This window comes from Paenibacillus lactis (assembly GCF_017873605.1).
In the GTDB taxonomy this organism is placed as follows: Bacteria; Bacillota; Bacilli; order Paenibacillales; family Paenibacillaceae; genus Paenibacillus_AQ; species Paenibacillus_AQ lactis.
In genome coordinates this window covers 230,687-286,225 of sequence record NZ_JAGGKI010000004.1, presented here as the reverse complement: position 1 = coordinate 286,225, position 55,539 = coordinate 230,687, and the positions used below count along the sequence as shown (strand labels likewise).

Below are 55,539 nucleotides of genomic sequence, written 5' to 3'. Positions count from 1 at the left end.
GAAGCTGATGGCTGCGCTGCAGCCTGTAGACTGCGTCCTGCTTGGCGGCGACATTACGGAGCGAGGTGTTCCCCTGGAGAGGCTGAGGCATAACATGGAGGTGCTCCGGCGGGTTGGACCCGTCTATGCGGTCCTCGGCAACCACGATTTGTACGCAGGCAAGGATGCGGTGAAGAAGGTGCTCAAGGAAACCGGCGTGACCCTGCTGAGCGATAAAACGGTCCGGATCACGGTTGGGAATGACTACGTCTCCCTTAGCGGCATTCGCCAGCCTAAGAGCAAGCGGCATCCTTATTCCCAATTCAAAGGCAGCCTGCACGGCGACGAATACCATATTTTGCTCGTGCATGATCCGGTTTGGCTTAAGGGCAGGGAAGAGGCGAATTGTGATCTGCTGCTTGCCGGCCATACGCACGGCGGACAAATCGTGCTTCCGCTTGCGGGCGCGGTCCGGCTCGAGCGTTTCTACAAATCCTTCAAGTCCGGCTGGTATTCGATTCCAAGGGCTGCAAGCGAGAAGCTTCCGGACACGCGCATGCTGATCAGCCGGGGCTTCGGAACCTCGCACATCCCTCTACGGCTGTTATGCCCGGCGGAGTACCATGTGCTGACTTTGCGTAAAATGTGAAAAAGCCTTCATTCTTCCTTCCAGATAAAGCAAGGAGAAGAAGGCTTTTTTGTGTTGTAATCAGCGGATCTGAGGCTCAATCGCCCGGGGATCCACGAAACCATAACCTTTGGCTTCCAGCTTGGTCAGCAAATCGTCGAGCGCTTCGACCGTCCAGGGAAGCTCATGCATCAAAATATTGCTGCCCGGATGGAGCTGCTCCAGCACGTTGTTGATGACCGCCTCGGGCTTGTTTTTATTTTTGCTCTCCCAGTCCAGCGAGCCGTTCGACCATGTCATGTACAGCAAGTCATTCTCTGAAGCGATATCCTTGACGGCATCTCCGCCCGACCCGAACGGAGGTCGGAAAAACGCAGGCTCCGTACCGATCGTATCCTTCACAATTTGCTGTACATCTTCAATTTGCTGACGGACCTTTGCTTGGCTCTCCTGCTTCAAGTCGATATGGTCCCAAGCGTGATTGCCGATGATTTGCCCCCGGTCATGGATGATGCTGAGCAGCTCGGGATTGGCTTTTACACGGTATCCGTTAACGAAGAAAATAGCCTTGGCCTGGTGCTTGTCCAGCGTGTCGATCAGTCGGTTGATCATGTCCGCATCCTTCGGTCCATCGTCGAAGGTGAGCAGCACGACCTTAGAAGGCACGGATTCGTCATTCGGGACGATGCGGTACACCTTATTCATGTGATACTTGAGTTCCGGCTTCTCATCAGCTGCCGGCTGCTCGCTGGCTTGTTCATCAGCAGTGCCGCGTACTTTCGTACCGCCGGCAGTTCCGCTCGACTCCTTATCGACGGCAGCAGGAGGGGCTTCTTGTTCCTGAGGCGTCACCGGCTCAGCCGTTTTCGTATCTGGCATAATCGGATTGCCTGAATCAGCGGGCACGCTATTATGGTTCTGGCCGTTTCCTTGGTTTCCGCAGGCGCTGAGCAGAATGCAGCAGGCCAGCAGGATGATCTTTGTTGTCGTTTTAACCATGATTCCATCTCTCTTTCCTGTATTTATGTAGCATGAGTTGCCTCCGGCGCGAGAACACTAACCCTGAGTTTAACATAGAAGGAGGTATCATTTGTGAAGACTTCGTCATTTCTGTACGGTGTAATCATCGGTGCGGTAGCAAGCCGTATGATATCCCGCAAAGGCAGTTTGTCGCTCGCCTCGATGATGAAAGACGTTAATGTTGGCCGTTTCGCCGACACCGCTTTAAGCAAGATTCAAAACGGAATCGGGAATAACAATGGCTCAAGCCAAGAAAGCGTGCGTCCCAGTTCAAGCCGACATGATTCCGCTAATCCCGTTGGAGCTGCAGGGGTATCGTCATCGTCTAATTCGAAGGCTGCCAACCTGAAGCAGCTGAAGGATTTTATCCGCAGCAATCCGGACGTGAAACAAGAGGTTGAGCAAATCTTGAAAGAAACGCATACCGTCTTACCGGGATTGTAAACGATGCAATTCTTTTTGAATCATTCCGTGGGGAAACCATCCTTCCATCCCTGTGAATGATTCTTTTTTCTTAAACTACATATTTACGTGCATTTACGGGTATTAAATGATAAAATCAATTATATAAAACCATTTTTATCACGTCATAATCCAGACATCATAATTTGTTATAAACTTTTGTATACGTTAGGAGGATCCTGTCATGAAAATAGAACGTTTGAGTCAAGATAAGATACGGATTTTCCTCACGTTTGACGATCTGAGTGAGCGTGGGATCCAGAAGGAAGAAATGTGGCAGGAAATACCTAAAGTTTATGACCTGTTTACAGAGATGATGGATCAGGCATACAGTGAGCTCGGATTTGATGCCACCGGACCGCTTGCCGTTGAGGTGTTTGCACTGCCTGCCCAGGGCATGGTGGTAATTGTGACGAGAGGGAAGTACGATCATCATTTCGGCGGCTTGTCCGAAGACGATATGCCGGACGAGATTTATGAAATGGAAGTAACGCTGGATGAAAGTGATAAAATCGTCTATGTGTTCCAGGATTTCGAAGTGCTCATTGAAGCTTCGCATATGCTGAAGGACCTCGTGGACGGAGCAGGTACGCTTTATCACTATATGGATAGATGGTTTTTGTATCTGGAGCCAGAGGAGCTTCAGAGCGACAAGTTGCCGGCGATCATTGCAGTTCTGGCAGAATTCGGCGAATCCTCCTCGGTAACGGAGGCTATGCTGGAGGAGTACGGGAAGAAGATCATGCCTCAGCAAGCGATTGAGGTTATTTGCAGTCACTTCCAGCGTCAGCATTAATACAATGTGGGCGTGAGTGCCGGACTAGAGGCTCGAAACTAACGGAGGGGAAATTTGGTGCTGGTGTTCTCGATCATAGCGTCGGCTTTGGCGCCGGGACTCGCGTTGCTCACGTATTTTTACCTGAAGGACAGGTATGATCAGGAACCTTTGCATATGGTCATCAAGGTATTTCTGCTTGGGGTTCTGATCGTGTTTCCTGTCATGATTCTGCAGCGGGGAATGATACTTTGGCTCGGCGATCATCCGGTTGTCCAATCATTGCTCGTATCTGCGGGCATTGAGGAGTTTTTGAAATGGTTTGTCATGTATCACATTATTTTCAACCATACGGAATTCGATGAGCCTTACGACGGGATTCTATATGCTGCGGCGATTTCGTTGGGCTTTGCTACAGTAGAAAATTTGCTGTACGCATGGTACAGCCAGGCTGCATTCGGTCCCATGTTCCTTCGAGCGCTGCTCCCGGTGTCCGGTCACGCCATGTTTGGCGTTATTATGGGCTACTATATCGGGCACGCCAGGTTTTCAGGGGAGAATCGGAAGAGGTTTTATCTGGCTCTTTCGTTCATCGTCCCTTGGATATGGCATGGACTGTATGATTTGATTTTAAACCTCTTGACGCATACGTGGATCTGGTTTATCGTTCCGCTGATGGTACTGTTGTGGTACGGAGGCATGGGGAAAATCTCCAGAGCAAACAATCGCTCGCCTTTTCGTTTTATCAACCGGGAGGAAGAGATTAACACGTAATCAAAAAGGACACACTGGGGCTATAGGCGCTTACGCTGACGGCATAAACGCCAATATAGCTCTGGAGGTGTCTTTTTTGCGTATCAAGGTGAAAATTTTGTGCAAGGATTGCGGCGAGCGCTTCATTCTTCGCGGAAAGAAGGAGCACGGCCGGATCGAGACCGGCTTTAAGCAATGCTTATGCAACAATCGTGATCATTTCGAGATTGAGGAAGATTTCTAAAACATGAAGTGATCGTACAGCGATGCATAAGACTTCTTTTTTCTAGTCAAACTAACGGCAGTGAGTAGAAGAAAGGAGACTAACGCATCATGTATAAACGACTTAGCGCGATTCTGTTCCCTGTCGCCACCGTTTTGTTGATCGGGGCTTTGGTGTGGGGATATCAGGAGAACAAAGAGAAGAACGCGATATTGATTAATGCAGAAAACCAGTATCAACGCGCCTTTCATGATTTGTCCTATCATATGGACCGGCTGCATGCCGAGTTAGGGAATACGCTCGCCGTCAGCTCCACTTCTCAGGGAATGCACCGGAAAGGCCTCATGAACGTTTGGCGCATTACGAGCGAAGCTCAAAATGAGATCAACCAGCTGCCACTGGGTCTGCTGCCGTTCAACAAGACGGAAGAATTCCTGTCCCGCATCTCTAATTTCGCCTATAAGACAGGCGTTCGTGATTTGACGAAGGAGCCGCTGAGCGAAAATGAAGTCAAGACGCTCAAAACACTCTACGCCAATTCCGGTGAAATTACGAAGGATCTTCAATCGGTGCAGAACAAGGTCATTGCCAGCGGGCTGCGCTGGATGGATGTCGAAACTGCGCTCGTGTCGAACAATACGCAGGACAACTCCATTATCGACGGCTTTAGAACCGTTGACAAAAAGGTCGAAGCTTATCCCGAGCTGGACTGGGGCCCTTCGGTCAGCAGCATTTACGACCGCAGGTCCGTGAAGCAATTGGCCGGCATGCCTGTCTCCGCAGAGGACGTCAAACGCAAAGCGCTGAAATTCTCGGATTCGGACGGGAACGCCAGGGTACGGGTAACCCAAAACGGGAAGGGGACCGATTGGTCATCCTATACCGTTCATGTGAATCAAAACCGGGGCCACAAGATCAGCATGGACTTCACCGAGAAGGGCGGCCAGCTGATCGCGTACACGAAGGAGCGCAATGTAGGCGCGAAGAAAGTTTCCGTGCAGGATGCCATCGATAAGGCACAGGATTTTCTTGCTAGAAAAGGCTATACCGATATGACGGCGGTGTCCGCAGACCAATATGACAATATGGCGAACTTCTCCTTCGTGCGTGAGGAGGACGGCGTTCTCATCTATCCGGAGAAGATCACGGTCCGTTCAGCCATGGACAACGGGGAGGTCCTCGGATTTCAAGCAAGCGATTTTGTGTACGAGCACCAGATCAAGCGTGAGATCCCGCAGCCTAAGCTGAAGCTCGCCCAAGCGAAGAAAACGCTGAACCCGGAGTACAAAATTCTGTACAACCGCAAGGCGTTAATCAAAAACGACCGCAACGAGGATGTGCTGTGCTATGAATTTGGAGGGCGCATCAACGGGTCGCAGTATCGGATCTATATCAATGCGGATACCGGACTGGAAGAGACGGTTGAAGTCGTAAAAGACGCGCAAGCCGGAATTCGATAAGATAACAAACGGACGTTTTGAGGGCGGGCCGCTCAAGCTTCATTGCTTGGGCGGCTTTTTGTATGATGGAGAAACATGGAAGGACAAGGCTCGACAGACCGCGCGAAATTCGTTCAAATTATCCCATAAAGACCGCCTGCCCGTGATATAATGGGAATTATTGATTATGAAGAAATAGTAGGTGAGCGCTTTGTATCCGAAGATCAATGAGGTCCTCTATATCCAGCTCGATACGGGGGATCAGAAGGAAGCCGAGGTCTTGTATAAATCCCGCATTTCCGACATGGACGGCGAATCGATTTATATGGAGGTTCCCCTTCAAGAAGGAACAGGAAGACTGAAGAAGCTTTATATCGGCGATGAGATATCCGCTTACTTTCTGACCGAAGGCGGTGTAAAGAATTATTTTAATTCCTATGTGCTGAGCCACCATGAGGACGTCATCAAGCTGGTGCGGATCAAGAAGCCGGAGTCCGACCAGATTACGAAGGTGCAGAGAAGAGGCTTCCTACGGGTACAATCCGAGCTGGAAGTAGCCGTGACGGCAAAGGACGGAGCCCGGTTTCTAACCAAGACCGAGGATGTCGGGGGCGGCGGCATCTCGCTTTATTTGGAGCCGGGCCAGTCGCTCAAAGAGGGGGATCTTCTGGATTGCTGGATTCTGGTTCCCTATAAGAACGGATCGGTTGAGCATATCCCATTCGAAGGTGAAGTCGTCCGGTTGAAAGAGCTTCCCGTGGGCCGGAGCATCGTTATGATGAAATTCACCCAGATTCTGGACATGGAACGTCAAAAACTGATCCGGTACTGCTTCGAGAGACAGTTTGATTTGCGAAATCGATAATCTCTGACCGCCTGGATGCATATATTCGTTCAGGCTGTGGCACACTACCGGAAATTTCATGATGGAAGGAATGTTGTGTCATAACCGAGGAGCAAAGCAAATCGATCAGGGGGCAGCGGGAAATAGAGCCCGGTGAAGCGCAAGATTCGATCGGACAAGCCCTGGAAGCGCTGGCCGGAAAGCTGCTCTTCCGCGTGCTGATCGGTCTCGCGGCAGCTTTGGTGATCATGCAGCTGCTGCTGCATTATGAGCCTGCCAGGCCCTATATTTCGCCGGTTCAGCAGATGGAGGGAGTCCCCGTAAACGAGCAAAATGTCAACGATTGGATGGGGGGAAACACCCCTTCTCTTTTGCATCACTCCAGCTAGTGTGGTATAATTTTCACGTCGCAGGCAGGCGCCTGCTTTTTTCTTGAAGGTTAAGAAGGTATGAGTCTAATCTTGCACTTTCTTATCTTATTTTCTCTAAAATCATCTGTCATTTGATCCGTTTCATGAAAAATGCTAGAAGCGACAGATGGGCTGGAGACGTACGTTTTGAGGAGGAATGCCCCGTTGGTTATGCAGGGGACAGGTTACCAGGACAGAATCAATATTGCCATCGACGGTCCTGCAGGGGCGGGTAAAAGCACAGTAGCACGTATGGTGGCCAGCAGGCTTCAATACATCTATGTGGATACCGGCGCCATGTACCGGGCGGTCACTTGGTTTATGCTGAATCAAGGAATTGATGCAGAAAATCACGAAAAAGTGCTTCAACATGCGCAAAATATGGTGATTGAATTAAAACCGCATGAAACAGGCCAAATGGTGTTGTTGAATGGGGAAGATGTCACACCGTATATCCGATTGCATCAGGTGAGTGCATCCGTTTCCAAGTATGCGCGGATCGAAGGCTTGCGGACCAAGCTTGTCCATCTGCAGCAGCAAATGGCGACACAGAAAGGCGTCGTCATGGACGGACGCGACATCGGCACTACGGTTCTACCGGACGCTGAACTCAAGATCTTCATGACGGCCAGCGTCAAGGAGCGAGCGCTCCGCCGGTTCAATGAGCTTCGCGACGAGAGCATTACGCTGGAACAGCTGGAACATGATATCGCAGAGCGCGACCGTCTCGATGCAGAGCGTGAAGTATCGCCGCTTCGATGTGCGGAGGACGCCATCGTTCTGGATACGACGCATATGGATATCAACCAGGTGGTCGAAGCGATTCTTTCATATTGCGAAACTGTATTGGATGGGGAGAGGAAGGCATGATTTACGTTTTTTGCAGAGCGGTAGTCCGCGGTTTGTTCGCTATTCTGTACCGGTTTGAATCTGTCGGCGTACATAATATCCCTTCCGAGGGCGGCGTACTGATCTGCAGCAATCATCTCAGCGTGCGCGACCCGATTTCGGTCGGCATTCACGTGAAGCGCCAGGTTAAATTTATGGCGAAAGCGGAGCTGTTCAAAATTCCGGTATTCGGATGGCTGATTGACAAGCTTGGCGCATTTCCGGTAAAGCGCGGCGGCGTCAGCAAGGAATCGATCAAGACCGCACTGACCATTCTGCGTCAGGGTGAAGTGATGGGGATTTTCCCGGAGGGCACCCGGAATTCGGATGCAACGGCAGCGAAGCGGGGGGCGGCAAGCTTTGCGCTCCGGAGCGGCGCGACGGTCATTCCGGCGGCGATCATCGGAGATTACAAGCTGTTTCGGAAGGTTAAGATCATTTACGGAGCACCCGTAGACTTATCCCGTTTCGAAGGCGACAAATCGCCGGAAGCGCTCGATGCCGCAACTGAAATCATTATGAGTAAAATCCATGAAATGCGGGCAACCGGTAAGCCGACCGTGAACGGATGAATCGGTTTGATGCATAAAAAGCGCCATTTTCATGGAAAGATACTACAGCAATTATGTTTTGAACTTCGCCTATGCGAGTTTAAATAAATGGGGTTTGAATTGAGGAGGTTATTTGACATGTCGGAAGAAACAAGAAATCAAGAGTCTGCTGAAATGCAAAGCCAGGAGCAGCTCGACCAAATCGTATCCTTGAAAAAAGGGGACACCGTGAAAGGGACGATCGTCAAATTGGAGGACAACCAGGCTTATGTAAGCATTGGATATAAATACGACGGCGTAATTCCTGTTCGCGAACTGTCTTCTGTACAGCTGGACAACGCATCCGATGCGGTTCAGGTTGGCCAAGAGGTTGAGTGCAAGGTTGTCAGCATTAACGACGACAAGGAAAGCCTTGTTCTGTCCAAGCGCGCAATCGACGCCGAGAACGCTTGGGATGAACTGGAGAAGCATTTCGAAGCACAAGACGTGTTCGAAGTGACTGTTGCAGACGTCGTTAAGGGCGGTCTTGTAGCAGACGTTGGCGCACGCGGCTTTATCCCTGCTTCCATGGTAGAGCGTCACTTTGTAGAGGATTTCAGCGACTACAAAGGCCGCACGCTTCGCGTAAAAGTGAAGGAGCTTGACCGTGAGAACAACAAGGTGATCCTTTCCCAGAAGGACGTTCTGGAAGAGGAATTCGAAGCCAACAAGCAAAAGGTGATGGCCGAGCTTAAAGAAGGTCAAGTGCTCGAGGGCACGGTGCAGCGTCTGACCCAATTCGGCGCATTCGTTGACGTAGGCGGCGTTGACGGACTGGTTCACGTATCCGAAATCGCATGGAACCACGTGGATAAGCCTTCCGACGTATTGTCCGAAGGAGATCAGGTTCGCGTGAAGGTGCTTAAGGTTGACCCTGAAAAAGGAAAAATCAGCCTCAGCATCAAGGCTGCCGGCCCAGGACCTTGGGAAACTGCAGGCGAGCAATTCCACACCGGCGACATCGTTACAGGCGTCGTTAAGCGTCTTGTAAGCTTTGGCGCATTCGTTGAATTGGCTCCTGGCGTAGAAGGCCTGGTTCATATTTCTCAAATCTCGCACAAGCACATCGGCACTCCGCAAGAGGTGCTGAAAGAAGGACAGGAAGTTCAAGTGAAAGTTCTTGACATCAATCCTTCCGAGCAGCGCGTAAGCTTGAGCATTAAAGAAACAGAGGAAGCGCCGGCACAAGCTCCTAGAGCAGAAAAACCGTCCAAAGGTCCTAAAATCGATCTGAAAGACAACCCGAACGTTTCTTTGAACAATCAGGGTATGAGCGTAACGCTTGGAGAGCGCTTTGGCGATAAGCTGAGCAAGTTCAAGTAAGCCCGAAAATTGTCATGTACGGTCTATTGACCTGTCATAACGAGTCGGCGAACCCACATTTCTGGGTTCGCCGTTTGTTTTTGTTAGGGACGAAAGCAAGCGGATGTTGTAACATGGGGAAGAGCATAATAGAAATGATATGAAAGGTTAGCCAATTGAAACGATTTTTGCTATGATGATAATCGTAAGAATTGACAGGAGGAGTGAATATGGCAAGACCCGTAGTGGCCATTGTCGGAAGGCCAAATGTTGGCAAATCAACGATTTTTAACAGGCTGATCGGCGATAGACTGGCCATTGTTGAAGATAAACCGGGCATAACCCGAGACCGGATATACGGAAGCGCCGAATGGAACGGCAAAGCGTTCAGCGTGATCGATACCGGAGGAATTGAGATCGACGGAGACGACATGATCTTGAAGTCGATCCGGATGCAGGCTGAGCTGGCAATCGAAGAAGCAGACGTCATTATTTTCATGTGCGATGCGAAGACCGGTGTGACGCAATCTGACGAGGAAGTGGCACAGATTCTGTTCCGGTCGGGCAAACCGGTCATTCTCGCGGTTAATAAAGTGGATAATTTGAAGCGCGCTGAAGATATTTATGAATTCTATTCCCTTGGCTTCGGCGATCCGGTAGGCATATCCGGAAGCCACGGCACCGGGATCGGAGATCTGCTGGATGTGGTCGTTGAGAACCTGCCGGATCTGGCGGACGACGACTATGATGAGGACGTGATCCGTGTCGCGCTGATCGGACGTCCGAACGTTGGGAAATCGTCGCTTGTCAACGCCATCCTAGGCGAAGAGCGGGTCATCGTCAGCGATATTGCCGGCACTACCCGCGATGCGATCGATACCCCATTCGAGAAGGACGGTCAGCGTTATGTGTTGATCGACACGGCCGGCATGCGAAAACGCGGCAAGGTGTACGAGACGACGGAGAAATACAGCGTCATGCGCGCCATGCGCGCCATTGAGCGGGCGGACGTTGTTCTGGTTCTGATTAACGGCGAAGAGGGCATTATCGAGCAGGACAAGCATATCGCCGGCTATGCGTACGAGGCCGGAAAAGCTTCCCTGTTCGTTGTCAACAAATGGGATGTCGTCGAGAAGGATGACAAGACGATGCAGCAGTTCGAGCGCAAGATCCGGGACCATTTCCTGTTCATGACCTATGCGCCGATCGTATTCCTGTCGGCCAAGACCAAACAGCGGCTGCATAAGCTGCTGCCGGTAGTCAAGCATGTGGCAGAGCAGCACTCGCTGCGCGTCCAGACGCATCTGCTGAATGACGTTATCTCCGATGCGATTGCGATCAACCCGCCTCCTACAGACAAAGGCAGAAGATTGCGCATTAACTATTCAACACAGGTAGCGGTCAAACCGCCGACGATGGTTGTATTCGTTAATGACCCGGAATTGATGCACTTCTCTTATGAACGATATCTGGAGAACAAGATCCGGGCCGCATTTGATTTTGAAGGTACACCCATCAGGATATTTACACGAAGAAAGTCTGATGAGAGTTAGGGGAGAATAGCTTGGTTCTGGAGATCGTAGCGATACTTGTATGTTATTTATTGGGTTCGGTGAGCTTTAGCGTGCTGTTTGCCAAGTTTCTCAAGGGAATCGACATACGGCAGCACGGCAGCGGCAACGCAGGGGCGACCAATACCCTTCGTGTCCTTGGAAAGGGACCTGCAATCCTGGTGCTTGCACTCGACGTTCTCAAAGGCATTGCAGCCGTATGGATTGGCCGGTGGCTGGGCGGAGACAATGAATGGCTGCCGGGTCTTTGCGGCATTGCAGCCATAATTGGCCATAATTGGCCGCTTTATTTCCGCTTTCGCGGGGGCAAAGGCATCGCGACGGCGATCGGCGTGCTTGCAACGCTCTGCTTCCTGCCTGCGCTCTATGCAGGCATCATCGCCATTTCGTCGATTGTATTTACCCGGTACGTTTCATTGGGGTCTCTTATTTTCGTTGTGCTTACACCGATATTTTTGCTGATTGCCGGGTATCCTTGGCCGGTATTTTGGACAAGTCTCATAATATGCATATTCGCCTTCTGGCGACACCGCAGCAACATTGTGAAGATCGTACAGGGCCGCGAGAACAAGCTCGGCTCCGGCGGTAAAGGCAAGGATAAAGGAGGAAAGCGCGTTGTCTGACAAAGTGGCCGTTCTCGTTGCTGGAAGCTGGGGAACAGCGCTGGCAAGCGTTCTCGCTTCCAACAACCGGGAAGTGTGGGTTTGGACCAGAACGGAGGAGCAGGCTCGGGAGATTAACGAATCACACACCAACAATCGGTATCTGCCGGGGATAACACTCCCCTCCAATATACAAGCGACTACCGATATGAAAGCAGCCGTTCAATCGGCAGCTGCCGTCGTGATAGTCGCTCCATCCTCAGCCATGCGTGAGGTTGCCGGGCAGCTTAAGGAGCACTGGAATGACGAGATGCTTGTCATCCATGCAACGAAGGGCTTCGAGCTCGATTCGTTAAAGCGGATGTCAACGGTAATTGCCGAAGAACTCGGCTGTGAGGAAGGACGGATCGTCGTGTTATCGGGGCCGAGCCACGCGGAAGAGGTGGTAAGACGGTGTCCGACGACCGTAGTCGTGGCTTCCGCGGATGCGAACGCGGCCGAAGCCGCTCAAGATTTATTCATGAATACCTATTTCAGGGTGTACACGAACCGGGATATGCTGGGCGTTGAGCTGGCAGGTGCCTTAAAGAACATTATCGCGCTCGGAGCGGGCATGTCCGATGGGCTCGGCTTTGGCGATAATGCGAAAGCGGCGCTGATTACGAGAGGCATTGCCGAGATGCTGCGCGTCGGCATGGAGATGGGGGCGAACCCGTTAACCTTTGCCGGCCTCGCGGGAATCGGCGATCTCGTCGTCACCGCGACGAGCCGACACAGCCGAAACTGGCGTGCAGGCTCCATGCTGGGACAGGGCAAGAGCCTGGATGAGGTGTTAAGCTCCATGGGGATGGTTGTGGAAGGCGTTCGGACGACCAAGGCAGCCTATACCATCTCTCAAAAGTACGGCGTCCAGATGCCGATTGCGGACCAGTTATATCACGTGCTGTTCGAAAACCGCGACCCTCGAAGCGCTGTGGAAGGGCTGATGGGACGCGGGCCGAAGACCGAGATGGAAATGATGCCGCTCGAAACTTGGGAGCAATGGCATACCTAGCTTATTCACCAATCCGAGGACTTCCTCATATATTAAGTTGAGGATGCCCGGAGGAGGGGTGGAAATGAGCAAAAGCTTTCACAAGGATGTTTTGAACGCGATTAACAAAAAAAGCGGCAAAAAAATTTCTGCAGGGGCTGTCAATAAGCTGGCTAGTACGGTAAAACCGTCTACCATGCAAAATGAAGCCCAGCTCCGTCAGCTGATCAAGCAGGTATCGTCCATGGCGAATATACCTGTCAGTGAAGATACGGTTCAGGAAATTATTGCAGCTGTTAAGAAGAGCGGGATGAATCCGAGCAATATGGAAGCCTTGATGAAAATGATGATGAACAAATAGGTTCGCATAAGCGTGTTTGGCGCCGAAGCCGCGCCCGTTCTCGGGTGGCGGCTTTTGCTTTTTGGGCAGCGCTTGGATGAGCGGATGCGGTTTTCATGGTATAATAGGTTGAATATTACATGAGAGAATGGAGAGTTTCGTGACATGGATCCGATGCAAAAGATGTGGCTGTCCCTTGTCGCATTGTTGATTATGGCTCTGTCCGTCATCGTCGTTACGCTTGCGCGAAGCAAGACCAAGGGGTTTATACGCGGTGGTTTGTCGTTCGTGGCCTTTATGATGATGATCGTGGGCTTCATCATTGGACTGGCTTCAATTATTTAACAACAGGAAAGGATCGCGTCAAGATGGTAAAAGGGGTGCCGAATGAAGCTGAGTGATCTGCCAGGGCTTGAGAGCCTGCTGTACGAGACTGTCTGCAAGCTGAACCTTACGGATCAGCCGTGGGTGCTTGGAGGAAGCTGCAGCTTGCTTCTTCAAGGCGTACAGCTGGACAAGCCGCCGAGAGATATCGATATTTATACGGATGCGGAAAGCGTCCATGAGCTGCATGCCTCGCTTGCCGATTGGGCGGAAGACGCGCCTCACCTGGATCAAGAAGGTATGTATGCCTCCATATTGAGCCACTATGGTCGGTACGGCGTATCTATCGAGCTGGTGGGTGGCTTTACCGTCATGACGGGGGGATCCGAATATCGTGTGGAAATCGGTCCGCTGCTGCATCATGCGGCGCCGGAGCATCGGATTCAGGGCACGGTTGTCCGTTTAATGCCGCTGTCGCATGAATTGGTATTCAATGTGCTGCGAGCCAGGCCGGACCGGTATGAAGCGATTGCCGCTGCCATCCTGCTGAACCCGAATGAGCATCTTCCGCTGCTCTCGAAGATCTTAACCCGGAACAGGCTCAACATGCAGCATCGTTCGACCTTGAGCGGTCTGCTTGACCATTTGATTTGAGTGCCGATGGTGCTCTGCACGGTCCCATACATACAAGGCAGGAGAGGAGTGCACTAGCCATTGGATTACGAGGTGCTGTTTCAGCCGGATGGCAAGAAGGCCAAGGTTCGTCCATTGACGAACGTGCTGGACGCCTCCCGCCGGGCCGGCGTGCGCATCCCGACCCGCTGCGGCGGCAAAGCCGGCTGTTTGATGTGCAAGGTGATCATCCCGGAGGGAGAGCGCGAGTCGTGCCTGCCCCCTGAGGACAAGGAGCGGAGGAAGCTGGGCTCCGCCCTGCTGGAGCAGGGCTACCGGCTGTCCTGCCAGACGAAGATCACTGGAGACTTACAGGTAAGCATTCCCGAGGATCCGCTGAAGGCGGCTATCCGCAAACAGCTGGAGGCCGCACGAAACCGGGATGCGGATGACTTTATTTAAGCGAAGGATGATGTTGATTTGAATAGGATCAATCGGATGATTCCTACTGCAGAAAGTGCAAAGCCCCTTTTTGCAGCCCTGGTCCTGGTGTTGTTCTCATTGCTGATGACCGGATGCTTGTATCCTGACGAGGGAGCGGGCGAGAATAAAGTTTCTTATAGAGAGAGTGTTAAGCGGATTCAATCCGCGGTTGATGATTACTTTAAGGAGCAAGGGGTGCTGCCTATCATTACGGCAGGGCCAGAGGTGCCGCGTTATGAGAAGTACCGGGTAGACCTTGAACTGCTGAAGAACCGCGGATATATCGATCAAATCCCGGCGACCGCCTTTGAAAAAGGAGGAACCGGCTATTTTCTGATCATTAATGAAGAAAGTGATCCGACCGTCAAGGTGATGGATTTGACAACCGTTCAAGCGGTCAACGATGTACAGCGTGCCGTCAATTTGTACAAAATGGGCAATGACGGAGCCCTGCCGGCCGGTGAGACGCTGTATCCCGGCTATAAGGCGGTGGACCTGTCAAAGACCGATGCCAAATCGTTGAAGCTGATGAGCGTATTCTCCGGCCAGGAGATGACCTTCATCATGGATGAGGCAGGCAAGGTGTATGCCGATTATGCCTTCGATATTATGCAGGCCGTCCAGAAGGATGGCTCTGAGCCCAAAGAAGGCGAGGACTTAAGGATTTTCCTGGAGAAGGAATCCTATTTCGTTCCGGTGAAATCCGTGCCGTATGCCTGGATGAATCAACAGCCGGTTGCGCAGCCGGCAACCTGAATAATTCGATAGAGCATTCCCTTCGTAGGTTAAACTACTGGGGAATGCTCTTTTTCTATCGATCAAAAAGTTTATCCATATTGCCAATCTAGTGGAATATCTATCAAGATCGCGACATACACATAATCTGAAAGAGTCGTGCGGGCATGATGCCGGTTGCCCATAGCATGATCGAGTTAAGAGAAGTATCTATCAAAGCAAAAAAAATGGACGGAGACATCGTGGGCAACCGTCATATTTTTAGACCCGGTACATAAGATGTTACTAGTCCAAATGCATGTACGAGTTACGCCGCTTTGCCGTTTCCATCCATAAACCCATGGAATCTACGGCGGCGGACTGCTGGCGACAAAGGTGAAAGCTGCTCATCTGTTGCAATGGCTTTGGCTATGAGTGGAACACGAAGCGGATGCTCTTAAAGCATTTTTCCTTCGGAGTAATTTGAGGAGGGGATCTCTTTTGGAAAAAGTGGACATTTTTAAGGACATTGCCGAACGGACCGGAGGGGACATTTATTTAGGTGTCGTCGGGGCCGTCCGTACGGGAAAATCAACCTTCATCAAGCGTTTTATGGAGACGGTTGTACTCCCGAACATTACGAACGAGGCGGATCGAGTAAGAGCTGTCGATGAGCTGCCTCAAAGCGCTGCAGGAAAAACGATCATGACCACCGAACCGAAATTTGTACCGAACAATGCGGTGCAGATCAAAGTAACGGAAGGATTAGAGGTCAACGTAAGACTGGTGGACTGCGTCGGGTATGCCGTGGAAGGGGCCAAAGGCTATGAGGATGAGAACGGTCCGCGAATGATTTCCACGCCATGGTTTGAGGAGCCGATTCCGTTCCAGGAGGCGGCTGAAATCGGAACCCGCAAGGTCATCCAAGAGCATTCCACGCTCGGCGTTGTCGTCACGACCGACGGAAGCATCGCGGAAATCCCGCGCAGCTCCTATGTCGAGGCGGAAGAGCGGGTCATTGAGGAGCTCAAGGAAGTTGGCAAGCCGTTCGTTGTCGTCATCAACTCCACCCGCCCTCGAAGCGAGGAGGCGCTGCAGCTCCGCAACGAGCTGGCCGAGAAATATGATATTCCGGTCATGACGCTCAGCGCGGCCACGATGACCGAGGATGATGTCACTGGGGTTCTCCGTGAAGTATTGTATGAATTCCCGGTTCATGAAGTGAATGTCAACCTGCCGAGCTGGGTCATGGTGCTGAACGAGAACCATTGGCTGCGCAGCAACTATGAGAACTCGGTAAGGGATACGGTGAAGGATATCCGCCGTCTGCGCGATGTCGACCGGGTCGTAAGCCAGTTCATGGAATATGACTTTATCGACCGGGCCGGACTTAGCGGCATGAATATGGGGCAGGGTGTGGCCGAGATTGACCTCTTCGCGCCGGACGAATTGTACGACCGCATTTTGATGGAGGTCGTCGGGGTAGAAATCCGCGGCAAAGACCACCTGCTGCAGCTGATGCAGGAATTCTCCCATGCGAAGCGCGAGTATGACCGATTCGCAGAGGCGCTTGAGATGGTCAAGACGACCGGATACGGCATTGCCGCACCTTCCCTTGCCGAAATGGCGCTGGATGAGCCTGAGCTGATCCGCCAAGGCACCCGCTTCGGGGTCAGACTGAAAGCGACCGCGCCGTCCATTCATATGATCCGCGTCGATGTCGAATCGGAGTTCTCGCCGATTATCGGCACCGAGAAGCAGAGCGAGGAGCTTGTCCGCTATCTGATGCAGGACTTCGAGAACGATCCGATCAAAATTTGGGAATCCGATATTTTCGGCCGGTCCCTCCATTCCATCGTCCGGGAAGGCATCCAGGGCAAAATCGCGATGATGCCGGACAATGCCAGATACAAGCTTCAGGAAACGCTGGGGCGGATTATTAACGAGGGCTCCGGCGGTCTGATCGCAATCATTCTGTAAGTGAGCGCCAATATGGTGGTGAAAACGCAGTCGCTAACGGGCCAAAAGTCCCGATTAGCGGCTGTTTTTCGTGTTTTCTCCGGTCCGCTAAAGCAAAACGCTTGAAATTATGAGATGGCTGTATTACTATAAATTTGTTCCGCGTCATGCATTCGAAACGCGAAATAGGGGAAAATACCCGATTGCACGTATAATTTGCGGTAAAACGGAAACAGTGTATAGCAAGTGGAGCACATTCCTAGTTAGGGAGGTGAAAGAATGAATAAATCGGATCTGATTACTCAAGTAGCTGAATCTGCTGAGCTTTCCAAGAAAGATGCGACTAAAGCGGTTGATGCCGTTTTCGATGCAATTTCCGAAGCACTGCAAAACGGGGATAAAGTCCAATTGGTTGGTTTCGGCAACTTCGAGGTTCGCGAGCGTTCCGCACGGAAAGGCCGCAACCCGCAAACAGGTGAAGAAATCGAAATCCCTGCGAGCAAAATTCCTGCATTTAAACCTGGTAAAGCGCTCAAAGACGGAATCAAATAAAGATTTCTACATATTACCTAAGAGCACAGGTCGTGAATTCGTTCACGGCCTTTTCTTTTAGATTTACGGCGAGGAGGTCTGGGGAATGGAGAACGTTCAAAACGGCGATTATTTCGTTGTCAAGGCGCTGGATCACGGCGTACAGGTGATCGGCCTTACGCGCGGGCAGGACACACGGTTTCATCATACCGAGAAGCTGGACAAAGGCGAAGTCATCATCGCCCAATTTACGGATCATACATCGGCGGTGAAAATCCGCGGCAAAGCTGAAATCATCACGAAGCACGGCAAGATCGAATCCGGCAGCTGATTTTTAGGGCAGATTATTCGAGAACGCTATGACCGATGAGGGCTTAAGGCAAGATCATCGAACATTCATCTATTGTTTTCTTTTGCAGCAGGCATAGCCTGCTTTTTTTCTTTATACAATGAGGTATGGACTTAAGAGGAGCGGAAGAAACTAAGGCTAGGGGGTATTCGACATGAGGCAATGGCAAATTGTACGGGCTGTGCTTGTACCGGCCGCGATCGCATTCATGATGCTCGTCATCCTGCTGGAGTTAAAGTCGCATGCGCGCCAAAAAATCGAGACGGTCACCGCTGCGGTCCCTTATCACAGCCGTGAGCTGACGGATGCCGGCTTGGTCGACTCGCTGATGAATCTTCCGCTTCATCTTAAAATAAGCCGGGCGGATTATGATGACGGCTCACTGACGATGGATATCAAGCTGAGTGATCCCGGGGAGGACGTCGGCGACGTGTATGAGGATATCGCCGGCATTATGTCCTTCGCGTTCGAAGGAACGGATAATGTGAGGCAGCTGTACTTGAGAGTGATCGCGATCGATCGCTGGGGCGGGAAGCGGTATCTGCTTCTTGCTTCGAATATGAACAGAGAATCCTGGGAGCCGCGCTACGCAGAAGCGCTGAGCCAGCTTCGAAACGGCGATGTGCCGCCATCCTTGGCAGCCTCGCTCAATTTAACTTTTACGAATCTTTGGCAGAAGCAGTTCAGCAGTCCGTGAAACGGTTAAAATAGTAAGTGACAGGCATGTACGTGCCCGGAACATGTGTTATAATAGATTGGATTGTTGGCTCAATAGACCATAGAACATCAAGTGCACGGAGGCTGAGGATGAAACCGTATCGCGTACCAGAACTGGCAGAGAAATATATAAATTATGATATGATCCAGAATCACACGGAACTACCGGACTTTCCGGACGCCCGTGTTCATTTGCTATACATATTTTTGAAGGACTCGGGAAGAAATATTGCCGGACTCGAAGAATTATACGCGCTGGTCGCCTCGCTGGTTCAGATGGGTCTTGATACGCATGAGAGCATCGACGTTGCCGAGGGCAACCAAGGGGAGGCCATGATGCGCTCCCGTCAATTAAAGGTGCTCGCCGGGGACTACTTCAGCAGCCGGTTTTACCAGCTTCTTGCACAGAAGGGCGAAATTGCGGTCATCTCGCTTTTGAGCCGGGCGGTAAGCAGTGTTAATGTGATGAAAATGAACCTGTATGGCAAAATGAAAGATACGCTGGTGCCTTCTGAAGAATATTTACGGCAAACGGTACAGCTGAATATGCAGCTGTTTCTTTCTTTTACCCCCCTGCTAGAAAAATCGGTTCACGAGACATGGAGGACGCTGCTGAAGGAATTCACGCAGTGCGAAACCCTGGTTCAAGAGATGAAGCGCTGCGTCTCTCCGGATTCGGGAAGATGGAGCTACAGTTATTGGCACTTGATCGAAACGGCAAGCGAAGAGGAACGCAGGCTGCTGGTCGGGAAGAAGGCGGACCCGAAGGATTGGAAGAAGCTGATTCTGAAGTACAAGGCTGCCGAGCGGCTCCTGGACAAGCTGCGGGAGACGGTGGCCAACCTGCAGCAGCTGCTTGCGGGACGGTCTGGGGATTGCCCGTACAGTTGCTTGCTGGAGCCGTTCCTGCACCGGCTTGGCACCGTTTCGTCTGTTGTAAGGGGAGGATAGGTGATGTCAGTGGATAAACAAACGATGACGCCGGATTCCCGGCGTAACGGCAGCACGCCGAAAGAGGAGCATGTCCATTCCGTATTTGAGAGCATTGCCGGCAAATACGATATGATGAATGACATTCTCAGCTTTAGAAGACACAAGGCCTGGCGCAGGTTCACGATGAAGAAGATGAATATGCGCCAGGGCGATACCGCAATTGACTTGTGCTGCGGAACTTGCGACTGGACGATTAGCATGGCCCAGGCAAGTGAAACTGGACACATAGTCGGGCTGGATTTCAGCGAGGGGATGCTGAAGGTCGGCCGGGAGAAGGTTGCCAGGAACGGTCTTGAGAGGCAGATTAGGCTTGTGCAAGGCAATGCGATGGAACTGCCGTTCGAGGACAATCAATTCGATTATGCGACGATCGGTTTCGGACTGCGGAACGTTCCGGATTATATGCAGGTTCTTCGCGAAATGCAGCGTGTGGTGAAGCCGGGCGGGATGGTTGTATGTCTGGAACTGTCCAAGCCGACCTGGCAGCCGTTCAAAGGACTTTATTATTTCTATTTTCAACAACTGCTGCCACGCATGGGACAACTGGTGGCGAAGCGCTATGAGCAGTATAAATGGCTGCCCGACTCGCTGAAGCTGTTTCCCGGCAGAGAGGAGTTAGCCGAAGCTTTCCGTCAGACCGGACTTAAGGAGGTCCAGGCCTATCCCTTGACTGGTGGCATCGCAGCCTTACACATTGGGATCAAGGAGAATCGGAATGTTTAAGAAAATTGGGACTTATCTGGAAATGATCAAAGTGGAGCATACCTTGTTTGCTCTGCCTTTCGCATTTATGGGGGCGATTCTGGGGTCGGCCGTGGTGTTCGATCACCTGCCTTCCTGGGGAGACATCGGATGGATTTTTCTGGCCATGTTCGGAGCGCGCAGCGCCGCGTTCGGACTCAACCGGCTAACCGATCAATATATTGACGCCAAAAACCCGCGGACAGCAGGACGGGCCATCCCGGCTGGACTGCTTAAACCGTTTGAAGTCATCATTTTTATTATTTTATCGTTCGCCGTCTTTTTCTGGGCGACCTATGAGCTGGACCCGTTTGCTTTCCGGCTGCTGCCGATCGCTATCTTTTTGCTTATTATTTATTCCTTTACGAAGCGCTTTACCTGGCTGTGCCATGTCGTGCTTGGCTTGACCACCGCGCTTGCGCCGCTGGGAGGCTGGGTCGCCGTTACAGGTCAGGTGGATTGGAAGGCGCTGCTCTTTTATGTCGCGCTGGCGTTCTGGACGGCCGGATTCGATGTGATCTATGCATGCCAGGACCAGGAGTTCGATGAGAAGGAAGGCTTGTATTCGATCCCTTCCCGTTTCGGCTTGCATCACGCGTTATGGTTCGCCCGCGGCTTTCATGCCGTTACTGCCTTGGGCTTTATCGTTCTATTTTTCATCACACCGCTCAGCTGGTGGTATCTCATCGGGATGATTATCGCTCTTGGCATTCTGTTCTATCAGCATTACATTCTGTCGCCGAACGATATGAGCCGCCTGCAGACCGCCTTCTTTACGATGAACAGCACGCTGAGCATCGTCCTGTTCGTCTTTACTCTGATTGATTTGGTGGTGCGTTACCTGTGATGGAGGCCGTGCGGAGAAAAAGCTGGGTTGTCGGAATAACGGGCGCAAGCGGAAGCATATACGGCGTGCGTCTCACGGAAAGCCTGCTGTCGCTTGGATATGACGTTCACCTCGTCATTACGAATGCCGGATGGCGTGTGCTGAAGGAGGAGATGGGCTTCGAAGCGGCGAGCCGGGAGGCTGCCGTTCTCGAGCGTTTCGGAGGGTACGAGGGACAGATCGTTTATCATCCGATCGCTGATATCGGGGCCACCATTGCCAGCGGCTCCTATCTGGTCGAGGGCATGATCATTATGCCATGCTCCATGGGCACATTATCTTCCGTGGCCCACGGCGCTTCCGATAATTTGATGGGACGGGCCGCCGACGTCATGATGAAGGAAGGGCGCCCGCTCGTGCTCGTTCCGAGGGAAACGCCGCTGCATGCGATCCACCTGGAGAACATGCTGACGCTGGCCCGGCTCGGGGTGAAGATCATTCCGGCGATGCCGGCATTTTACTTCGGGCCGCAAACGCTCGATGATATCGTGAATTTTATGGTGGGCAAAGTACTGGACAGCTTGAGAATCGAACATCATTTGTATAAAAGATGGGGTGACTAATATGCCGGGGGAAGACAACAAAACCATCATCGGCAAGATCAGTTATACCAACGCTTGGCCCGTGTTTCATTACGTGGATCCTGCAGCGCTCGGCACGCCGGCGGATATGGTCGCGGCCGTTCCGGCCGAGCTCAACCGGAGAATGCACGAGGGCAGCATCCAGATCGGCGCATTATCCTCATTCGCCTATGCGGAGGTAGCGGATCGCTTGCTGCTTCTGCCGGATTTATCCGTGAGCGCGGACGGGGCGGTTAACTCGATCTTCTTGTTTACGAAGGTGCCGCTTCAGCAGCTGAAGGAAGCTAAAGTCGCGCTTACGAATACGTCGGCAACGTCGATCAACTTATTGAAAATATTATTGGAGAAATCGCTCGGCGGTACTTACTCCTACATCACCTGCGAGCCGGATCTGACCGAAATGATGGCCCAAGCGGATGCGGCCCTTCTGATCGGCGATCATGCGATCCGGGCTTCATGGAGCAATACGGAATATTACAGAACGGATCTTGGCCAGTGGTGGAAGGATTGGACGGGATGCAGCATGACGTTTGCCGTCTGGGCGGTCAACCGGGACGCCGTGGAGCGCAACCCGGAGGGCATGGCGGAAATCGCCGATATGTTCCTTGAGAGCAAGCGACGGAGCTTGAGCGATTTGACCCCGATCGTTGAGGAGGCTGTCAGCCGGATCGGGGGAAGCGCGGCATACTGGAAGCATTACTTTACGAACCTGTGCTACGATTTTGATGAACGACAACAGGAAGGACTTCGCTTATATTTCAAATTCGCTTATGAGCTCGGCCTGCTGGATCATGTCGTCGTGCCGGAGCTGTGGAATGAGAAACGAAGCGTGCGGGTGAAGAAATGAAACGATTTGATATATTCGGAACTCTTAAAAAAGATATGGATGTCATCGAAAAAGAGCTTTACCGCAGTGTCGAAGGCGACAGTCCCGAACTGACGGAGACCTCGCTGCATCTGCTCCGGGCGGGCGGCAAGCGGCTTCGTCCCGTATTTGTTCTGATGGGCGGCAAGTTCGGCAGCTATGACATTGAGAAGCTGAAGCATGTCGCCGTGCCCCTGGAGCTGATTCACAGCGCTTCTCTGGTGCATGACGATGTGATCGACGATGCCAGCACGCGCCGTGGAAAGCCGACGGTGAAGGCGAAATGGGACAATCGGATCGCTATGTACACCGGTGATTACATATATGGCAAAGCGTTGGATTTGACCACCCGGCTAAAGCAGCCGGAAATTCATCAGATTCTGGCGAAAGCGATGGTGGAGATGTCTATCGGCGAGATGGAGCAAATCCGTGATTTCTTTAACGTCTCGCAGGATGTCAGAAGGTATCTGCTGCGTATCCGGCGCAAAACCTCTCTTCTGATCGCGATCAGCTGCCAGCTTGGAGCGCTGGCTGCCGATGCGGACCGGAGAATCGCTGCCAGTCTGTACCGTTTTGGATACAACGTCGGGATGGCTTTTCAGATCCAGGACGACCTGCTGGACCTGTGTGGCAGCGAGAAGCAGATCGGCAAGCCGCCGGGAAGCGACATGCGCCAAGGGAATATTACGCTCCCGGTCATCTATGCCCTCGAGGATCCCGAGCGCAGGGAGCCGCTGCTGAAGGAGCTGGACCGCATTCATGCGATGAACGGCCAGTGCGATGTCTCCGAGGCCGTTAAGCTTGTGACGTCGAGCAGCGGAATCGCCAGATCGGAAGCGCTGGCGGACCGGTATATTACGAAGGCGCTTGACGCCTTGTCGGACCTCCCGGACATCAAGACGAGAAAACAGCTGAAGGATATCGCACATTTTATAACCAAGCGGTCATATTAGTCATATCGACACGAGAAGCTTTCTGTTAAAATAAGGGTACACATGTAACATCACATGAGCATGATAAGATTGTTCAATATCCTGGCAGGAGAGGAAAGTGATGAGGGCTATGGAACGTACTTTTTTAATGATTAAGCCGGATGGTGTCCAGCGGGGACTGATCGGCCGCATTGTCGGCCGTTTGGAGGATAAAGGCTTCAAAATGGTCGCGGGCAAGTTTCTGCAGATATCGGACGAGCAGGCGAAGCGCCATTATGCCGAGCATGAAGGTAAGGATTTTTACGATAACCTCGTCGGCTTTATTACGTCGGGACCGGTATTCGCGATGGTATGGGAAGGCGATGACATTATTGCCCTGTCCCGTCAGGTCATCGGCAAAACGAATGTGAAGGAAGCGCAGCCGGGAACGATCCGCGGCGACTTCGCCTCCCACACGCCGCATAATCTGATCCACGGATCGGATTCGCCTGAAAGCGCTAAGCGCGAGATCGCCAACTTTTTCGATGAGTCGGAGCTCGTTCAATATGAGAAAACGCTTGCTCCTTGGCTGTAGCCGATAAGCGGAAGTTAAGCAAATTATAATAATTTACAGTAACAGGATGATAAGATGACGGAACATGGATTATTGCCGGAGGACCAGGATTATGTCGGCTTTGTTCGCAGCATCGAGCGGAGCACGGGAATTAATCTGGCGGATTACAAAGAAGCGCAGATGAAACGGCGGCTGACGACGCTGCGCAACAAGAAGGGCTACTCGACCTTTGCGGCATTTTATGAAGCGATGATGAAGGACAAGCCGCTATTTCATGAATTTCTGGACAGGATGACGATCAACGTGTCAGAGTTTTGGCGGAACCCGAACCGGTGGGAAATTTTGAAAGAGAAGATCCTGCCCTCGATTACCGAGCAGAACCCGGGTACGCTTAAGCTGTGGAGCGCTGCCTGCTCCACGGGCGAGGAGCCGTATACCCTGGCGATGATCTTGGCGGAGAAGAAGCTGCTGAACCGGGCGCGCATTATGGCAACCGATATCGATGAGGGGGCGCTGCAGAAGGCGAAGGAAGGAATGTATCTTGAGCGCTCGTTAAAGGACGTGCCGCCGGAGGTAGCCTCACGGTATTTCACGGAAGAAGGCGCCTTGTACCGGTTCAGCGACAGCTTGAAGAAGGAGATCGTTTTCCAGAAGCAGAACCTGTTGACGGACCGGTTCGAGACCGGCTTCGATCTGATCGTGTGCCGGAATGTCATGATTTATTTTACAGAGGATGCCAAGCATAAGCTGTATATGAAGTTTGCTGCAAGTTTGAAGCCCGGCGGATTTCTGTTTGTGGGCAGCACCGAGCAAATCTTCAATCCGGGCCAATACGGCTTGGAGAGCAACGAAACGTTTTTTTACCGGAAGCTCTAGTTCACTGTGTGCGAAGCGGCAGCCGGAGCGAACAGCCGGCATAAGGATCGATAACATCCAATCATGGCCCGCATCGCTATTGCGAGCAGGCTGACCGTATAGGCGAAGCGCTTTTCCATCCGGGGATGAGAGGCGCTTTTGCTGTATAGAGGGATTCTTGTCAAAGCGTATTAGCTATACTATAATGATCAGAAGATATTTACGGATTTTAGCGTTTTAACGCTTAAAAGTTTAAAGGGGGAAAAGCATCATGAGTTTACGTTTTCTAACGGCGGGAGAAACGCACGGGCCTCAGCTGACTACGATTATCGAAGGGCTTCCGAGCAATATGAAGATCGATTTCGATGCGCTGAATTTTCAGCTGCACCGGCGCCAGAAGGGGTACGGCCGCGGACGCCGCATGCAGATCGAGAAGGATACGGCCCAGATTCTCGGGGGGGTGCGCCACGGATATACGACCGGTGCGCCGGTTGCGCTTGTCGTGGAGAACAAGGACTGGACGCACTGGAGAAACATCATGAACGTGGAGCCGATCGAAGGCAATGACGAAGCGAAGCGGCGTGTGCACCGCCCAAGACCCGGCCATGCGGATCTGAACGGCGGGCTGAAATATAATCTGAAGGATTTGCGCAACGTGCTGGAGCGCTCCAGCGCGCGGGAGACGACCGTACGGGTAGCCGTCGGCGCCATCGCCAGACAGTTTCTGGAGCAGTTCGGCGTGAAGGTAGCGGGACAGGTCATCCGAATCGGCGAGATTGAGGCGCCTCCGCACAGTCTCCCGATTGACGAGCTGATCGAGCGCACGGAGGCCTCCTCGGTCCGGGTCGTTGACGCGGAGACGGAGAAGAAGATGGAAGCCTACATTGACCAGATCAAGCAGGAGGGCGATTCCATCGGCGGCGTCGTCGAGTGCATTATCGAGGGATTGCCGGTCGGTCTTGGCAGTCATGTGCAGTATGACCGCAAGCTTGACGGCCGCATCGCCCAGGGCGTGATGTCGATTAATGCCTTTAAGGGCGTCGAGGTCGGCATCGGATTCGAAGCCGGAGAGCTTCGCGGTTCCCAAGTGCATGATGAGATCATGTACAGCGAGGAGCGCGGCTACTACCGCGCAACCAACCGCTTGGGCGGCTTCGAAGGCGGGATGACCAACGGCATGCCGATCGTTGTCCGCGGCGTCATGAAGCCGATCCCGACGCTGTACAAGCCGCTTCAAAGCGTGGATATCGATACGAAGGAGCCTTTTACCGCCCAGGTGGAACGCTCGGATGCATGCGCGGTTCCTGCGGCTAGCGTCGTCATGGAGCATGTGGTGACTTGGGAGGTAGCAAAAGCGTTCCTGGAGAAATTCGGCGGCGATTCGATGGAGGAGATCCATGCGAATTACCAAAACTACCTGAAGCAGCTGGAGAGCTACTAAGATGAGGACGCTGCGAGTTGAATTGGGAGAGCGCTCATACCCCATTTACATCGGCTCCGGGATTTTGGATTCGATCGGTGAACTGAGCAGAAAGCACGGCATTAGCGTCAAGAGCCCCCAGCTGATCGTGACGGATGACAAGGTGGCGCCTCATTACTTGGCCCAGGTAGAACAAGCGCTGGTGTCGGAAGGCTATTCGGTTGTTACGCATACCGTACCGTCCGGGGAATCCTCCAAATCGCTGCAAGTGTATGAAGAGGTCATGACGACCGCGATCCGCGGTAAGCTGGACCGCAGCTCGGCGGTGTTTGCCCTCGGCGGAGGCGTCGTCGGCGATCTAGCCGGCTTCGTTGCGGCTACGTATATGCGCGGAGTCACGTTCGTGCAGATCCCGACGACCATTCTCGCCCATGACAGCAGCGTGGGCGGCAAGGTTGCGGTCAACCACCCGCTTGCCAAAAACATGATCGGTGCCTTCCACCAGCCGGCGATGGTGCTCTACGACGTGGATACGCTGAAGTCACTCCCGCCGCGCGAGGTCTCGTCCGGGCTCGCCGAAATGGTGAAGCACGGACTCATTTTGGACCGTGATTTCGCGTATTGGTGCAGGGAGCATGCCGAGGAGCTGCTCGCCCTTGTACCGGAAACATTGATCTACGGCTTGGAGCGTGGCTGTGCCATTAAAGCCGATGTCGTCTCCAAGGACGAGCGGGAAGGCGGCCTTCGCGCCATTCTGAATTTGGGCCACACGATCGGCCATGCGATTGAAGCAGTCGGCGGTTACGGGCGTTTCCTTCACGGGGAGGCGATTGCGATCGGAATGGCCGGCTCGGCTAAGCTGGCCGGCATGCTGGGAAGAGACCAGAGCCTGTATGCCGAGACGGTCGGCATGCTGCAGGCATTGAATCTCCCGGTGACGCTTCCTGCCGATATCAAGGTCGAGGACATTATGGACGCGATGCAGCACGACAAGAAATTCGCCGAAGGCCGGATGGTGTTTATCGTCCCCGAGGCCATCGGGTCAGTCAGCATCGTCAAGGATGTACCGGTCGATGCTGTTCGAACGGTCGTTGAACAGCTGAAGGGAGAGGTTAATACATGATGAATCGGGGAATCCGGGGAGCCACGACGGTGACCCGCAATGAAGAGCAGGAGATTTTGCAGGAGACGCTCCGCCTGTTGGAAGAGATCGTTAGGCGCAACGACCTTCAGCCGGAATATATAAGCAACATCTGGATTACGATGACGCAGGATTTGGACGCGGCGTTCCCTGCTCGCGCCATCCGCCAGCTGGAGGGCTGGGACCTCGTGCCTTTGATGTGCTCCGTCGAAATACCGGTGAAGGGCAGTCTTCCGCGCTGTATCCGCTTCATGGTGCAGGTCAATACCGACAAGAGCCAGAGCGAGATCAAGCATGTGTATTTGAACGAAGCGAAGCGGCTTCGCCCGGATTTGTCCGGCGCGGGCGCCGACAAGCAAAATTAAGGGTTGCAGATTACCGCCATCATCCTGTATAGTGGTATCAGAATATAGCTGAGTAGAGTTTAGGTTTCACAGATGAGTTGAGTTGAGAAGAGCAGAGTTAAGCATCCTAGGCAATTTCATATCGGGATTAGGAATCCGTGGTTCATTGATGATGATTGGGCTATTCTACCTTGTGCGGAAGGGATGCCGGCAGATGCCGTATTCTATGACGCGTCAGGTATACGAACAGCACGGCATTGGATTTGGTGAAGCCTTTGGGGATTTCTGTACCGTGCTCTTAATAAACAATTCTCATATGCAGACGAACCAAACCTCTACTTCGGTAGAGGTTTTTTTTTGTATTTGATAATCATGAAGGAGGGTTTGGCATGGCACATCCATCGATGGAGCAAGTGGTGGCAATGGCAGGCGAATATAATCTGATTCCGGTAGCGATCCGGCTGTTGGCCGACATGGAGACGCCGATTCGCTTATTTCAGCGGTATGCGGAGCGGAAGCGGGCATTTTTACTTGAAAGCGTAGAGGGCGGCGTGCAATGGGCGCGCTATTCGTTCATCGGAACAGATCCCTTCTTGATGATTCGGGGCAAAAAAGGCGGCATCGAAATCGAAATGAACGGCGAGCGTTCCGTGCTAAAGGGAAAGCCGGTAGAGGAGCTCAAGGCGCTTCTGCGAAAGTACCGCAGCCCGCAGCTCAAGGATATGCCTCCGTTTACAGGCGGGGCGATCGGATTCTTCGGATACGATCTCCTGCAGTACTACGAGAAGCTGCCGGCCCATGCGCTGGACGATTTGGGCATGGATGATATCAGGTTCATGTTCTGTGACCAGGTGATCGTGTTCGACCACGTGAAGCAGCAGATCATGCTCATCGGCAACGTGCACATCAAGCCTGGAGATACGGACGAGGACATCCGTCAGAAGTATGACCATGTACGGCGCAAGCTCGAGGCGGCAGCGGAGCAGCTGCAGGAAGACGGGCCGAGGGAGAATGTAAATTCCAGAAGCATCCCGGCAGATATCGAGCTGGGAGATATTCAATCGAACATGACCAAAGAGAAATACATGGACAACGTAGAGAAGGCGAAGGAGTATATTCGGGCGGGCGATATTTTTCAGGTCGTGCTGTCCCAGCGGTTTCATATTGAGACGGACGTATCGCCGCTTCACGTCTATCGCGTGCTCCGCACGCTGAACCCTTCGCCGTATATGTATTACCTCAAATTGGACGATGACATTATCGTGGGAACCTCCCCGGAAGCTCTGGTCAAGGTTGACGGCCGGCGCGTAGAGACGAGACCGATTGCAGGAACCCGGCCAAGAGGCATCGACGAAGCCGAGGATCAGCTGCTGGCGGAGGAGCTGCTGCAGGACGAGAAGGAGCGGGCGGAACATCTGATGCTGGTGGATCTGGGGCGAAACGACCTCGGGCGCGTGTCGGAATTCGGCTCGGTGAAATGCGACACCTTTATGGAGATTGAAAAATACTCGCATGTGATGCACATGGTATCCGGGGTCTCTGGACGCCTCGGCGAGAATAAGGACTTCTTCGATGCGTTCCTTTCGTGCCTTCCGGCCGGAACCGTGTCAGGCGCGCCGAAGCTGAGAGCGATGGAGATCATTGCGGAGCTGGAGCGGGAAGCCAGGGGCGTTTATGCCGGAGCGATCGGATATCTCGGCTTTGGCGGCAACATGGATTCCTGCATTACCATCCGGACGATTATATTCCGCGGGGGAAAAGCATATGTTCAGGCCGGCGCCGGCATCGTATGGGACTCCATACCCGAGAAGGAGTATGAGGAGACGGTCAATAAAGCCAAAGGGATGCTGAAAGCGATCCGGGTGGCGGAAGCGATGTTCCCGGCAAACAGCGGCGCTGAGGATTTCATTAACCAGGATTATCTGTATCAATACACACCTTAACTCAGAGGAGGAGAATGAGATGAACGTTATGGAACCGATGCAATCCAGCATTTCCAAGCTGATTGAAGGCCAAGACCTGAGCCGTGAAGAAGCGCGCGGGGTGATGCAGTCCATTATGGACGGGCTGGCCACTCCTTCTCAAATCGGAGGACTGCTGACCGCCCTGCGGATCAAAGGGGAGACTGTCGATGAAATCACCGGCTTTGCCGAGGCGATGAGAGGAGCCGGCGGGCGAGTCGTCACGGAGCGCAACCGGCTGCTGGACACTTGCGGAACCGGGGGATCGGGCATTCATAAATTCAACATTTCAACGGTATCGGCCATCATATCCTCCTCGGTATCGGTCCGGGTGGCGAAGCACGGCAACCGCTCCGCCTCCGGGCGGGCCGGGAGCGCGGACGTGCTGGAAGCGCTGGGGGTAAACATTCACCTGACGCCGGAGCAGGCCAAGGCTTGCCTTGACGATATCGGCATCTGCTTCCTGTTCGCCCAGATCTACCATCCGTCGATGAAGCATGCGGCCGCGCCGCGGAAGGAGCTGGGGGTCCGGACGGTGTTCAATATGCTGGGGCCGCTGACGAATCCGGCAGGGGCGGACCGGCAGATGCTCGGGATATATGACATGAGCAAGACGGAAACGATCGCCCATGTGCTGAAGGAGCTCGGATTGAAGAGAGCGATGGTTGTCACAAGCCATGACGGTTTGGATGAAATCAGCGTTTCGGCTCCGACCCGAGTATCCGAGCTTCGGGGCGGAGAAGTGCGGACCTATGATATACATCCTGCCGACCTTGGTTTGCAGGTCCATCCGATGGACGCGATTCTCGGCGGTGACGCCAAAGAAAATGCCGCGATTATCGGCTCGGTGCTCCGTGGAGAGAAAAGCGCGTACCGGGATATCGTCCTGGCGAATGCGGGAGCCTGCATCTACGTATCCGGGCTCGCCGACAGTCTGAAGGAAGGTGTGCAGCAGGCTGCGCACGCTATTGATTCAGGGCTTGCCCAGGCAAAACTGGAGCAGCTTATTATACGGACGGGGGAATTAAGCTATGTATCTTGATCGAATCGTAGCCACGAAGAAGCAGGAGGTCGCGAAGCTGCGCGAAACATTTTCCGCTGCGGAAGCGGAAAGCCGGATTCAGGAGCTGCCGCCGACTCGCGGATTTGCTAGGGCGCTTGCGGAAGGACGCAAACGCAGCATGGGCTTGATCGCCGAAGTGAAAAAGGCTTCGCCGTCCAAGGGGTTGATCCGGCCCGATTTTGATCCGGTCATGATCGCGAAGGCCTACGAGGCCGCCGATGCCGATTGCCTTTCCGTCCTGACGGATCGGGAGTACTTTCAGGGGAGCGGAGAATATTTAAAGGCCGTTCGCGAGGCCGTCCGTTTGCCTCTGCTTCGCAAGGATTTCATTATCGACGAGACGCAAATTTATGAAGCGCGCTTGCTTGGCGCCGATGCGATCCTGCTCATTGCTGCAATTCTTACGCAGGAACGAATGGCGGATTTTATGGACCTGGCCGCTTCTCTAGGAATTGACTGCTTGATTGAGGTCCATGACCGCGAGGAGCTCCAGACGGTCCTTAAGCTGAATCCGTCTTTGATCGGCATTAACAATCGGAATTTGCGTACATTCGAAACCTCGCTGGAAACGACGGCCGATCTGGCAGGCGAGGTGCCTAAAGGCGTGACGCTTATCAGTGAGAGCGGCATATCGCGGCCTGCGGATATCTCGTATTTGCATTATGTTGGCGCGCATGGCGTGCTGGTCGGAGAACATTTCATGAGACAGCCGGATGTTTTCCGTGCCGTGAATGATTTGATGGGACCGCTGCCGGTGGCCGCTGACTCGGAGTAAAGGGGAGCAGCTGGATGAAAGATACGGCCGTAAAAATATGTGGACTTCAAAGCGTTGAAGTGCTAAAATCTATGATAAACTTACCTGTGGATTATATCGGATTTGTATTTGCCAAGAGCCGGCGGAAGGTGACGCCTCAGCAGGCCGGGGAGCTGATCGGCATATTAAAGGAGTGGAGCCCGGGACAGGCACCCGCCGCCGTCGGCGTGTTGGTTAATCCTGATTGGAGCGAGCTTGAGGAGCTGCTTTCGCATGCCCCGCTTGACGTCATACAGCTGCACGGTCAGGAAACGCCGCAATTTTGCCGGGAAGTGAAGGAGCGCTTCCCGGTTTCCGTTTTTAAAGTGGTATCGATCGGCGGGGAGAAGAGCGATGAAGCACGAATGGCTGCGCTGGACTCGTATGCAGGCTGCATTGACGGCCTGCTCGTCGATACCTTCGATCCGGAATATGGCGGGGGATCGGGCAAGACATTCGCCTGGGATATCATTCCACCATACCAAGACTGGGCCAAGAAGCATGGAATTCCGCTCTTCGTGGCCGGAGGGCTCGATGCGGATAATGTACCGCAATTAATCAGCCGGTACGCTCCCGATGGCGTGGATGTATCCAGCGGCGTCGAGAGAGAGCCGGGCGTGAAGGACATACAGAAAGTGAAAGCATTCGTGGAAAGGGTGAAGGGCATATGAGAACAAAGCTGCCTGACGTCAATGGACGTTTCGGGGTATTTGGCGGACGGTTTGTGCCGGAAACGCTGATGAACGCCTTAATCGAGCTGGAACAGGAGTATAACCGCTATGCGGAGGATGCTGATTTCAAGGAGGAGATTGCCTATCTGCTGAAGCAGTATTCCGGGAGGGAGACGCCGCTGTATTACGCCGAGCGGTTCAGCCGTCATCTCGGCAAGGCGAAAATTTATTTGAAGCGGGAGGACCTGAACCATACGGGCGCCCATAAAATTAATAATGCCATTGCCCAAGGCGTACTTGCCAAACGGATGGGCAAGACGAAGGTAATCGCAGAGACCGGCGCCGGCCAGCATGGAGTGGCGACGGCCACCGTGGCTGCGCTGCTTGGACTGGAATGCAAAGTGTTTATGGGCGAAGAAGACACGAAGCGGCAGCAGCTTAACGTGTTCCGAATGAAAATGCTCGGAGCCGAGGTTATACCGGTAACGTCCGGCAGCCGCACGCTGAAGGATGCCGGCAACGAAGCGCTCCGATACTGGGTCAGCAACGTGGAGGACACGTTCTACGTGCTCGGATCGGCTGTGGGACCGCATCCGTACCCGATGATGGTTCGCAATTTCCAGCGAATCATCGGAGACGAGACGCGCAGGCAGATTCTGGAGAGCGAAGGCCGGCTGCCGAGCATGATTTTGGCACCGGTCGGCGGCGGCAGCAATGCAATCGGTATGTTCTATCCGTTCCTGGAGGATAGCGAGGTCCGCCTGATCGGCGTCGAGGCGGCCGGCAAAGGGGTTGAGACCGAGTTCCATGCGGCTACGATGACCAAGGGGACCCAGGGCGTATTCCAAGGCTCGATGAGCTATCTGCTCCAGGATGAGTACGGCCAGGTTCAGGAGGCCCATTCGATCTCGGCCGGCTTGGATTACCCGGGCGTCGGCCCGGAGCACTCGTATTTGAAGGATATCGAGCGGGTTCAATATGAGCCGATCACGGACGCGGAGGCGCTTGAAGCCCTGCAGCTGCTGTGCCGGACCGAGGGGATCATTCCGGCGCTGGAGTCCGCGCATGCGCTGGCGCAAGCCGTGAAGATGGCCCCGCAATGGACCGAGGAGGACCTGATCGTCATCAATTTGTCGGGTCGCGGGGACAAGGACGTAGAGTCCATTATGGCATACACGGGAGGGAAGACGATATGAACCGGATCGATCAGACGTTTGAAACATTGAAATTGCACAACAAAACGGCGCTCATCCCATATCTGACCGTTGGCGATCCCGACCCGGAAACGACCCTGGACATCATCGCCGAGCTCGAAAGCGCCGGCGCCGACATCATTGAGCTGGGCGTGCCGTATTCGGATCCGCTGGCGGACGGACCGGTGATCCAGCGGGCTTCCGAGCGGGCGCTCAAGAACAAAGTCACGATCCGGACCTGCATGGACATCGCGCTGAAGGCTCGGGAACGCGGCAGCCAATTGCCTTTCATCCTGTTCACTTATTATAATCCGGTGCTGCAGATGGGGCTGGGCACATTCTTCGAGGAGGTGCTAAAGCACGATATCAGCGGCCTGATCATACCGGATCTGCCCGTGGAGGAATCGTCGGAGATCCGAACCCGTGCAGCGGCGGCGGGGGTTCACCTCATTCCGTTAGTTGCTCCGACCTCCCATGAGCGGATCGCTACCATCCTGTCGGAGGCGACCGGTTTCGTATATTGCGTATCCTCGCTCGGAGTAACGGGCGAACGTACGGATTTCTATTCCGGCGTAGAGGCGTTCCTTGAGACGGTAAAGGAATACAGCCGTGTGCCGATCGCGATCGGCTTCGGTATTTCTACGGGGGAGCAGGTGGCCAGATTCTCCAAGATCTGTGACGGCGTCGTTGTCGGCAGCGCCATCGTGCGTACGATCGAATCGAATATTCCGCTGCTGGATTGTGAGGAGACCCGCAGCCAAGGGCTTTCGCAAATCGGACAATTTGTGGCACAATTAAAAGGTGCGAAGCTTGCCCTTGACCGATAGGGTGTTTACAGAGTTAAGTTGTAGAGATAGATATGAAAGGTGAGGCGAATATCAAATGAAACCAAAAGCGCAAATCGTGGATCTTCCCGTCTATCAGCCGGGAAAACCGATCGAAGAGGTGAAGAAGGAGCTTGGGCTGGATCGCGTGATCAAGCTGGCTTCGAACGAAAATCCATACGGCTGCTCGCCGCTTGCTAGAGAAGCGATCACGGCGGAGCTGGAAACGCTCAGCCTGTATCCGGACGGCAGTGCAGCGGAATTGACAGCTGCGCTGGCGGAGCATTTGAACGTTGCAAGCCCTCAGATTATTTTCGGCTGCGGCTCCGATGAGATCATCGCGCTCATTATCCGGGCGTTCCTCGTTCCCGGCGACGAAACGATCATGGCCGATCAGACTTTTTCGGTATATAAAACCAACGCCGAGATTGAAGGTGCCGTCAGCATTGAAGTTCCGCTTGTCGATGGAAAGCACGACCTCCAAGGCATGCTTGACGCGATCACGGATAAGACCAAAATCATCTGGGTATGCAATCCGAACAACCCGACCGGCACCATTGTTTCGGAGACGGAGCTTGTACAGTTTCTGGACTCCGTTCCTGAGCACATTATGGTCGTTCTCGATGAAGCTTATTTCGAATATGTTACCGACGCTTCGTACCCGAACAGCATCCCGCTGATGGGTCGCTACCCGAATCTGGTCATCCTTCGCACCTTCTCCAAGATTTACGGGTTGGCGGCGCTGCGGATCGGATATGGGGTTGCTCAAGAAGAGGTGATCTCCCTCATCAACCGTGTCCGGGAGCCGTTTAATACGGGTCGTCTTGCCCAGGCAGCGGCTAAGGCTGCACTGAAGGATCAAGCGTTCGTGGCCGAGTGCCGCAAGCGGAATGAAGAAGGGATCAAGTATATTCAAGGAGAACTGGACCGTCTCGGGCTGTCGTATTTCCCGGCACACGGCAACTTCATCATGATCGATGTGAGAAGATCCGGAAAGGATGTCTTCCAGTCCCTCCTCAGAAAAGGCATCATCGTCCGCCCGGGATTCGAGCGGTATCCGAATTGGATTCGGGTGACGGTCGGGTCGAAGGAACAGAACGATGCCTTTATCGGGGCGCTTGAGCAGGTAATCGCTGAAGTGAGTCCTGTAGTATAACATTTAAGGAACAGATTGGAAATAACCATAATCAGCTAAACATCGCAGTTTGAAACGAGTGAGAGAACATGACCATGCATATATCCATATTTGGTGTCGGCTTGATCGGCGGATCGTTGGCATTATGCTTTAAAGGCAAGCCGGGGATCACCGTTACGGGTTACGCGCATACCGAAGCTTACGCCGATCAGGTAAGGGCCAAAGGCGTAGTAGACCATGTTACGTTATCAGTGGAGGAGGCAGCCCGGGACGCAGACGTTATATTCCTCTGCGTTCCGGTGGGCAGCCTGGAATACTATCTGAAACAGTTGAACGAAATTCAATTAAAGCCCGGCTGTATCATAACCGATGTGGGAAGCACCAAAGCAAGCATTGCCGAGTGCGCCTCACAGCTTGAGCTAAAGGATGCCTGCTTTATCGGCGGACATCCGATGGCCGGTTCGGAGCGCTCCGGCGTCGGGGCGGCTTCGACGCTGCTGTTCGAAAATGCGTACTATGTGCTTACCCCGGCGGATAACGTCCCGGAGGAGAAACTGGATACTCTTGCACGTCTTCTGGCACATACCCGGGCACATATCGTACGGGTAGAGCCTCGGCTGCATGATGAAATTGTGGGCGCCATCAGTCATCTGCCTCATATCATTGCCGTTGCGCTTGTCAATCAGATCAGCGCTTATAACGACGATAATGCGCTGTACCGCACACTGGCTGCCGGAGGCTTCCGCGATATTACGCGGATTGCATCGAGCGACCCGGTCGTTTGGCGGGATATTCTGCTGAATAACCGAAGCGTCATGCTGCCGCTGCTGCGTGATTGGAACGAGGGAATACAGCGCTTTATGGACATGCTGGAGGTTGGCGACGGACCTGCCATAGAAGAGGCCTTCCGCAGAGCGGGCGAATTCCGCAGCGTGCTGCCGGAAAGACGTAAAGGCATGATTGTATCCCAATATGACTTGTATCTGGATGTGCCTGACCATCCGGGAATTATCGGACGCATTGCGACCGAGCTCGGGGCCAACAGCATCAACCTGAGCAATATTCAAATCATCGAAAGCCGGGAAGACGTGCCGGGTGTAATGAGGCTGTCCTTCCGGAACGAAGTGGATCAGGAACGGGCGAAGGAGCTGCTGTTATCGAAAGGGCATCCCGTTTATCAATAGCTGCTGCGGTTGTTTTTAAACAACCGCAAATAAATACGTTTACAGTATTGACAAAATGAAAACGTATACATATAATAAAAGTACAGTATGGTTTCTCTCCACTCCTATCCAAAATATTGCACTATGTGCGGCCGTCTTCGGATGAAGGCGGTTTTTTTTTGTCATTTTCCTGGTCATGCCATGAAATCTGGCATAAAACTGATTCTTTCTCCAATATGTGCTATAATGCTAGAGTGCTAGTGTAGAAGATTTGGGGAAATTGCCAAATACATAGAATAGTCAGTCACCAAGAGGCGTAACTATATATGGTTTGACGGTACTTTTACAGATCCTAATTGATCGTTTCCTTGGACATTCAAGGAAGTTGAGGCACCGATGGGAGAAGGAGGAACGAAAAATCATATGACGGATTCCCAGTTAATACAAGAAATTAAGCAGGGCAATACCGAATTGTACTCGGAGCTTATGCGGCGTTACCAGAGAAAAATATTGGCATTTGTCTATCATATGTTAAAGAGCTCCAACATGGAGCTGATGGCGGAGGATTTATGCTCCGAAACATTCTATAAGGCTTTCCGCAGCCTGCATTCGTTTCGCGAGGTGGATGCATCGTTCTCGACATGGCTGTATACCATTGCGCGAAATACGGTGCTGAGCGAGCTCCGGAAGCATCGCAGCGGTACGCTGCCGCTGGAGGAGAGCGGTGTCGTTCCCGTGGCCCCGATTGAGGTCGCACCCGAACAGGCGATTTTACGAAGCGAACGCGTACATATGGTAAGGGAAGCAATAAATAATTTACCGGAGAAGCAGCGGTCAGCGCTGATTCTCCGGGAATACGATCAGCTGGACTATCAGGAAATCGCAGACATATTAGGTCAAAGCGTCAGCTCCGTCAAATCCCTTCTATTTCGAGCCAGAGGCAGTGTCAAAATTCAGCTCGAGCCTTATTTCTATGAACCGGTCATGGAAGAGCTGAGAGGGATGAAGAGCAAATGAATTGCGAAGAAGCCCGAGAGCTGATGGAAAGTGTCTGGGATTTGCCTGACGAAGATCCGCGGCGACAGCGGCTGAATGGGCATGTAAAAACCTGCAGCGCGTGCGCGGCGGAGTACGAATTGTGGCTTCAGAGCTTGAACATGGTCCATGCTTTGGAGGAGGAGGATATTCCGGGGATCGATAGCGAACGAATCAACCGCAATGTCATGGACCGTATTTATCGGGATTTTCCTTGGCTGGTGGAGGAAACCTCAAAGAGCCGCGCAGTAAGCCGAGTGTTTCGCAAGCGTTTGACCTTATGGATTGCCGGATTTTTGGCACTGTTCGTGTGCAGCTTCATCTATTTTGCCGTCATAGGAAGTCCGGCCGAGCCCAAGCCCGAGGCAGACGCAACCGGAATTATCCCGACAGGGATCGCCGATACCGGTCAAAGCCTGACAGCGAAGGATTATAACATTCCGAAGACCAACAGCGGAATTATCGATCCGTTTGTGGTTGGAATGAGTCCTACCGAGCCGCAGTATTGGATGCTGCTGTCGCTTTTGGGTGTGGGGCTGGCCATGTATTTCCTGATGCGGCTGAATCGGGTCAGACGATAGCGAATGCATTGAAATATACAAGAGGAGGAAGATCATGCTGATAGGGTTGGTTCGCCACGGTTTAACGGACTGGAATGCGATGGGCAAAATACAGGGACAGACGGATATTCCGCTGAATGAGGAAGGACGGCGGCAGGCACGGCTGCTTGGCGAGCGGCTTCGCCAGGAGCCCTATCATTGGGACTTTGCGATCAGCAGCGGCCTTTCCCGTGCGGAAGAAACCGCGCAGATCATCGCGTCCATGCTCGGCATTCCGGTAGCTGATCCGGATCCCCGTGTAAGGGAGCGGAGATACGGCCAGGTAGAAGGGCTGACGGCGGAGGAGCGGGAGGCCCGGTTCGGAACCGACTGGCATCAGCAGGATTTGGGCCAAGAGTCCGATGTGGAGCTGATGTCCAGAGGACTTGTCTTTTTGGACGATATGGCGATCAAGCATCGGAACAGCAATATCCTCGTTGTAAGTCACGGCGGTTTTCTGGCACAGCTGTATAAGCTCGTCTGCCGCGGTCAGCTCAGCCAGCGCATCGGCAACCTGTCGCTGACGATCGTGGAACGCAAGGACGATGACTGGTCGCCGCTGCTCTATAACTGTACCAAGCATTTGTTGACGGAGCCGGCGGAAGGCCAGGGAACGAATGTGCTGCCGACGAAGTAATAACCCCCGATACAGAATATGCCCCTGATCCGATGATTCAGCAGATCATCGATCAGGGGCGATTTTTTATTTAAAATGAGTTCAGCCGGGGGAAACCTTCCACAATATCAGATTACAACGAGGCAATCATAATAAAACGATGCTGCCTTACCTCGAAGTAGCCCTGCAATTGGATCCACTCGTGTATGTGATTCAGCTCATCCCTATAACGATCCACCGTAAAATCCGGGACCTGCCACGGAATGGCTGTAAGATAGTAAATAAGCGCACCGACATCGTAAAACCGCTGGACGGGGTAATCCTCGCGCGCGAACGTGACGTTGAACCCGTGATTCCGAAGCTCTGAGGCTGCGTAATCGAGGTTCCAATGGGCAAACTCGGCATTGAGCGGAACGCCGAACAGATCATTGATCTGGTAGCAATCGGTTCCGCCGACCTGCTGGGTAATAAAAACGCCCTGATCGGCCAGGATTCTCCGAATCTCGGACGGCGCATACGATTCGTGCTGGTTCATGACCACATCGAACAATCGATCAGGCAGCGGAAGCTTCTCATCGTCTTCTACATATACGACTTGAACGCCAAGCGGCTCCAGCTTGCGGCGCGCAACGGGCACATTCGGTGGGTACCCTTCCGTGGCATAGGTGATCTTCGGGAACGGCTGCAGCGTCGATAAAAATTCACCGCCTCCCGTTCCCATATCAAGCAAGCTCTTCGCGCAGCGGATATAAGGGATCAGAATGCTTCCCAGCGACCAAGGGAGCAGCTGCAGCTGCATGCGGCCTGATCCGGTAATATAGGAGAAGTCCCAACCGGAGAATGCCTGCCGGGCTTCATTGATATAGTGTTCAAAACGATCATCGACCTTCATTTTATTCGAACCTCCATATGTTCATTTGTTGATAACGATCGGCTTGTCGCCTTATGGAATACAAAGCGAGTGCCGTCAATCGGAGGTCCTCGAATCCATAATCCGCGTTGTTATGTTTCGTGTTCCCGGGTCGTCATGACCGATCACCTCTTTCGTTCGCTAACCGTATCCGTGCATCTCATCGTTAACCATTCGTTGAGACAGATATCCGTTACATGCACGAGCAGACGTTGTAATCCAGTTTAACATATATTCCCTTTCATTGAGAATATCGCAGATTCTATCATGGATTAAGAGGGCATAGAAATAGTATAAAAAAATACGCAATCTCACGTTTATGGAGCCGCTATTCCGTTAAAGATGATAAAACCACCATGCAGATCAGTTGATTCCGACGCTTACTAGGGACATGAAACTTCATGAAACGAGAGAGAACAGGTATCAAATGATCGAAACATTCCCATAATGGATGTAAAACGGCGAGGCGATGAACGATGAATCTAGCGGATATGCTCACTTATGCCGATATCGGTCAGCTCAGCAGCATCGCGAATCACTATCAATGCGACGCCAAGAGAAACTCGAAGCATGAATTAATCCAGAGTATCTTAAGCAAGCTTGGAGGAAGGGAATTTTTAGAGGAGCAGATCGGCAGCTTGTCCCCGAGCGATCTTCGCTTTCTGAACCATCTGGTATTTGACTCCAGGAGTGGTTACAGTCTGGAAGAGCTGACGGCGGCTATCCGCCAAGCTGCGGAGGTCAACAGCGACAATCAGAAGGGGAAGAGCTCTGCGGGACAAACCGAAAGCCCTCGCGAAGCCGTAGCGCGCTACCGCAGAAGCGGCTGGCTGTTTAACGGATTCACCCATTCCACGAAATATATGTTCCAGGTTCCTTCCGATCTAAAGCTGCGCTTCAGGGAAGCGCTGCGCGAACGCCTTCTTGAACCGCTGCAGCGATTGCCGGGTGATCCGGAGGCCTACCGGGACGAGCAGGGACTGATCGTGGAAGATTTGCTGCTGATGCTCAAGTATATCGGCCGCCATGACATCGAGCTGAACCTCGAAGGTTTTATGTATCGGCGGAACCAACAACAGCTAATGGGCATGCTCCACATTGATGAACCGCTCATAGCCAAAGGGGCGTGGAGGTTCGGATACGGCCGATCCTGCATTGCCTATCCCGACCGGCTAGCTTTGTTATACGATTATGCGTATGCAAGGCAATGGGTCAGGGAGAACGGCAGCCGGCTGGTGCTTACCGACAGCGGGGCCTCGCTTCTCGATGAAGGAAATCAAGTTAGCGTGATGCAGATATTCCGCTTTTGGTTAAGACTTTATAAAGGCGCAATTCCCAACATTACCTCGCTCGTATACTGGATCAGTCAATGCGCGCGCGATTGGGTGAGTGCCGCGTCGCTCTACGAATCACTGGGATGGCTCGTCCGCCCGTTCTATTATGACAGCCCGCAAAACATCCTCGAACAGCGGCTGATTCGGATGCTGATGCATCTGGGCTTGCTGCGGATCGGGGAAAGCGCGGCGCACGGCACAGCGTACAAGATGACAGCGCTCGGCTTAAAAGCAGCGGAGACTTGCATCCACATCAACGATTCGAAAGAGCTGAAGTAAAGGCAGCAAATGGCCGTCCGGGTGACGCATGATATGGTGGTTGAAGGAAATGAGGAAAGCGAAACACGAGGCAAGCTACTTAGTTAAAATTTGGTTTGGAGGTGCATCCTAATGGATAAAATGAAGGTTACTTACGAAGTTATGTTAGGTCTGGCTGCTGAAATGGTATGGGACGAGGCATTGCGTAAGCATCGGAGTGAAGAACTGTATAAGGAAATTGACGCAGCGCTGGCATCCGGAGATGAAGTGGCTTTCAAAAACCTGACGGATGAACTGAGGACTTTGAACTGAAGAAATGCCTTCATGCATTTCTTCTTTTTTTTGCCTTATCCGGGCTCTCACTCGTATAATGATGTAAAAAAGCGATTGGCGTGAGAGAAAGGATGTAACGTTACATGAAATTTAGTGAAGTGGACGAGCAGACTTGGCCGGAGCTGCAGCCTTATTATGACACCTGTTTAATACCGTTCACCGGTTTGACCGGCCAGGAGCCTCCATGGGAAGCGACCAGCGCGCTCGAGAGATTGCGAGACTTCATGGATTTGGCTGAAATTCCGTTTAAGGGCAGAATCGTTACATATCCTGCCGTGCAATATGGAAAGACTGAGGATACGACGCTTTTAAATGAAGTATGTCACAATGTTAAAAAGGCCGGATTTAAATATGTCGTCGTTATGACGGCGGACGGTGATCTTAGCCCGGAGGATGTCCCCGAGAGCACGCTTGTGCTGTCCCGGCGCAGGATTGAGGCGGATGGAAGCAAGGCCTCCGCAGCCGTTTCAGCGGGCATCAGTGAAATGTGGCAGGGGTAGTGAAAAACGGTGCATGAAATTGTGACAAAATACCAACAATTTATGAGAGGCCTGTTGGAAGCGAACCCATTTTTGGCCTTCACATTCTTGACGGTCTTGGGTGCCTAATATATTATTAGTATGTCCTAGTACGTCGTGTGATTTTAATCATTGATGACACTTAAGAACGGTTGACAAAGGGGGTTGAACACAGAATGAGCAGCAACCACAATGACGAGCATGAAGAATCGCACAATCCACCCCGCCGGAAAGAGATGTCCCGCAGACAATTTCTTACATACACGTTGGGCGGTGCCACAGCTTACATGGCTGCTGGGGTAGTTTTGCCAATGCTCCGTTTTGCCGTGGATCCAATTCTTCAGAACAAGGAAGAGGGAGCTTTCGTTAAGGTCGTAGAGGAGAGCAAAATTACCAACGAACCACAAGAGTTCCATTTTGAGCTTCAGCAGCAGGATGGCTGGTACAACAGTACAGCTACGCTGACGGCGTGGATTCGCAAGAATGATCAGGGTGAGATTATAGCGCTTTCGCCGATTTGTAAGCATCTGGGATGCCTTGTCGGATGGAACAGCAACAAGAATTTCCCGGATGAGTACCACTGCCCTTGCCACGGCGCACGTTATACGCCGGACGGCAAGAACCTTGCAGTCGCGCCGAAGCCGCTTGACCAGTACGAGACGAAAGTGGAGAACGGCTGGATTTACCTCGGCGAAATTGTACCAAATACCGTAGTATCATAGGAGGCGTAGATTCGGATGTTGAAGAATGTCTACAACTGGATTGACGAGCGTCTCGATATCACGCCGATTTGGAGAGATGTTGCGGACCATGAGGTCCCTGAGCACGTAAACCCTGCGCACCATTTCTCCGCGTTTGTGTACTGTTTCGGCGGTTTGACGTTTTTCATCACAGTCATCCAGATTTTGTCGGGAATGTTCCTGACGATGTATTATGTGCCCGATATCATCAACGCGTACAACAGTGTTGAATATCTGCAGACGCAGGTCGCCTTCGGGCAAATCGTCCGTGGTATGCACCACTGGGGCGCGAGTTTGGTTATCGTCATGATGTTCCTGCATACGATGCGCGTGTTCTTCACAGGCTCTTACAAAGCGCCTCGTGAAATGAACTGGGTAGTCGGCATGCTTATTTTCTTTGTTATGCTTGGCCTCGGCCTGACAGGCTATCTGTTGCCATGGGATAACAAAGCTTACTTTGCAACAAAGGTTACACTCGAAATTGCGAACTCCGTGCCTTGGCTCGGTCCGATCATTAAAGAATTGCTGCAGGGCGGTACCATTGTAGGCGCCGAAACGCTCACACGTTTCTTCGCCATCCATGTATTCTTCCTCCCGGCTGTGCTCCTGGCCCTACTGGTAGGACACTTTATCATGATCCGCAGACAGGGTATTTCCGGACCACTATAAGAAGAAGGGAGGCGCAAATTTATGGCACATGGTCATAAATCTGATGAGAAAGTTGTTTTTGTCGGTGATTCCCGTGTACGCAAGGGCAACGGCTGGGTCGTACCGCCGGATTACACCGCTTACCCTGGCAAATCAGAAGCGTTCATTCCCAACTTCTTGTTGAAGGAATGGATGGTTGGTGTTGTCGTTCTGGTCGGTTTCTTAGTGCTGACCATCTCGGAGCCGGCTCCGCTCGGTTATCCGGCTGATCCGGGGGCATCCGTAATCCCGATGCCTGACTGGTACTTCTTGTTCCTTTATGAGTATTTGAAGCTTCCGTACGCTTCCGGCGATTATGTGGTGCTCGGAACGATCGGCGTGACCGGTATCGCATTCGGCTCGCTGCTGCTTGCGCCATTCCTGGATACAGGCAAGGAACGCCGCTTCTATAAGCGTCCGATCGCTTCGTCGCTCATGATTTTGTCACTGATTTCCATCGTCTATCTGACGAACTCGGCTTGGACGCACTATCAGCACGAGCTGAAAGAATCCGGTCAGAAGCCTGAGCATATTCAGCGGGAAGAAGAGGCTGAAGAGAAGCATGCCGCAGGACTGCCGACTTCGAATGCGAAGCAGCCTGAGGACAGCGTGGTTGCGATCGTCGATAAGGACAATCCGGCCATGGAAACGTTCAAGACGGCTACATGCATCTCATGTCACGCAGCCGACTTGAAGGGAGCATCCGGTCCATCGCTGCGCGGTGTCGGTGATACCCATACGAAGGAAGAGATCGTTGCCATTATTGAGAAGGGTCAAGGCTCGATGCCTCCGATGAAAGACACTGCACTTAATGCTGGTGTAACGGAAGAGGAACTCGACCAATTGGCCGAATGGCTTGCAAGCCAGAAGGCTGAAGCGGCTGAATAGCAATAGCCAGAACCTGATCGCATCTTGCGGTCAGGTTTTTTCTTTAGAGGCAGGTTAGAAGAATCGTGCAGCTGAATCGAACACGCTTTTACTACAGATGAAAAAGGCAGTAATTTAGGTTATAATACGCGTTAGTCGCGAACAGCGAATGAACGTTAACGATTTGAGGGGGACGGAGTTTGTCATTATCATATTTTTGGAGCAGGGAATTCATCGGAAAACGGCCGTTCCTGTGGCTGCTGCTGATATGCAATGTGCTCGGTACGATTTATGGATACATATGGTATGGCCATCAAATTTCCGACACGGTGAGCCGGGGCCAGTATTGGCAGGTCATCTTCGTGCCCGACAGTCCGACGGCCAGCTTGTTCTTCAGCATTGCGATCTTGCTGCTGCTTTATCCACCTAGGACGGCTTTAGGCGCGATGGTGCAGCAATGGATCGAGGCGCTGGCGGTCGTTACGTCGGTGAAGTACGGGATCTGGGCGGTCGCGATCATCTTCGCGGGACAAGCCCAAGGGGATGTGCTGGTGTGGCAGGACTGGATGCTGGTTGTATCCCATACGGCGATGGCGGTGGAAGCGCTCCTGTTCGTAAGGCTGTTTCATTATCGTTGGACCGCCCTTACCGGGGCGATTGCTTGGACATTCCTGAACGATACGGTGGATTATTCTTACGGCGTCTTCCCTTGGCTGCCGGGTCAGCTGTACGACAACTTGTCGGCCGTTGAGCTGTTCACCTATCTGCTTACGCTGGTCAGCGGTCTAGCCGCCTGGCTGTCCAGGAAATACGCATTGCATAAATCAAGCATGTAACGCACATTACCTTTCGGGTTCTATGGACATCCCTCCTGCCATAACATATACGGTAGGAGGGATGTCCCATGTTACGAAACATGCCCAAACTGAGCCGATACGTGCCTGCTGTTCTTATATTGCTCATATTAGCGATCGGTACGGGGAATCCGATATGGGCGGGGTCGGCCGCTGTAAAGGATGCAGACGAATCCTCACCCGCTGCCCCGATACAAGCGAAGGCATTCAATAAGGAAGTAGAACTGCTGTACCGCTACGTTGAGGAGGGCAATATCCAGGCGGTATTGGAGCAGGTCAGGAAAGTCTCCGGCATGTTCGAGGCCTCATCCTTTCAGGGCTTAACCGGAGTCGAAGGCATTCATGTGCTGGCCGAGAGCATCATTGAAATGAAAGAAGCGACGGCGCATGCCTCCCAGGATCCGCAGCACTGGATGTTGACCGCGGGGAAGCTTCGGTTGGCCGCGGACAGCCTGACCCATACGAAGGACGCGCTGTGGCTGCAGTATTTTAAGGTTGTGAGAGAAGACTTGGATAGGATGAGGGAGCATGCGGGTAAACAGGATAAGCAGGGAATGTCGAGCGCATTCGAGAGCCTGCAGGGCCATTATGAGCTGATTCGTCCTTCGCTCATCATTCAGCGCAAGCCGGATGAAGTCAATATGGTCGAGTCCTGGCTATCTTATGCGGGCGGACTCGTGTCGTCCGGCGATACCGAGGGGGTTCAGCGGATCGTGCCGCAAGGGGAAGAGCTCGTGAATACCTTGTTCGGGAAAAAGAGGGATGAGCCTGCCCTGGCTCCGCTTGGCCAGGTAAAGGAGCCGTGGACCTGGCAGGTCATCATAGGCGCAATCATCCTGGCTGCTTTAATCTTTGCAGGGTACCGCAAATATCGGGGACAGCTGAACAGTTCGAAGTCGCTGTTTCCGCCCAAGGCTTAAAAGCCTGGGGGGCGGGGGCAGGATGATGCAGCAAATCAAGAATAGCCCGGCGAAAGCCGGGCTATTCTTCTTTAAATCCTTCCCCATGCACATCATTGACATCGTTTATGATCATAAATGCTTGCGGGTCGACGGATTTGACAATCCCGGACAACCGCCTGATTTCTTGCCTGGAAACGACGCAGTAAATGATGTGCTTTGCTTCTTGGGAGTATACGCCAATAGCCGGGATCAATGTGACTCCCCGCTCCATGTCAACGGTGATGCGATCGGCGATTTTCTCCGCTTGATCACTGATGATGGTAAAGGCTTTCGCGGCATATGCCCCCTCCTGGATAAAATCGATCACCTTGGAAGCGATGAATACGGCAACCAGGGTGTACAGAATCCGTTCAAGCGGGATAAAAAACAAGGACAATCCGATGATGAGGATATCCAGACTGAGGATCACCTGCCCCATGCTAAAACCAAATTTGCGGTTCACGATTCTGGCAATAATATCGGAGCCCCCGGTCGTTCCACCGAAACGAAAAACGATACCGAGCCCTGCCCCGAGCGTGACTCCGGCGTAAAGGGAGGCGAGAATATAATCATGCTCCGTTCGGAAGGGGATCATCCAGCCCTTGTCGATCAGAAGCTCGAACAGCCAGAGAAACAGCGTTAAGGAAGCGATCCCGAGCCCGGTATAGATGGATTGGCGCTTGCCTAGAATTTTCATCCCGAGCAGAAACAGCGGGATGTTGATGACCATCGTAGAGATGGAGGGGGCGATATTGAACGCATAATTAAGAAGTACGGTAATGCCGGTAACGCCGCCTTCCATCAGTTCGTTCGGAATGATAAAGTACAGCAATCCGAAAGCATAGATCGCCGTCCCGAACATAATCGGGATGATCAACTGAAGCTGTTCAAGCCATTTGCTTGATCTCATATTACCCCTCGCATTCTGGTCTGTAATGTTCCGATATGTTCAGGTTTCCAGATTAACCCGACTAGTATGTACCGATCAGGGAAGGGATAAAAAATATTTGTTTTCAAAACCGCTTTACGATAACATAGGTTTAAAACAATCTTGGGATCCCTTCATGGAATGGGGCGGATTCGGGGAGATTGGGGCAAAGCCTGGAAGAAAACGAGCATTGAAGGGAGTTAATGATCTTGGGAAAATCAATGGCTGAAATGCAGCAGGAAGTCGATCGCTACATCTCGCAATTCAAAGAAGGCTATTTCAGCCCGTTGTCCATGATGGCCCGGATGTCGGAAGAGGTTGGAGAGCTGGCGCGGGAGGTTAACCACCAATTCGGCGAGAAGCCGAAGAAAGCGGATGAAGCGGACAATTCCATTGAGCTCGAGCTTGGCGATATTTTGTTCATCACGATCTGCTTCGCGAATTCGCTTGGCATTGATTTGACCGAAGCCCATAATAAAGTGATGCACAAATTCACGACGCGTGACGCCGACCGGTGGACGAAAATAAACACCGATTAGGCCGCTGTTACATATGCTGTACCAAAACCCGCTGCGGGGGAGGGACAGCCAGTGAAATCGGAAACTTATATACAAAAAGCATACCGATGCATACTTCAAAATGATTTCGAAGAGGCGCTCCGCTGGTTCGAGGAAGCGATCCAGGCCAATCCCGGGGATGCTGAGGTTCATTACCGCTGCTCGATCACGTACGGCCGGAGCAACCGACTGGAAATGGCAATCTCCCACGCGGAGGAAGCGGTGCGGCTTCAGCCGGACAAACCTGAATACACCCTTCATCTGCAGCATATCAAGGCTGCCGAGCTGGTTCAGAAGGCGAGAAAAATGGTTGAGGGACGTACGGATGTCACCAAGTCGGAACTGTATCAGGCGGTTTCGCACCTGAAGTCCGCTGTCGCGATGGACCCGCTATACGCGCAAGCCTATGTATGGCTGGCCCTCGTTTATAGCGAGCTGAATGAACATGCCATGGCCATTGCCACCTTGAGGGAAGTGATTGCTTTATATCCGCAGGAGAGCAGTCTGCAGCATATTATGGAAGAGCTTAAGCAGCGTCTGAAATCATATTTGCAAGAACCGGCATCGGACGGAAAGAGAGGACATGAAAATGGCAGATAAAATATCGGTAATCGTTGTCGGCGCCGGCGGTCGGATGGGTAAAGAGGTTGTGAAGCTGGTGCTGGGGGATCCCGAGCTCGAGCTGGCGGCAGCCGTTGGGCGGTCGGATGCGGGCAAGGACGCGGGGACCCTGGTAGGTCTTCCGGCCTGCGGTATTCAAGTGACGTCGGATTTGGAAATGGCGCTGGTGGAGTCGAAGCCTGACGTTATGGTTGATTTTACGGCGCCTCAGTTCGCATACAGCAATACGGCGCTGGCGATTAAGCACGGTGTCCGCCCCGTCATGGGCACTACCGGCTTCACGCCGGAGCAGATCGAAGAGCTGGACAAGCAGTGCGAGGAGCGGGGAATCGGCGGTTTGATCGCGCCGAACTTCTCGATCGGGGCCATTCTGATGATGAAGTTTGCCGCCCAAGCCGCCAAATACCTGCCGCATGTTGAAATCATCGAAACGCATGGCGATCAGAAGCTGGACGCACCATCGGGAACATCGATCAAGACGGCCGAGATGATAGCCGCTAACCGCGAGGAAATCCGGCAAGGCAATCCGAAAGAGGAAGAGGTTATCGAAGGTGCAAGAGGCGGTTATTACAAAGGCTTCCGCATCCACAGCTTGCGGCTCCCCGGCGTATTTGCGCAGCAGGAGGTCATATTCGGCGGTTACGGACAAAGCTTGAAGATCCGTCACGATTCCTATGAGCGTGCAGCCTATATGCCGGGCGTGAAGATGGCAATCGAGAAGGTAATGGGCTATTCAGGATTAATCTATGGTTTTGATCATTTTATCGACTAACATAGGGGAGAAATCAGATGAATATTGCATTTATCGCACATGACCGTAAAAAAGAAGAGATGGTCAACTTTGTTATCGCCTATGAGGGCGTTTTTAAAGACCATAAGCTATATTCTACCGGCACGACAGGTACGCGCATTATGGAGCAGACCGAGCTGAGCATTCACCGTTTCGCTTCGGGCCCGCTTGGCGGCGATCAGCAGATCGGGGCGCTCGTTGCGGACAACGAGATGGATCTTATCATCTTCTTGCGCGATCCTTTAATGGCTCAGCCTCATGAACCGGACATTAACGCGCTGCTTCGCTTGTGCGATGTCCAGGGAATTCCGCTTGCAACGAATGTGGCGACGGCTGAAATTTTGGTCAAAGCACTGGACCGTGGAGATTTCGCTTGGCGGGAGCTCGTTCACAAGTATAAGCCGGGCGTGGACGGACAATGAGCGACAAGCTGGATATTTTAATCTTCGGCGCGCATGCGGATGATGCGGAGATCGGCATGGCCGGCACGATCGCGAAGCATGTCGCGGCAGGACGGTCTGTCGGCATATGCGATCTGACGCAGGCGGAGATGTCGTCCAATGGAACGGTGGAGATCCGCCGGGGGGAAGCGGAGCAAGCAGCCGAGGTGCTGAACCTTAAGGTCCGGACAAACTTGGGACTGCCGGATCGCGGTTTATTCGCAACGCCCGAGCATGTCGAGCGGATAACGGCCGAGATTCGTAAGCATGCTCCGTCCATCGTGTTTGCTCCGTACTGGGAAGACCGCCATCCGGATCACGTGGCTGCCAGCCGGCTTGTTGAGGAAGCGGTGTTTAATGCGAAGCTGCGGCGGTATTTGCCTGAGCTTCCGCCAGTCAAAGTGGACGAGCTCTATTTTTACTTCATTAATGATATCGGCAGAACGGATCTGATCGTGGACGTGACCGAGCAATACGGGACGAAGGAACGGGCACTCTCCTGCTACCGCTCGCAATTTGAGAAGACGGACGAGAATGCGGTGTCCACTCCGTTAACCGAGGGTTATATCGAACGTGTGCGGGCCAGGGATTCGTTATTGGGCGCGCGCAGCCTTATTCCTTATGCGGAAGGCTTTGCCTCGAAAAGTCCGTATACCGTTCATCTATTCGGCTCCAAACAGGCATAATATACAGAAGGTGACGTTGAAGGAGGCCTTATATGAAACAGCAACCATTAAAAATAGGGATTACCTGCTATCCTTCATTGGGCGGGTCTGGCGTGGTGGCGACGGAGCTTGGGAAGCTTCTGGCGGAGCAAGGCCATCAGGTTCATTTTATAGCACACAGCATTCCGTTTCGTTTAGGCTCCTTTCATAAAAATATTTTTTATCATGAGGTAGAAGTAAACGATTATTATGTATTCCGGTACCCGCCTTATGATCTGTCGCTGGCGACCAAGATGGCGCAGGTGGCGAACATGCAGCAGCTTGACGTGCTTCATGTTCATTACGCGGTTCCGCATGCCGTCTGCGCTTTCCTCGCGAAGCAGATGGTGGGGGATCAGCTTAAAGTCGTAACAACGCTTCACGGGACCGACATTACGGTGCTGGCCCAAGACGAATCGCTGAAGGACTTGATCCGATTGGCGATCAATGAGAGCGATGCCGTAACGGCGGTTTCGGAGGATCTGATCCGGGAGACAAGGGAGCTGCTCGACATTACCCGCGACATTGATCTGACCTATAATTTCGTTGATCCGAGAGTGTATTACCCTCGACATTCGGAATCGCTCCGAAGGGATTACGCCAACCCGGCGGAAAAGGTTCTGATGCATATCTCCAACTTCCGCCCGGTTAAACGGGTAGGGGACGTGCTGGATATATTCGATCGGGTCCAGCGGAACATGCCTGCGAAGCTGCTGCTGGTAGGGGAAGGGCCGGAGCTTCCGAAGATCCAATGCCGCATCAAGGAGATGGGGCTGGAAGATAAGGTTCATTTCCTCGGCAAGCAAGACGAAATAGCGCATGTCATCTCCATGGCCGATGTGCTGCTGCTTCCATCCGAGAAGGAAAGCTTCGGCCTCGTTGCACTGGAGGCGATGGCCTGCGGCGTGCCGACGGTAGGCTCTACGGCCGGAGGGATTCCAGAACTGGTTACGCACGGCGAGACGGGCTTCTTGGCCCCGATCGGCGATACGGCGGCGATGGCGGAGCATGTGCTTACCATATTCAAAGATGCGGAGCTTGCGGAACGGATGCGCAAGGCTTGCCTGCAGCGCGCGACAACGATGTTCTGCAATGAGTTGATTCGCGGCAAGTATGAGCAAATCTATTACCGAGTATTGGGGCGGGAGGTCAACGAGCTGAAGCCGATATGCGGCTGAAGCTCAGATCCTCTCGTCTATTTTTCGGATAAAGAAGGAACGTCAAATCATGAGAAATGGGCAGAAATCAATACAATGGCAATATGCGGATCAGGCGATGGCGGATCGGAGCGCGGAAGTCATCCGGACGCTGCTTCAGCATGGCTATGAGGCATATTGGGTCGGCGGTTGCGTTCGCGATGAGTACATGGGCCGCCGGGTCAGCGATATGGACATCACGACCTCTGCCCGGCCGGAGATAACGGCCTCGTTGTTCCCCAAAGTCATTCCGACCGGCATCCAGCACGGAACGGTGACGGTTCTGATGGAAGGGGAGGCCTTTGAGGTGACGACCTTCCGGATCGAAGGCGGATACGAGGATCACCGTCATCCGACGGAGGTGGCTTTTGTCGGAGATGTCGAGCAAGATTTGAGACGGCGGGATTTTACGATGAATGCGATGGCGATCGGGCTCGACGGTACATGGGTGGATCCGTTCGGCGGCCGGGCGGATATCGACCGGCGCAGGATCCGCTGCGTGGGCGAAGCATCCTTGCGCTTTCGGGAAGACGCGCTCCGCATGGTTCGGTGCATTCGGTTCGCTTCGGTATTCGGCTTCTCGATCGCGCCGCGAACGTGGAAGGGGATCCTTGCGGAGAGAGATACGCTGAGCTTTATCGCCATGGAACGGATCCGGAGCGAATTTGAAAAAATCATGACCGGTCCTTCGCCGCTGCGGGGCTTGAGCATGTTCGTCCGCAGCGGGCTTTATTCACGGATGAAGGCGCCGTTCCCTTATACCGGCCATGATGACAGCATGTTATCGGCGATCCCGCTCATAGACCCGGAGCATGCGTACATCCGTTGGTCGCTCCTCCTGCTGGCTTGCGATATCCGGTCCCAAGCCGCGGATGAGCTACTGCGGGGATGGACGTTCTCCAACAAGCAGCGGCAGGAAATCGTGAGTCTGATGTCCATTCAAGAAGAGTGGCTTAAAATCACCGGAGCCGATAAAGATGGAATGGATAAGCTTCCATGGGTTCGCCTTGTGCTCACCCATGGGAAGGCGTCGGCTGGAGGCTGGCTGCGACTGCAGCAGGCGCTCCATCATTCCGGTGCCGCAGCGACGGCGGAGACTGCAAACAGGCAGCTTGCCGAATGGCTGGAGGAGATGCAGATCCAGAGCCTGAAGGATTTGGCAGTGACCGGCAATGAGCTGGTTCAGGCGCTAGGCAAACGCGGCGGCCCATGGCTTGGCGAGCTGCTCGGGCAGCTGCTGCTTCTTGCAGCGGCCGGCCAGATTAACAATGATAAAGAATCGTTGATTGATGAAGCAAAGCGGGTGGTAATGAATCATGAAGGATCATGATCAAGGGTATTCCTTGCTCCGTATGTTTCAGGAGCATCCCGGTCAGTTCCTGTCGGGAGAAGAAATCAGCCGCAGGCTGTCCATCAGCCGGACGGCGGTATGGAAACAGATCAACAAGCTGCGAAGCCACGGCTATGAGTTCGAAGCGCTTCCGAGGCTCGGCTACCGTATGGTGGACGAGCCCGACGTGCTGGATGAACAGCTGCTGGGAGCCGGAATGAAGAGCCGCTCTTTCGGCAAGCAGATCAAGCTGCTGGACCGAACCGTATCGACGCAGGAGGATGCCCGGGAGCTGGCGGAGGCAGGCGCGCCTGAAGGTACGCTCGTCATCTCGGAAGAGCAGACCGGCGGGCGCGGCCGGATGGGGCGCAAATTCCATTCGCCCCGCGGCAAGGGCATCTGGATGAGCTTGATCCTGAGACCGAAGCAGCCGCTGCATTTAACCCAGCAGCTGACCCTGCTCACGGGGGTGGCGGTATGCCGCGCAATCGGAAAATCAGCGGGTGTGCAGACACAAATCAAGTGGCCTAACGATATTTTATATGAAGGCAAGAAGGTTTGCGGCATTCTGCTGGAATCCACCGCGGAGGACGGGCGGATCCGTTATTGCGTAGCGGGAATCGGGATCAGCGTAAACCTGAAGGAGACCGATTTTCCGGAGGAGCTGCGAAGCGTGGCGACTTCGGTAAGGATGGCTGGCGGGAACGTCGTCAACCGGACAGAGCTGATTCAAACGATCATGCAGGAAATGGAAGTTCTCTACGAATTATATAATGAGCAGGGTTTTGAGCCTATCGCCTCCGCATGGGAGGCGCTGTCGGGCACGGTCGGGCGCGAAGTCCGGGTACAGTCGGGGCAAGGCGATTTCACGGGAACAGCTACCGGCTTGAATAAGGACGGCGCCCTTATGGTGCGCAGCGACGCAGGTGAAATGGTTCCGGTGTACTCCGGCGAAATTCTTTTCAATACCAGGTAAATCAAACAGGGTGAAAAAATTTTCGGACTTTGTTATACTATAGCCAGAGGCGGTATCGCGATCGATTGCGAGCTGCACTCTTGGCAAGTAGCATTAGGAATCATGCATTATTTTAGAACACCTTCATAACTGTTATGCCGGTTACGTTGGATTCTGCTCTGAGCCGAAAGGACCGAGACAGAAGGGACGATCGCGAGTGACTCTTTTTTGCCTTTCGGACCTTTTTAGCAAGCTGTGCTAAAAGGTTTTTTTGTTGTGCTTATACTTTTACGACAGGGAGGCTGTGTCACAATGACAGGCAAGCAACCATTGAACATTGTTAAGATGAGGAATATGAAGCGGGACGGCAAGCCGATCAGCATGCTGACCGCATACGACTACCCGTCCGCAAAGCTGGCGGAAGAGGCGGATATCGATATGATTCTGGTCGGGGATTCCCTCGGCAACGTCGTTCTGGGCTACAATTCAACGATTCCGGTTACGCTGGATGACATGGTGTACCATACGCGTTCTGTAGCCCGCGGTGCGGAGAATACGTTCATCGTTGCCGATATGCCGTTTATGACGTATCACGGGGGAATCGACGAAAGCCTGAAAGGCGTGCGCAGACTCATGCAGGAGGGACATGCACATGCCGTCAAGCTCGAAGGCGGCGCTGAAATCGCCGATACCGTCAAACGGATCGTTCAGTCGGGCGTGCCCGTGCTCGGTCACATCGGCCTGACTCCGCAGTCGGTCAACCAGATCGGCGGCTACCGGATTCAAGGCAAGGACGCCGAGGATGCCAAGCGGCTGATGAACGATGCCAAGGCGCTCGAAGCAGCCGGCGCATTTGCGGTCGTGCTGGAGCTTGTCACAGAAGAGGCCGCAGCCGAAATTACGAAAGCATTGAGCATTCCGACTATCGGGATCGGCGCCGGCCGATATTGTGACGGTCAGGTGCTTGTGTACCATGATATATTGAAATACGCTTCCCCCTACCGTGACAAACGGTTTGTCAAAACTTACGCGGACATCGGATCCGTCATCCGTGACGGAATCGCTCAATATGTAAGAGAAGTCAAGGACCGCTCGTTCCCGGCCGAGGAGCATGTATTCAAATCCGAGAATAAGCAAGCCTCCGAACCGGCGCTCTACGGCGGCAATAAGGAAAAGGTGGGCACTTCATGAACGTCATTCGCACCATAGCGGAAGCAAGAGCATTTATCCAAGCAAGACAACACGAAGGAAGCGGAGCCGTCGGACTTGTACCGACCATGGGCTATCTGCATGAAGGACACGCCAGTCTGATGCGCAAGGCCCGGGAAATGTGCGGAACGGTCGTTGTCAGCATATTTGTCAACCCGATCCAGTTCGGACCGGGCGAGGATTATGAGACCTATCCGAGAGATGAAGCGCGGGACCTTGCCTTGGCGGAAGCAGAAGGGGTGGATGCCGTATTCATCCCGTCCGTTGAGGAAATGTATCCGCAGCCAACGAAAACGAAGATAACTGTTGCGGAGATTACCTCGCTGCTCTGCGGCGCTTCGCGTCCGGGGCATTTTGACGGGGTGACTACCGTTGTATCCAAGCTGTTTCATATCATAAAGCCGGCCTATGCCTTCTTCGGGATGAAGGATGCCCAGCAGGTAGCCGTCATTGAG

The 55,539-nt window shown here is 53.0% G+C and carries 67 protein-coding genes (2 of these 67 only partly in view); 63 read left to right on the top strand and 4 right to left on the bottom strand.

Translation table 11 applies throughout. The annotated features are described in order from the left end of the window. Nucleotides 1–628, top strand: partial view of a metallophosphoesterase gene (locus tag J2Z18_RS09950; protein ID WP_007129795.1) — the 3' portion only. 188 nt of this gene lie to the left of the window's left edge; only the last 628 of its 816 coding nucleotides appear in the window; the start codon falls outside the window, past its left edge; it ends in the stop codon at nt 626–628. A 60-nt stretch (nt 629–688) separates the two neighbouring features. Here the strand turns inward: J2Z18_RS09950 and J2Z18_RS09945 are convergent, their stop codons facing one another. Next, nucleotides 689–1,606: a polysaccharide deacetylase family protein gene (locus J2Z18_RS09945; RefSeq protein ID WP_007129796.1), complete on the bottom strand. Its 918-nt coding sequence runs from the start codon at nt 1,604–1,606 to the stop codon at nt 689–691. Between the two features lie 93 nt (nt 1,607–1,699). Here J2Z18_RS09945 and J2Z18_RS09940 point away from each other — a divergent pair, with 93 nt between their 5' ends. From J2Z18_RS09940 to J2Z18_RS09915, 6 genes are all read left to right on the top strand, one after another. Continuing rightward, nucleotides 1,700–2,071 carry a hypothetical protein gene (locus J2Z18_RS09940; protein WP_007129797.1) on the top strand — a complete coding sequence of 124 codons (372 nt, stop codon included), beginning with the start codon at nt 1,700–1,702 and terminating at the stop codon, nt 2,069–2,071. A gap of 202 nt (nt 2,072–2,273) precedes the next feature. Continuing rightward, on the top strand, nt 2,274–2,885 hold the full coding sequence (locus J2Z18_RS09935) for a genetic competence negative regulator (protein WP_007129798.1): 612 nt from the start codon (nt 2,274–2,276) through the stop codon (nt 2,883–2,885). Between the two features lie 57 nt (nt 2,886–2,942). After that, nucleotides 2,943–3,638 (top strand): glutamic-type intramembrane protease PrsW, encoded by a 696-nt coding sequence (gene prsW / locus J2Z18_RS09930; protein WP_007129799.1) that lies wholly within the window; start codon nt 2,943–2,945, stop codon nt 3,636–3,638. 76 nt (nt 3,639–3,714) lie between these two features. Then, nucleotides 3,715–3,861, top strand: coding sequence for a hypothetical protein (locus tag J2Z18_RS09925; protein ID WP_007129800.1), 147 nt, complete (start codon nt 3,715–3,717; stop codon nt 3,859–3,861). 89 nt (nt 3,862–3,950) lie between these two features. Beyond that, nucleotides 3,951–5,300 (top strand): germination protein YpeB, encoded by a 1,350-nt coding sequence (gene ypeB / locus J2Z18_RS09920; protein ID WP_007129801.1) that lies wholly within the window; start codon nt 3,951–3,953, stop codon nt 5,298–5,300. A gap of 181 nt (nt 5,301–5,481) precedes the next feature. Then, nucleotides 5,482–6,144, top strand: coding sequence for a flagellar brake protein (locus J2Z18_RS09915; RefSeq protein WP_040738555.1), 663 nt, complete (start codon nt 5,482–5,484; stop codon nt 6,142–6,144). A 56-nt stretch (nt 6,145–6,200) separates the two neighbouring features. Here the strand turns inward: J2Z18_RS09915 and J2Z18_RS30365 are convergent, their stop codons facing one another. After that, nucleotides 6,201–6,389, bottom strand: coding sequence for a hypothetical protein (locus tag J2Z18_RS30365; protein ID WP_040738557.1), 189 nt, complete (start codon nt 6,387–6,389; stop codon nt 6,201–6,203). Between J2Z18_RS30365 and J2Z18_RS30360 the strand changes: the two genes are divergently transcribed. The 38 genes from J2Z18_RS30360 (at nt 6,372) to J2Z18_RS09725 (ending at nt 38,933) form a co-directional block, all read left to right on the top strand. Next, a complete protein-coding gene (locus J2Z18_RS30360; protein WP_245255945.1) occupies nt 6,372–6,512 on the top strand; it encodes a YpfB family protein in 141 nt (46 codons plus the stop codon). The two genes, J2Z18_RS30365 and J2Z18_RS30360, sit on opposite strands and share 18 nt — an antisense overlap. A 186-nt stretch (nt 6,513–6,698) precedes the next feature. Continuing rightward, on the top strand, nt 6,699–7,403 hold the full coding sequence (gene cmk, locus J2Z18_RS09905; RefSeq protein WP_007129803.1) for a (d)CMP kinase: 705 nt from the start codon (nt 6,699–6,701) through the stop codon (nt 7,401–7,403). Beyond that, complete coding sequence (locus J2Z18_RS09900) at nt 7,400–7,993, top strand: lysophospholipid acyltransferase family protein (protein ID WP_007129804.1); 594 nt, start codon at nt 7,400–7,402, stop codon at nt 7,991–7,993. Before cmk ends, J2Z18_RS09900 begins: the two co-directional genes overlap by 4 nt. A gap of 117 nt (nt 7,994–8,110) precedes the next feature. Then, nucleotides 8,111–9,334 (top strand): 30S ribosomal protein S1, encoded by a 1,224-nt coding sequence (gene rpsA, locus J2Z18_RS09895; protein ID WP_007129805.1) that lies wholly within the window; start codon nt 8,111–8,113, stop codon nt 9,332–9,334. A 209-nt stretch (nt 9,335–9,543) separates the two neighbouring features. Continuing rightward, a complete protein-coding gene (der, locus tag J2Z18_RS09890; RefSeq protein ID WP_007129806.1) occupies nt 9,544–10,866 on the top strand; it encodes a ribosome biogenesis GTPase Der in 1,323 nt (440 codons plus the stop codon). Between the two features lie 11 nt (nt 10,867–10,877). Continuing rightward, entirely contained in the window at nt 10,878–11,507 is a 630-nt protein-coding gene (gene plsY / locus J2Z18_RS09885) for a glycerol-3-phosphate 1-O-acyltransferase PlsY (RefSeq protein WP_007129807.1), read from the top strand. Further along, nucleotides 11,500–12,540 carry an NAD(P)H-dependent glycerol-3-phosphate dehydrogenase gene (locus J2Z18_RS09880; RefSeq protein WP_007129808.1) on the top strand — a complete coding sequence of 347 codons (1,041 nt, stop codon included), beginning with the start codon at nt 11,500–11,502 and terminating at the stop codon, nt 12,538–12,540. The genes plsY and J2Z18_RS09880 overlap by 8 nt, the downstream gene beginning before the upstream one ends. A 64-nt stretch (nt 12,541–12,604) precedes the next feature. Continuing rightward, nucleotides 12,605–12,880 carry a stage VI sporulation protein F gene (locus tag J2Z18_RS09875; RefSeq protein ID WP_007129809.1) on the top strand — a complete coding sequence of 92 codons (276 nt, stop codon included), beginning with the start codon at nt 12,605–12,607 and terminating at the stop codon, nt 12,878–12,880. A 144-nt stretch (nt 12,881–13,024) separates the two neighbouring features. Continuing rightward, on the top strand, nt 13,025–13,204 hold the full coding sequence (locus J2Z18_RS09870) for a DUF2768 family protein (protein WP_007129810.1): 180 nt from the start codon (nt 13,025–13,027) through the stop codon (nt 13,202–13,204). Nucleotides 13,205–13,246: 42 nt separating this feature from the next. Next, nucleotides 13,247–13,837, top strand: coding sequence for a nucleotidyltransferase family protein (locus tag J2Z18_RS09865; protein WP_007129811.1), 591 nt, complete (start codon nt 13,247–13,249; stop codon nt 13,835–13,837). 60 nt (nt 13,838–13,897) lie between these two features. Continuing rightward, nucleotides 13,898–14,257, top strand: a complete 360-nt coding sequence (locus tag J2Z18_RS09860) for a 2Fe-2S iron-sulfur cluster-binding protein (RefSeq protein WP_007129812.1) — start codon at nt 13,898–13,900, stop codon at nt 14,255–14,257. A gap of 18 nt (nt 14,258–14,275) precedes the next feature. After that, on the top strand, nt 14,276–15,034 hold the full coding sequence (locus J2Z18_RS09855) for a YphF family lipoprotein (protein WP_312889585.1): 759 nt from the start codon (nt 14,276–14,278) through the stop codon (nt 15,032–15,034). A 459-nt stretch (nt 15,035–15,493) separates the two neighbouring features. After that, a complete protein-coding gene (gene spoIVA, locus J2Z18_RS09850; protein ID WP_007129814.1) occupies nt 15,494–16,972 on the top strand; it encodes a stage IV sporulation protein A in 1,479 nt (492 codons plus the stop codon). A 258-nt stretch (nt 16,973–17,230) separates the two neighbouring features. Beyond that, nucleotides 17,231–17,503, top strand: a complete 273-nt coding sequence (gene hbs / locus J2Z18_RS09845) for a non-specific DNA-binding protein Hbs (RefSeq protein WP_007129815.1) — start codon at nt 17,231–17,233, stop codon at nt 17,501–17,503. An 85-nt stretch (nt 17,504–17,588) separates the two neighbouring features. Further along, on the top strand, nt 17,589–17,813 hold the full coding sequence (mtrB, locus tag J2Z18_RS09840; RefSeq protein WP_007129816.1) for a trp RNA-binding attenuation protein MtrB: 225 nt from the start codon (nt 17,589–17,591) through the stop codon (nt 17,811–17,813). A 172-nt stretch (nt 17,814–17,985) separates the two neighbouring features. Continuing rightward, nucleotides 17,986–18,528 (top strand): hypothetical protein, encoded by a 543-nt coding sequence (locus J2Z18_RS09835; RefSeq protein WP_007129817.1) that lies wholly within the window; start codon nt 17,986–17,988, stop codon nt 18,526–18,528. 110 nt (nt 18,529–18,638) lie between these two features. After that, on the top strand, nt 18,639–19,499 hold the full coding sequence (locus J2Z18_RS09830; RefSeq protein ID WP_007129818.1) for a heptaprenyl diphosphate synthase component 1: 861 nt from the start codon (nt 18,639–18,641) through the stop codon (nt 19,497–19,499). A gap of 3 nt (nt 19,500–19,502) precedes the next feature. Then, nucleotides 19,503–20,264, top strand: coding sequence for a demethylmenaquinone methyltransferase (locus J2Z18_RS09825; protein ID WP_007129819.1), 762 nt, complete (start codon nt 19,503–19,505; stop codon nt 20,262–20,264). Continuing rightward, the gene (locus J2Z18_RS09820) at nt 20,257–21,129 is read left to right on the top strand and encodes a UbiA-like polyprenyltransferase (protein WP_007129820.1); all 873 of its coding nucleotides are present in this window, start codon (nt 20,257–20,259) and stop codon (nt 21,127–21,129) included. The genes J2Z18_RS09825 and J2Z18_RS09820 overlap by 8 nt, the downstream gene beginning before the upstream one ends. Further along, complete coding sequence (locus J2Z18_RS09815) at nt 21,129–21,731, top strand: UbiX family flavin prenyltransferase (protein ID WP_007129821.1); 603 nt, start codon at nt 21,129–21,131, stop codon at nt 21,729–21,731. Before J2Z18_RS09820 ends, J2Z18_RS09815 begins: the two co-directional genes overlap by 1 nt. A gap of 1 nt (nt 21,732) precedes the next feature. Then, entirely contained in the window at nt 21,733–22,596 is an 864-nt protein-coding gene (locus tag J2Z18_RS09810) for a menaquinone biosynthesis protein (RefSeq protein ID WP_007129822.1), read from the top strand. After that, complete coding sequence (locus J2Z18_RS09805) at nt 22,593–23,567, top strand: polyprenyl synthetase family protein (protein WP_007129823.1); 975 nt, start codon at nt 22,593–22,595, stop codon at nt 23,565–23,567. The genes J2Z18_RS09810 and J2Z18_RS09805 overlap by 4 nt, the downstream gene beginning before the upstream one ends. A gap of 109 nt (nt 23,568–23,676) precedes the next feature. Then, entirely contained in the window at nt 23,677–24,120 is a 444-nt protein-coding gene (ndk, locus tag J2Z18_RS09800) for a nucleoside-diphosphate kinase (RefSeq protein ID WP_028403634.1), read from the top strand. Between the two features lie 54 nt (nt 24,121–24,174). After that, on the top strand, nt 24,175–24,975 hold the full coding sequence (locus tag J2Z18_RS09795) for a CheR family methyltransferase (protein ID WP_007129825.1): 801 nt from the start codon (nt 24,175–24,177) through the stop codon (nt 24,973–24,975). A 250-nt stretch (nt 24,976–25,225) separates the two neighbouring features. Continuing rightward, nucleotides 25,226–26,395 (top strand): chorismate synthase, encoded by a 1,170-nt coding sequence (gene aroC / locus J2Z18_RS09790; protein WP_007129826.1) that lies wholly within the window; start codon nt 25,226–25,228, stop codon nt 26,393–26,395. A gap of 1 nt (nt 26,396) precedes the next feature. Beyond that, nucleotides 26,397–27,497: a 3-dehydroquinate synthase gene (aroB, locus tag J2Z18_RS09785; protein ID WP_007129827.1), complete on the top strand. Its 1,101-nt coding sequence runs from the start codon at nt 26,397–26,399 to the stop codon at nt 27,495–27,497. Beyond that, nucleotides 27,494–27,880 carry a chorismate mutase gene (aroH, locus tag J2Z18_RS09780; protein ID WP_007129828.1) on the top strand — a complete coding sequence of 129 codons (387 nt, stop codon included), beginning with the start codon at nt 27,494–27,496 and terminating at the stop codon, nt 27,878–27,880. The genes aroB and aroH overlap by 4 nt, the downstream gene beginning before the upstream one ends. Nucleotides 27,881–28,248: 368 nt before the next feature. Further along, on the top strand, nt 28,249–29,802 hold the full coding sequence (gene trpE, locus J2Z18_RS09775; RefSeq protein WP_007129829.1) for an anthranilate synthase component I: 1,554 nt from the start codon (nt 28,249–28,251) through the stop codon (nt 29,800–29,802). A gap of 19 nt (nt 29,803–29,821) precedes the next feature. Beyond that, nucleotides 29,822–30,862 (top strand): anthranilate phosphoribosyltransferase, encoded by a 1,041-nt coding sequence (gene trpD / locus J2Z18_RS09770; RefSeq protein ID WP_007129830.1) that lies wholly within the window; start codon nt 29,822–29,824, stop codon nt 30,860–30,862. Further along, a complete protein-coding gene (gene trpC / locus J2Z18_RS09765) occupies nt 30,852–31,658 on the top strand; it encodes an indole-3-glycerol phosphate synthase TrpC (protein ID WP_007129831.1) in 807 nt (268 codons plus the stop codon). Before trpD ends, trpC begins: the two co-directional genes overlap by 11 nt. Before the next feature lie 14 nt (nt 31,659–31,672). Then, a complete protein-coding gene (locus tag J2Z18_RS09760; protein ID WP_007129832.1) occupies nt 31,673–32,347 on the top strand; it encodes a phosphoribosylanthranilate isomerase in 675 nt (224 codons plus the stop codon). Beyond that, complete coding sequence (trpB, locus tag J2Z18_RS09755; RefSeq protein WP_007129833.1) at nt 32,344–33,543, top strand: tryptophan synthase subunit beta; 1,200 nt, start codon at nt 32,344–32,346, stop codon at nt 33,541–33,543. The genes J2Z18_RS09760 and trpB overlap by 4 nt, the downstream gene beginning before the upstream one ends. Further along, complete coding sequence (gene trpA, locus J2Z18_RS09750; protein ID WP_007129834.1) at nt 33,540–34,367, top strand: tryptophan synthase subunit alpha; 828 nt, start codon at nt 33,540–33,542, stop codon at nt 34,365–34,367. Before trpB ends, trpA begins: the two co-directional genes overlap by 4 nt. 55 nt (nt 34,368–34,422) lie before the next feature. Beyond that, a complete protein-coding gene (gene hisC, locus J2Z18_RS09745) occupies nt 34,423–35,520 on the top strand; it encodes a histidinol-phosphate transaminase (RefSeq protein ID WP_007129835.1) in 1,098 nt (365 codons plus the stop codon). Nucleotides 35,521–35,594: 74 nt separating this feature from the next. Next, nucleotides 35,595–36,683: a prephenate dehydrogenase gene (locus tag J2Z18_RS09740; RefSeq protein WP_208604295.1), complete on the top strand. Its 1,089-nt coding sequence runs from the start codon at nt 35,595–35,597 to the stop codon at nt 36,681–36,683. 402 nt (nt 36,684–37,085) lie between these two features. Then, entirely contained in the window at nt 37,086–37,679 is a 594-nt protein-coding gene (locus J2Z18_RS09735) for an RNA polymerase sigma factor (RefSeq protein ID WP_040738622.1), read from the top strand. Continuing rightward, on the top strand, nt 37,676–38,278 hold the full coding sequence (locus J2Z18_RS09730; protein WP_007129838.1) for an anti-sigma factor family protein: 603 nt from the start codon (nt 37,676–37,678) through the stop codon (nt 38,276–38,278). The genes J2Z18_RS09735 and J2Z18_RS09730 overlap by 4 nt, the downstream gene beginning before the upstream one ends. A 34-nt stretch (nt 38,279–38,312) precedes the next feature. Continuing rightward, nucleotides 38,313–38,933, top strand: coding sequence for a histidine phosphatase family protein (locus tag J2Z18_RS09725; RefSeq protein ID WP_007129839.1), 621 nt, complete (start codon nt 38,313–38,315; stop codon nt 38,931–38,933). Nucleotides 38,934–39,045: 112 nt separating this feature from the next. On the opposite strand, the gene J2Z18_RS09720 is transcribed toward J2Z18_RS09725, so the two are convergent. Beyond that, nucleotides 39,046–39,804, bottom strand: a complete 759-nt coding sequence (locus tag J2Z18_RS09720; RefSeq protein WP_007129840.1) for a class I SAM-dependent methyltransferase — start codon at nt 39,802–39,804, stop codon at nt 39,046–39,048. Between the two features lie 494 nt (nt 39,805–40,298). Here J2Z18_RS09720 and J2Z18_RS09715 point away from each other — a divergent pair, with 494 nt between their 5' ends. The 8 genes from J2Z18_RS09715 (at nt 40,299) to J2Z18_RS09680 (ending at nt 46,333) form a co-directional block, all read left to right on the top strand. Next, nucleotides 40,299–41,435, top strand: a complete 1,137-nt coding sequence (locus J2Z18_RS09715) for a hypothetical protein (protein WP_007129841.1) — start codon at nt 40,299–40,301, stop codon at nt 41,433–41,435. 111 nt (nt 41,436–41,546) lie between these two features. After that, nucleotides 41,547–41,726 carry an IDEAL domain-containing protein gene (locus tag J2Z18_RS09710; RefSeq protein WP_007129842.1) on the top strand — a complete coding sequence of 60 codons (180 nt, stop codon included), beginning with the start codon at nt 41,547–41,549 and terminating at the stop codon, nt 41,724–41,726. A 104-nt stretch (nt 41,727–41,830) separates the two neighbouring features. Then, a complete protein-coding gene (locus J2Z18_RS09705) occupies nt 41,831–42,247 on the top strand; it encodes a DUF2487 family protein (RefSeq protein ID WP_007129843.1) in 417 nt (138 codons plus the stop codon). Between the two features lie 194 nt (nt 42,248–42,441). Beyond that, nucleotides 42,442–42,987, top strand: coding sequence for a Rieske (2Fe-2S) protein (locus tag J2Z18_RS09700; RefSeq protein WP_007129844.1), 546 nt, complete (start codon nt 42,442–42,444; stop codon nt 42,985–42,987). Between the two features lie 15 nt (nt 42,988–43,002). Then, nucleotides 43,003–43,674 (top strand): menaquinol-cytochrome c reductase cytochrome b subunit, encoded by a 672-nt coding sequence (gene qcrB, locus J2Z18_RS09695; protein ID WP_006209500.1) that lies wholly within the window; start codon nt 43,003–43,005, stop codon nt 43,672–43,674. A gap of 21 nt (nt 43,675–43,695) precedes the next feature. Next, nucleotides 43,696–44,580 carry a menaquinol-cytochrome c reductase cytochrome b/c subunit gene (locus J2Z18_RS09690; protein WP_007129845.1) on the top strand — a complete coding sequence of 295 codons (885 nt, stop codon included), beginning with the start codon at nt 43,696–43,698 and terminating at the stop codon, nt 44,578–44,580. A gap of 179 nt (nt 44,581–44,759) precedes the next feature. Next, entirely contained in the window at nt 44,760–45,395 is a 636-nt protein-coding gene (locus J2Z18_RS09685; protein ID WP_007129846.1) for a DUF1405 domain-containing protein, read from the top strand. Nucleotides 45,396–45,463: 68 nt separating this feature from the next. Further along, nucleotides 45,464–46,333 carry a sporulation protein YpjB gene (locus tag J2Z18_RS09680; RefSeq protein ID WP_007129847.1) on the top strand — a complete coding sequence of 290 codons (870 nt, stop codon included), beginning with the start codon at nt 45,464–45,466 and terminating at the stop codon, nt 46,331–46,333. A 61-nt stretch (nt 46,334–46,394) separates the two neighbouring features. On the opposite strand, the gene J2Z18_RS09675 is transcribed toward J2Z18_RS09680, so the two are convergent. Beyond that, nucleotides 46,395–47,264, bottom strand: a complete 870-nt coding sequence (locus J2Z18_RS09675) for a YitT family protein (protein ID WP_007129848.1) — start codon at nt 47,262–47,264, stop codon at nt 46,395–46,397. Nucleotides 47,265–47,485: 221 nt separating this feature from the next. On the opposite strand from J2Z18_RS09675, the gene J2Z18_RS09670 reads away from it, so the two are divergent. The 10 genes from J2Z18_RS09670 to panC all read left to right on the top strand — a co-directional run. Next, a complete protein-coding gene (locus tag J2Z18_RS09670; RefSeq protein WP_376773065.1) occupies nt 47,486–47,821 on the top strand; it encodes a nucleotide pyrophosphohydrolase in 336 nt (111 codons plus the stop codon). Between the two features lie 51 nt (nt 47,822–47,872). Next, nucleotides 47,873–48,439 carry a tetratricopeptide repeat protein gene (locus J2Z18_RS30880; protein ID WP_007129850.1) on the top strand — a complete coding sequence of 189 codons (567 nt, stop codon included), beginning with the start codon at nt 47,873–47,875 and terminating at the stop codon, nt 48,437–48,439. Then, a complete protein-coding gene (dapB, locus tag J2Z18_RS09660) occupies nt 48,429–49,232 on the top strand; it encodes a 4-hydroxy-tetrahydrodipicolinate reductase (protein WP_007129851.1) in 804 nt (267 codons plus the stop codon). The genes J2Z18_RS30880 and dapB overlap by 11 nt, the downstream gene beginning before the upstream one ends. A gap of 17 nt (nt 49,233–49,249) precedes the next feature. Next, nucleotides 49,250–49,672: a methylglyoxal synthase gene (mgsA, locus tag J2Z18_RS09655; RefSeq protein WP_007129852.1), complete on the top strand. Its 423-nt coding sequence runs from the start codon at nt 49,250–49,252 to the stop codon at nt 49,670–49,672. After that, nucleotides 49,669–50,376, top strand: a complete 708-nt coding sequence (gene bshB1 / locus J2Z18_RS09650) for a bacillithiol biosynthesis deacetylase BshB1 (protein ID WP_007129853.1) — start codon at nt 49,669–49,671, stop codon at nt 50,374–50,376. Before mgsA ends, bshB1 begins: the two co-directional genes overlap by 4 nt. Before the next feature lie 32 nt (nt 50,377–50,408). After that, the gene (gene bshA, locus J2Z18_RS09645) at nt 50,409–51,572 is read left to right on the top strand and encodes an N-acetyl-alpha-D-glucosaminyl L-malate synthase BshA (protein WP_007129854.1); all 1,164 of its coding nucleotides are present in this window, start codon (nt 50,409–50,411) and stop codon (nt 51,570–51,572) included. Between the two features lie 49 nt (nt 51,573–51,621). Beyond that, nucleotides 51,622–52,920, top strand: a complete 1,299-nt coding sequence (locus J2Z18_RS09640) for a CCA tRNA nucleotidyltransferase (protein WP_007129855.1) — start codon at nt 51,622–51,624, stop codon at nt 52,918–52,920. Then, nucleotides 52,907–53,896, top strand: a complete 990-nt coding sequence (locus J2Z18_RS09635) for a biotin--[acetyl-CoA-carboxylase] ligase (protein WP_007129856.1) — start codon at nt 52,907–52,909, stop codon at nt 53,894–53,896. The genes J2Z18_RS09640 and J2Z18_RS09635 overlap by 14 nt, the downstream gene beginning before the upstream one ends. A gap of 291 nt (nt 53,897–54,187) precedes the next feature. Next, entirely contained in the window at nt 54,188–55,066 is an 879-nt protein-coding gene (panB, locus tag J2Z18_RS09630) for a 3-methyl-2-oxobutanoate hydroxymethyltransferase (protein ID WP_007129857.1), read from the top strand. After that, nucleotides 55,063–55,539: the 5' portion of a pantoate--beta-alanine ligase gene (panC, locus tag J2Z18_RS09625; protein WP_007129858.1), read on the top strand. The gene runs 414 nt beyond the window's last position; only the first 477 of its 891 coding nucleotides appear in the window; its start codon is at nt 55,063–55,065; its stop codon lies off the right edge, out of view. Before panB ends, panC begins: the two co-directional genes overlap by 4 nt.

Excerpts from the sequence above, each read along its gene's own strand:
- J2Z18_RS09945 (WP_007129796.1), bottom strand. The coding sequence starts at position 1,606 with ATGGTTAAAACGACAACAAAGATCATCCTGCTGGCCTGCTGCATTCTG.
- J2Z18_RS09935 (WP_007129798.1), top strand. The coding sequence starts at position 2,274 with ATGAAAATAGAACGTTTGAGTCAAGATAAGATACGGATTTTCCTCACG.
- ypeB (WP_007129801.1), top strand. The coding sequence starts at position 3,951 with ATGTATAAACGACTTAGCGCGATTCTGTTCCCTGTCGCCACCGTTTTG.
- J2Z18_RS30360 (WP_245255945.1), top strand. The coding sequence starts at position 6,372 with ATGCAGCTGCTGCTGCATTATGAGCCTGCCAGGCCCTATATTTCGCCG.
- J2Z18_RS30365 (WP_040738557.1), bottom strand. The coding sequence starts at position 6,389 with ATGCAGCAGCAGCTGCATGATCACCAAAGCTGCCGCGAGACCGATCAG.
- J2Z18_RS09900 (WP_007129804.1), top strand. The coding sequence starts at position 7,400 with ATGATTTACGTTTTTTGCAGAGCGGTAGTCCGCGGTTTGTTCGCTATT.
- rpsA (WP_007129805.1), top strand. The coding sequence starts at position 8,111 with ATGTCGGAAGAAACAAGAAATCAAGAGTCTGCTGAAATGCAAAGCCAG.
- der (WP_007129806.1), top strand. The coding sequence starts at position 9,544 with ATGGCAAGACCCGTAGTGGCCATTGTCGGAAGGCCAAATGTTGGCAAA.
- J2Z18_RS09875 (WP_007129809.1), top strand. The coding sequence starts at position 12,605 with ATGAGCAAAAGCTTTCACAAGGATGTTTTGAACGCGATTAACAAAAAA.
- J2Z18_RS09870 (WP_007129810.1), top strand. The coding sequence starts at position 13,025 with ATGGATCCGATGCAAAAGATGTGGCTGTCCCTTGTCGCATTGTTGATT.
- J2Z18_RS09865 (WP_007129811.1), top strand. The coding sequence starts at position 13,247 with ATGAAGCTGAGTGATCTGCCAGGGCTTGAGAGCCTGCTGTACGAGACT.
- hbs (WP_007129815.1), top strand. The coding sequence starts at position 17,231 with ATGAATAAATCGGATCTGATTACTCAAGTAGCTGAATCTGCTGAGCTT.
- mtrB (WP_007129816.1), top strand. The coding sequence starts at position 17,589 with ATGGAGAACGTTCAAAACGGCGATTATTTCGTTGTCAAGGCGCTGGAT.
- J2Z18_RS09835 (WP_007129817.1), top strand. The coding sequence starts at position 17,986 with ATGAGGCAATGGCAAATTGTACGGGCTGTGCTTGTACCGGCCGCGATC.
- J2Z18_RS09830 (WP_007129818.1), top strand. The coding sequence starts at position 18,639 with ATGAAACCGTATCGCGTACCAGAACTGGCAGAGAAATATATAAATTAT.
- J2Z18_RS09825 (WP_007129819.1), top strand. The coding sequence starts at position 19,503 with ATGTCAGTGGATAAACAAACGATGACGCCGGATTCCCGGCGTAACGGC.
- J2Z18_RS09820 (WP_007129820.1), top strand. The coding sequence starts at position 20,257 with ATGTTTAAGAAAATTGGGACTTATCTGGAAATGATCAAAGTGGAGCAT.
- J2Z18_RS09815 (WP_007129821.1), top strand. The coding sequence starts at position 21,129 with ATGGAGGCCGTGCGGAGAAAAAGCTGGGTTGTCGGAATAACGGGCGCA.
- J2Z18_RS09810 (WP_007129822.1), top strand. The coding sequence starts at position 21,733 with ATGCCGGGGGAAGACAACAAAACCATCATCGGCAAGATCAGTTATACC.
- J2Z18_RS09805 (WP_007129823.1), top strand. The coding sequence starts at position 22,593 with ATGAAACGATTTGATATATTCGGAACTCTTAAAAAAGATATGGATGTC.
- ndk (WP_028403634.1), top strand. The coding sequence starts at position 23,677 with ATGGAACGTACTTTTTTAATGATTAAGCCGGATGGTGTCCAGCGGGGA.
- J2Z18_RS09795 (WP_007129825.1), top strand. The coding sequence starts at position 24,175 with ATGACGGAACATGGATTATTGCCGGAGGACCAGGATTATGTCGGCTTT.
- aroC (WP_007129826.1), top strand. The coding sequence starts at position 25,226 with ATGAGTTTACGTTTTCTAACGGCGGGAGAAACGCACGGGCCTCAGCTG.
- aroB (WP_007129827.1), top strand. The coding sequence starts at position 26,397 with ATGAGGACGCTGCGAGTTGAATTGGGAGAGCGCTCATACCCCATTTAC.
- aroH (WP_007129828.1), top strand. The coding sequence starts at position 27,494 with ATGATGAATCGGGGAATCCGGGGAGCCACGACGGTGACCCGCAATGAA.
- trpE (WP_007129829.1), top strand. The coding sequence starts at position 28,249 with ATGGCACATCCATCGATGGAGCAAGTGGTGGCAATGGCAGGCGAATAT.
- trpD (WP_007129830.1), top strand. The coding sequence starts at position 29,822 with ATGAACGTTATGGAACCGATGCAATCCAGCATTTCCAAGCTGATTGAA.
- trpC (WP_007129831.1), top strand. The coding sequence starts at position 30,852 with ATGTATCTTGATCGAATCGTAGCCACGAAGAAGCAGGAGGTCGCGAAG.
- J2Z18_RS09760 (WP_007129832.1), top strand. The coding sequence starts at position 31,673 with ATGAAAGATACGGCCGTAAAAATATGTGGACTTCAAAGCGTTGAAGTG.
- trpB (WP_007129833.1), top strand. The coding sequence starts at position 32,344 with ATGAGAACAAAGCTGCCTGACGTCAATGGACGTTTCGGGGTATTTGGC.
- trpA (WP_007129834.1), top strand. The coding sequence starts at position 33,540 with ATGAACCGGATCGATCAGACGTTTGAAACATTGAAATTGCACAACAAA.
- hisC (WP_007129835.1), top strand. The coding sequence starts at position 34,423 with ATGAAACCAAAAGCGCAAATCGTGGATCTTCCCGTCTATCAGCCGGGA.
- J2Z18_RS09740 (WP_208604295.1), top strand. The coding sequence starts at position 35,595 with ATGCATATATCCATATTTGGTGTCGGCTTGATCGGCGGATCGTTGGCA.
- J2Z18_RS09735 (WP_040738622.1), top strand. The coding sequence starts at position 37,086 with ATGACGGATTCCCAGTTAATACAAGAAATTAAGCAGGGCAATACCGAA.
- J2Z18_RS09730 (WP_007129838.1), top strand. The coding sequence starts at position 37,676 with ATGAATTGCGAAGAAGCCCGAGAGCTGATGGAAAGTGTCTGGGATTTG.
- J2Z18_RS09725 (WP_007129839.1), top strand. The coding sequence starts at position 38,313 with ATGCTGATAGGGTTGGTTCGCCACGGTTTAACGGACTGGAATGCGATG.
- J2Z18_RS09720 (WP_007129840.1), bottom strand. The coding sequence starts at position 39,804 with ATGAAGGTCGATGATCGTTTTGAACACTATATCAATGAAGCCCGGCAG.
- J2Z18_RS09715 (WP_007129841.1), top strand. The coding sequence starts at position 40,299 with ATGAATCTAGCGGATATGCTCACTTATGCCGATATCGGTCAGCTCAGC.
- J2Z18_RS09710 (WP_007129842.1), top strand. The coding sequence starts at position 41,547 with ATGGATAAAATGAAGGTTACTTACGAAGTTATGTTAGGTCTGGCTGCT.
- J2Z18_RS09705 (WP_007129843.1), top strand. The coding sequence starts at position 41,831 with ATGAAATTTAGTGAAGTGGACGAGCAGACTTGGCCGGAGCTGCAGCCT.
- J2Z18_RS09700 (WP_007129844.1), top strand. The coding sequence starts at position 42,442 with ATGAGCAGCAACCACAATGACGAGCATGAAGAATCGCACAATCCACCC.
- qcrB (WP_006209500.1), top strand. The coding sequence starts at position 43,003 with ATGTTGAAGAATGTCTACAACTGGATTGACGAGCGTCTCGATATCACG.
- J2Z18_RS09690 (WP_007129845.1), top strand. The coding sequence starts at position 43,696 with ATGGCACATGGTCATAAATCTGATGAGAAAGTTGTTTTTGTCGGTGAT.
- J2Z18_RS09680 (WP_007129847.1), top strand. The coding sequence starts at position 45,464 with ATGTTACGAAACATGCCCAAACTGAGCCGATACGTGCCTGCTGTTCTT.
- J2Z18_RS09675 (WP_007129848.1), bottom strand. The coding sequence starts at position 47,264 with ATGAGATCAAGCAAATGGCTTGAACAGCTTCAGTTGATCATCCCGATT.
- J2Z18_RS09670 (WP_376773065.1), top strand. The coding sequence starts at position 47,486 with ATGATCTTGGGAAAATCAATGGCTGAAATGCAGCAGGAAGTCGATCGC.
- dapB (WP_007129851.1), top strand. The coding sequence starts at position 48,429 with ATGGCAGATAAAATATCGGTAATCGTTGTCGGCGCCGGCGGTCGGATG.
- mgsA (WP_007129852.1), top strand. The coding sequence starts at position 49,250 with ATGAATATTGCATTTATCGCACATGACCGTAAAAAAGAAGAGATGGTC.
- bshB1 (WP_007129853.1), top strand. The coding sequence starts at position 49,669 with ATGAGCGACAAGCTGGATATTTTAATCTTCGGCGCGCATGCGGATGAT.
- bshA (WP_007129854.1), top strand. The coding sequence starts at position 50,409 with ATGAAACAGCAACCATTAAAAATAGGGATTACCTGCTATCCTTCATTG.
- J2Z18_RS09640 (WP_007129855.1), top strand. The coding sequence starts at position 51,622 with ATGAGAAATGGGCAGAAATCAATACAATGGCAATATGCGGATCAGGCG.
- J2Z18_RS09635 (WP_007129856.1), top strand. The coding sequence starts at position 52,907 with ATGAAGGATCATGATCAAGGGTATTCCTTGCTCCGTATGTTTCAGGAG.
- panB (WP_007129857.1), top strand. The coding sequence starts at position 54,188 with ATGACAGGCAAGCAACCATTGAACATTGTTAAGATGAGGAATATGAAG.